Raw genomic sequence first — 55,053 nt, forward strand, 5'->3', positions numbered from 1 at the left:
GTGCCGGGTCAGGAAGTCGGGCGGGACGAGGCCGGCGGGGATGGGGTCGGGGCGGCGGGGCTTGCGGCGCATGGGGTGGGCTCCGCGACGGGGGGGGGTCGGAACATAATATGAACAGTAGCAAACAGCAACGACTAACCCTTGTGGTCGGGCCGGAGCGTCCTGCTAGCCTGCCGCAAGGCTCGACATCGCCACGGTCAACGAGATCGTCCGCACCGCCGCCGTCGCGAGCCTGCATGGCGCGGCGGATGCCGAGGGACGCGAAGCGCTCGACGTGACGATCGTGCTGGGCGGCGACGTCTCGCGCATCAGCGGCGATCAGGTTCTCGGCATGCTGCGGCGGATCGCGGACGAACTGCAATCCACGGGCGATGAGCGCTTTCCCATCCTCAATTCCGCCAAGGAAGGCGGGTTGGAGCGCGAGATTGCCGATCCTGAATCCCTGAGCACCTGTTCGACCAGGTGGAACGCCTGTGGAGCCGTCGCCGCATGGGCCGCCGCGGCAGGTCGACCTGCGGCGGGCGATCTCGACGGCCTATTACGGCGTGTTCCATGGATGCCTGATCGCCATGGCCGATGAGCTGATCGGCAAGACCTTGCGCAATACGCCCCGCTACGCGCTGGCCTGTCGCAGCGTCGGTCATCGCAGCCTGCGGGAGCTTTGCGGCGAGGCGTCGAAGGCGGCGCCCCGGCGGGCAGTTCCGGACCATATCCCCACGGGCAGTTTCGACACACGCATCCGCGATCGCGGCTATGCGGTCGTCGAGCTGCAGGGGAAGCGACATGCCGCGAATTACGATCCGCGGCCGCGGTTCCGGACCTCGGATGCCTTGCTGGCGCTGCTCCAGGCGAGGACGGCGATGGCCCGCCTGATGGAGGCGCCCGCCGAGCACCGGCAGGCTTTCCTCACCCTGCCCGCCTTCCCGCCGCGCGGGGCGGCCTGAGGAAGGGCGCTACCCCTCCACCAGCCCAAGGCCGTTGAGGCCGGGCAGCATCTCCGGCCAGCGGCGGGCCTCGGCGGATTGCAGGAGGATGCGGGCCCAGGCGACCCAGCCGGACCAGGCGATGCGCTTGTCCCAGGCGACGCCCCAATCCGACAGCAGGGCGAGGCCGGCGCCGGCGTGGAGGGCGGCGGCGTTCCAATCGCCGGCGGCCAGGGCGAGCTGGGCGAGGAGCAGGCGCGGTTCGGCGACATAGGGATTGTGGATCGCGGCGGCTTCGAGCGCGCGGCGGGTGGGATCGGGGCTGGCGACGGGCAGGGCCCGCGTCACGGCCTGCCAGTAGAGCGTGACGGCGGCGAGCTCGTCTGCGGGGTCGAGCCGCGCCGTGCAGCGGGCGAAGACCGGGGGCGTGGGGATGCCCCATTCGGGCGGCATCTCCGACAGCGGCAGGGCGAGGCGGGAGAGGGTGCTGAGGGCCGAGGCGGTCGGCTTCAACGGGCCCGGCCAGAGGGCGGCGGCCCAGTGGTCCTGCACGCGGCGGGGCTTGGATGGGCCGGGGAAGCCGGGAAAGAGCTCGTCCTGCCAGGAATGCCACTGCTCGGCGATGTCGGCGATGGTGGCGATGGCGAAGACCGCGACATCCTTGCTGCTGAGCAGGATGGCGGGGGCGCCCTCGCGTTCGAGGACCATGCCTTCCTCGGGGAGGTCGCCCTCCTCCAGCAGGCGGCGGGTGAAGAGGGTGCGGGGCATGGTGCAGAAGAGATGCACCAGGCGCTCCGCCTCCTCGCCCAGCGCCTGGCGGAGCGGGGCGCGGTCGGCGAAGAGCTGCAGGTCGACGTATTCGTTGGAATAGACGCTGTGGAAGAGGCCGAGCAGGCGGATCTCGCGCGGCATGTCCCAAAGGGCCAGCGTGCGGTAGAGGCCGAGCAGGTGGTCCTTGAAGGTGCCGGCCTTGTGCCAGTCCTCGCCGGCGGCGCGGGAGAAGAGCAGCTCCAGCAGGTGGGGAAGCTCGGGGTCGATGGCGGGCCAGTCTTCCGCCAGCAGGGGCTTGATGAGGGGGTGCATCACGGCTCGACCTGGTAGCGGAAGTCGCAATGGGTGGCGCCGTCCATCAGCGTCTGGGTGCGGGTCAGCCTGAGCTTCGGGTCGTAGCCCTCGCAGAAGGCGCCGTCGCGGTTGCAGGAGAGGACGGCGCCGAGCTCGGCGAGGCCCTTGGCGCGGTACATCTCCGAGTATCTGCAGCGGGTGACGTTGAAGCCGTAGCTGGTCTCGGTACGGTCGGTGACCTCGATGCGGAGCGCGTCGCCGCGGGTCCAGCGCTCCTGGATGGCGATGAAGTGGTCGAGGCTCGGGCCTTCGGGCGCTTCGGCGGCCATCTCGGCGGCGGTCTGCTTCGCCAGCTTGACGACGGCGCGGGAAAGGATGGCGCGGGCCTGCTCGGGGCCGAGCTCGGCGGCCATCTCCTCGTAGATGCCCTTGGCGAAGGCGGCTTCGATGCGGCGCTGTTCGAGGATGCCGATGCTGCTCATCGCGGGGCTCCGGTGGTGGGGAGGGGAAGCCTAGAGGGGCGGGGGCTGGACCGGAAGGCCGGCTGGGGCCAGATGAGCGGCGACGGGAGCGGGAAGGTCATGGCACTGGACGCCGATCTGCTGATCGACAGGAGGCGGCTGAAGCGGCGCCTGGCGCTGTGGCGGGGCTTCGCCCTGCTGCTGGTGCTGGGGGCGGCGCTGGCCTGGCTGGGGCGCGCGGGCGATCTGCCGGGGCTCGGGGCGGGACGCGTCGAGCGGCTGACCGTCTCCGGCTTCATCGGCGACGACCGGAAGCTGCAAGAGGCGCTCGACAAGCTCGCCAAGGATGCGGGGGTGCGGGCGGTGATCGTCGCCATCGACAGCCCCGGCGGGACGGTGGGCGGGGGCGAGGCGCTGCATGCGGCGCTCAGCCGGCTGCGGGCGGCGAAGCCCGTGGTCGCGGTGATGCGCGGGACGGCGGCCTCGGCGGGCTACATGACGGCGGTGGCGGCGGAGCGGATCTTCGCGCGGGAATCGACGCTGACGGGCTCCATCGGGGTGATCCTGCAGACCTTCGACACCTCGGAGCTGCTGGCGCGGCTGGGGGTGAGGGGGGAGGCGCTGGTCTCGGGACCGCTGAAGGACCAGCCGAATCCGTTCCACCCCCTGTCGCCGGACGGGCGGGCCGCGTTGCAGGGTGTCGTCGGCGACATGTATGCGCAGTTCGTCGAGAAGGTGGCGGCAGGGCGGCGCATGCCGGTCGAGCAGGTGCGGGGGCTGGCGGACGGGCGGGTCTTCACCGGGCGGCAGGCGCTGGAGGCGGGGTTGGTCGATGCGATCGGCGGCGAGGCGGAGGCCAGGGCCTGGCTGGCGGCCGAGCGGGGCGTGCCGGCCGATCTCCCGGTGCGGGACATCGAGACGCGGAGCATGGCCGAGCGGCTGGCCGGGGCGGCCTTCGGTGGCTTCGCGAAAAGCGTGGTTTCAGAATGGCTTGGCGTTGACGGGGCCGGCCTGCTCTGGCAGCTTCCGCGATGAGGGGCAGGATGGGGCAGCGATGACGAAGAGCGAGCTGATCGCGCATCTGGCGGCGGAGAACCCGCATCTGCGGCAGCCCGATATCGAGCTGATCGTGGCAACCATCTTCGAGGAGATCACCGACGCGCTGACCCGGGGCGACCGGGTGGAGCTGCGCGGCTTCGGCGCCTTCTCGGCCAAGAAGCGGGATCCGCGGACGGGGCGCAACCCGCGCACCGGGGCGGCGGTTCCGGTGGAGGGCAAGGCCGTTCCCTATTTCAAGCCGGGCAAGGAGCTGCGCGAGCGGGTGAATGACGGGCCCGCCCCGGCCGCGCCGCGTCCGGCCCGCGCCGCGGCCAGTTCGTGAAGGACACCTTTTGATGCTGCAACTGATCCTGCTGCTGCCCGTGCTGGTGGTGCTCGTGCTCTTCGGCCTGTCGAACCGGGAGGAGGTGCTGCTGCATCTCTGGCCCTTCGACCTGGCCTGGGCGGTGCCGCTCTCGACCGCGATGCTGGTCTTCGCGGCCGTGTTCTTCCTGTTCGGCGCGCTGGTGGCCTGGGTGGCGGGACTGCCGGCGCGGGCGCGGGCGCGGCGGGCGGAGCGGGCGGCGCAGGTGCTGGAGGCGGAGCTCAACGAGCATCGCGCCGCGGCGGCGCGGCAGGTCGGGCCGGTGCCGCAGCCAGCGGGGACCAGCCTCGCACGGCTGCAGCGGCCGGCGGCCTGAGGTGCTGGCGCGTCCCCGGGGCGGGGCCGGGCGGGTCATCCCGGCGATCGACACCGCCGATCCGGGGCGGGCCGAGGCGCTGGCGCGGACGCTGGCGCCGGGCTGCGGGGCGGTGAAGCTGGGGCTTGAGCTGTTCACGGCCTGCGGGCCGGAGGCGGTGCGGCGGGTGGCGCCGGTGGCTCCGGTCTTCCTCGACCTCAAGCTGCATGACATCCCGAATACCGTCGCCGGGGCGGTGCGGTCGCTGCTGCCGCTCAGGCCGGCGATGCTGACGCTGCACGGCGCGGGCGGGGCGGCGATGATGGGTGCGGCGCGCGAGGCGGCCGAGGCGGCGGGGGAGGCGCGGCCGATCCTGCTGGCCGTCACCGTGCTGACCAGCCTCGATGCCGGGGCGCTGGCCGAGACGGGCATTGCGGGCGGGCCGGTGCAGCAGGTGCTGCGGCTGGCGCGGCTGGCGCTCGGTGCCGGGGCGGATGGGCTGGTCTGCTCGCCGCGCGAGGTGGGGCCGATCCGCGATGCCTTCGGCGAGGCGCCCTTGCTGGTGGTGCCGGGGGTGCGGCCGGCCGGCAGCGCCGTGGGCGACCAAGTCAGGACGGCGACGCCGGAGGAGGCCGTGGCGGCCGGGGCGGACTGGATCGTGGTCGGGCGGCCGATCACCGGGGCGGCCGACCCGGTGGCGGCGCTCGCGGCGATCGGCGGGGCGCTGGCGTGACCGAGGTGAAGATCTGCGGGGTCCGCGATGCGGCGGGCTTCGATGCGGCGGCGGCGGCGGGGGCGGCGATGGTCGGCTTCGTCTTCTATCCGCCCTCGCCGCGGGCGGTAACGCCGGAGGAGGCGGCGGTGCTCTCCGCCCGGATCGAGGGCGGGCCGGTGCGCGTCGGGCTCTTCGTCGATCCGACGGACGAGGCGATCGAGGCGGTGCTGGCCGTGGTGCCGCTCGGGCTGATCCAGCTGCATGGGGCGGAGGCGCCGGCGCGGTGCGCGGCGATCCGGGCACGGTTCGGGGTGCCGGTGATGAAGGCGGTGGGCATCGGCGGCGAGGCGGATTTCGCCGCGCTCGAGGCCTATGCGCCGGTGGTGGACCGCTTCCTGCTCGATGCCAAGCCGCCGGCGGGGGCGAGCCTGCCGGGGGGGAACGCGGCGGCCTTCGACTGGGGGCTGACGGCGGGGCGGGTGATCCCACGGCCCTGGCTGCTGGCCGGGGGGCTGACGCCGGAGACGGTGGCGGAGGCGATTCGCCAGAGCGGGGCGGCGGGAGTGGATGTGTCCTCCGGCGTCGAGCGGGCGCGCGGGGTGAAGGATCCGGGACGGATCAGGGAATTCGTGGGAGCGGCGAGGAGGCCGCGCGGAAGCGCATCGGAAGGCTAGGGCTGCCGGTGCCTGAGATGGGCATGACGGGTCCATCGAGCGGGATTGCCGGCCGCAAGGCCGATGGCAAGGTTTCGGATCGCCGCTCGGTTGCCTCATCTGACAGATGATAATCAATGAAACGTTATATACATTTTTGGTTGAAAGTTGTGTATGGTTGTGTCCCTCAACGCTCCGGCCCGTCGGTGGCGTAACCCAAGGCACCAAGTCCATGCCAGCCGAACTACCCCTCGGCGACACGACCCAGCCCAAGCCGGAATCTGGGGGACCCAGGATCCTCGTCGTGGAGGACCAGGCCCTCATCGGCCTGCTGATCGACACCATTCTGCAGGAGGCCGGCTATCAGGTCTTCCTGGCCGGGAATGGCGAGGAAGCGCTCGTCATGGCGCAGTCGATCGGCGAGCTGTCGGCGGTCATCGCGGACATCCATCTGCTGGGCCAGTTGGACGGCAGGGCGGTGATCCGCAGCCTCCGCCGGAACCGCCCCTTCCTGCCGGTGGTGGTGGTGACCGGTTTCCACCCGGAGGCGCCGGAGGCCAACCTGCGGGGGCTTGGGGGCCCCACCGTCCGGCTCGGCAAGCCCTTTGCCGCCGAGGACCTGATCGCCAGCCTGGCCGATGTGCTCTCCAGCACGACCGGACGGGCGACGAATCCATCGGGCGAGGCCCCGCGGCGGCGGAACGGGGCGGCGCCGGACCGGGCTGGATTGCTGGTGGGCGGCCCTTTCTCGCGTCGCTAGCGGCGGCGGCCGCGATCGGGCTAAATCGGCGGGCTTCCACGGCGGAGGAGAGCCCGTGACGCCGAAGGTCATCGCCCTGGGCCTGTGGTTCCTGTTGCCTGGCGTACCCTGTGCGCTGTCGGCCGAGCGCCGCTGCGGCTGGCTCGGGAACCCGACCCCGGGGAACTGGTCGTTGCTCGACCGCGACGGGACCTGGCTGCTTTCCTCCCAGGGAGGCCATGAGGCCGAGGGCATGGAGGCGATGCCTGACATGACCGGCGCCGGCTGGGTCGTCACCAATGGCGTCTCCTACGGGCATGGCTGTGCCTGCCTGACGGTGGAGACGGACGCGCAGGGGCGGCGCATCCTCCGGCTGCTGGCGGCCCAGACCCTGCCGCTGGCGCGGTGCCGGGCGGACCGGAGCCTGCCGCCGCCCTGAGCGGGCTGACTTTCCCGCTTCGACGCGCTGCTCTATGAGGGCGGCCAGAAAAGGGGAAAACCTGTGAACAAGCCGCTGCCCAATTCCTATCGCCAGGGCCCGGACAGCCAGGGCCGCTTCGGCCAATTCGGCGGGCGCTTCGTCGCCGAGACGCTGATGCCGCTGATCCTCGAGGTCGAGCAGGCCTATGAGGCGGCGAAGCGCGATCCCTCCTTCGATGCCGAATGGCGGCGGCTGCTGACGCATTATGTCGGACGGCCGAGCCCGCTCTGGTTCGCCGAGCGGCTCACGGCCCATCTTCGTGCGAACAGCGCGAGGGAGGATCTTGGGGCGAAGGTCTACTTCAAGCGCGACGAGCTGAACCATACCGGCGCGCACAAGATCAACGCCGTGCTCGGGCAGATCCTGCTGGCGAAGCGCATGGGCAAGACGCGCATCATCGCCGAGACGGGGGCGGGGCAGCATGGCGTGGCGACGGCCACCGTCTGCGCGCTGTTCGACCTGCCCTGCACGGTCTTCATGGGCGCGACGGATGTGGAGCGGCAGCAGCCCAACGTTTTCCGCATGAAGCTGCTCGGCGCCGAGGTGATGCCGGTGACCTCCGGCGCGGCGACGCTGAAGGATGCGATGAACGAGGCGCTGCGCTACTGGGTCGCCAATGTCGAGGACACCTATTACTGCATCGGCACCGTCGCGGGCCCGCATCCCTATCCGGTGATGGTGCGGGACTTCCAGAGCGTCATCGGCGAGGAAGCGAAGCAGCAGATGATGGCGGCCGAGGGGCGGCTGCCGGATTCGCTGGTGGCCGCGATCGGCGGCGGTTCCAATGCGATGGGGCTGTTCTATCCCTTCCTCGATGATGCCGACGTCCGCATGTATGGCGTGGAGGCGGCGGGGCATGGCGTGGAGACGGAGCAGCATGCCGCCTCGCTGACCAAGGGGCGGCCGGGCGTGCTGCATGGCAACCGCACCTACCTGTTGCAGGATGCGCATGGGCAGATCACCGAGGCGCACTCCATCAGCGCGGGGCTCGACTATCCCGGCGTCGGGCCGGAGCATTCCTGGCTGCATGAGCTCGGCCGCGTGCAGTATGTGAGCGCGACGGACGACGAGGCGCTGGCCGCCTTCCAGCTCTGCTCGAAGCTCGAGGGCATCATCCCGGCGCTGGAGCCGGCGCATGCGCTGGCGCATGTGATCCGCATGGCCCCGCAGCTCCCGCGGGACGAGATCGTGCTGATGAATCTCTGCGGGCGGGGGGACAAGGACATCTTCACCGTGGCGAAGCATCTGGGAGTCGAGATGTGAGCCGGATCGCTGCCAAATTCGCCGCGCTGAAGGCCGAGGGGCGCGGGGCGCTCGTCACCTATCTCCAGGGCTTCGACCCGGACCGGGAGACCTCGCTGGCGCTGCTGCGCGGGTTGCCGGAGGCGGGGGCGGACCTGCTGGAAGTGGGCGTGCCCTTCACCGACCCGATGGCGGATGGCCCCTCGATCCAGCGGGCGGCGCAGCGGGCGCTGAAGGTGGGGGCGACCCTGCCGGGCGTGCTGGAGCTGGTGCGGGCATTCCGCGCGGGCGACGGGACGACGCCGGTGATCCTCATGGGCTACTACAACCCGATCCTCGCCTATGGCGTCGACCGGTTCTGCACGGATGCGGCGGCGGCGGGCGTCGACGGGCTGATCGTCGTGGACGTGCCGCCCGAGGAGGCGGGGGAGATCGAGCCGCAGGCGCGGGCGGCCGGGCTCGACCTGATCCGGCTGGTGGCGCCGACCACCGACGATGCGCGGCTGCCCCGCGTGCTCGCGGCGACGAGCGGCTTCGTCTACTACGTCTCGATCACCGGCATCACCGGGACGCGGAGCGCGACGGCGGCCTCGCTGGAGGAGGCGGTCCCGCGCATCCGCAAGCACACGGATCTGCCCATCGCCATCGGCTTCGGCATCCGCACGCCGCAGCAGGCGGGGGAGGCGGCGCGGCTGGCGGATGGGGCGGTGGTCGGGACGGCGCTGGTGGACACGCTGGCGGCCTCGCTCGACGAGGAGGGTCGGGCCAGGCCGGAGACGGTGGGGCTGGTGCTGGAGCAGGTGCGGGCGCTGGCGGGAGCCGTGCGCGGCCGATGAACTGGATCAGCGAGTGGGCGCTGCCCAAGATCAAGACGCTGTTCGGCGCGCCGCGGGAGGTGCCGGACAACCTCTGGCACAAGTGCCCGGCCTGCGAGCAGATGATCTTCCACCGCGACCTCGAGCGGAACCTGCATGTCTGCACCCATTGCGGGCACCACCTGCGTGTCGGCGCGCGGACGCGGATGGACTACACGCTGGATGCCGGCTGGGCGCGGATCGAGCTGCCGAAGGCGCCGCAGGACCCGCTGCGGTTCCGCGACCAGCGGCGCTATGTCGAGCGGCTGCGCGAGGCGCAGGTGAAGGTGGGGCAGGAGGATGCCGTCGTCGTCGCGCATGGGGCGATCGAGGGCAACCGCGTCGTCGCCGCGGCCTTCGAGTTCAGCTTCCTCGGCGGGTCGATGGGCGCCGGCGTGGGCGAGGCGCTGGTGACGGCGGCGCGGCTGGCGGTGCTGCAGGATGCGCCGCTGATCGTCTTCACCGCCTCGGGGGGCGCACGGATGCAGGAGGGCGCGATCAGCCTGATGCAGATGCCGCGCACCGTCATCGCCACGCGCATGGTGAAGGAGGCGGGGCTGCCCTTCATCGTCGTGCTCTGCGACCCGACGACGGGTGGCGTCACCGCCAGCTTCGCCATGCTGGGCGACATCCAGATCGCCGAGCCGGGCGCGATGATCGGCTTCGCCGGGGCGCGGGTGATCGAGCAGACCGTCAGGGAGAAGCTGCCGGAGGGGTTCCAGCGGGCGGAGTACCTGCTGCAGCACGGCATCCTCGACATGGTGGTGCCGCGGGGCGAGATGCGGGCGACGCTGGCGCGGCTGATCGGCCTGCTGCGGCTGCCGGAGCAGGTGGCGGCGCCCGTCGGCGCAACGGGTGAGGTCGAGGCATTGGCGCTGCCGGCGCCGGAAGGGCCGGCAGTTCCCGCGTGAGCCAAGGGGCATGAGCCGGAGCGAGGCCATCCTGGAGCGGCTGCATGCGCTGCATCCGGTGGCGATCGACCTGAGCCTCGGGCGGCTGGAAGGGCTGCTCCGGAAGCTTGGGCATCCGGAGCGGCACCTGCCGCCGGTGGTGCATGTCGCCGGGACGAACGGCAAGGGCTCGACCTGCGCCTTCCTGCGCGCCATCGGCGAGGCGGCGGGGCAGCGGGTGCATGTCTTCACCTCGCCGCATCTGGTGCGGTTCCATGAGCGGATCCGGCTGGCGGGCGAGCTGGTGGGGGAGGAGGCGCTCGGGGCGGCGCTGGAGGAGATCGAGGCGGTGAATGCGGGGGCGGCGATCACCGTCTTCGAGGTCATCACCGCCGTCGCCTTCCTGCTGTTCAGCCGGGTGCCGGCCGACCTGCTGGTGCTGGAGGTGGGGCTCGGCGGGCGGTTCGACGCGACCAACGTGATCCCGCCGCCGGCGGTGGCGGCGATCACCTCCATCTCCATGGACCACATGGAGTTCCTCGGCGACCGGCTGGAGCGGATCGCCTTCGAGAAGGCGGGGATCATCAAGCCGCGCGTGCCCTGCGTGACGGGGGCGCAGGAGCCTGCGGCGCTCGGGGTGCTGGAGCGCGTCGCGGCGGAGGCGGGGGCGCCGCTGCTGGCGCGCGGGCGGGGCTGGAGCGTCGGGCGGCGCGAGGGCGGGCTGCGCTACGCGGACGCGGCGGGGGTGGTGGAGCTGCCGCCGCCGGGGCTGCTCGGGGCGCATCAGGCGGACAACGCGGGGATCGCCGTCGCGGCGCTCCGGGCCTGGGGGCCGGGCTGGCTGAGCGAAGCGGCGCTGGCGGCGGGCATCGCCGGGGCTGAGTGGCCGGGGCGGATGCAGAGGCTCGGCGGGCGGCTGGCGGGCATGCTGCCGGAAGGCTGGGAGCTCTGGCTGGATGGCGGGCACAATGCGGGGGGTGGGCTGGCCATCGCCGGGCAGGCCAGGGAATGGGGCGACCGGCCGCTGCATCTCCTCGTCGGGATGAAGGGGACGAAGGTGGTCGAGGACTTCCTGCGGCCGCTGGTGCCGTTGGCCGACAGCCTCTGGGCGGTGGCGGAGCCGGGGCAGCACCTGGCGACGCCGGTGGAGCGCATCGTCGCCGCGAGCGGGGGCGTGGCGCGGCCGGGGCCGACGGTGGAGGCCGCGCTCCGGGCCCTGCCGAGGGAGGGGCCGCCGGCGCGGGTGCTGGTGTGCGGGAGCCTCTATCTGGCGGGCGAGGTGCTGAAGCTGGATGGCAGCCCGTAGGTCCGCGCGGCGGTGCCGTGGAACAGCGCCGCCTTCTCCTCGGCGCTCGCGCCCGAGGCGAGGCGCTTGAAAGCGTTCCAGAGGACGGGGTAGCTGCACATGCCCTTGTCCACCGGGAAATTGCTCTCGAACATGCAGCGTGCGGGGCCGAAGGCCTCGATGCAGGTCTCGATATAGGGCCGCCAGGCCTCGGCCAGGGCGGCGGAGCCGGGCGGGCGCCCGGCGAGGTGGAAGTCGAAGCCGTTCACCTGCATCGCCAGGCCGCCCAGCTTCACCGCCATGTTGGGGAGCGCGGCCAGCGCCCGGACCTGCTCGCGCCAGGCGGGGAAGACCTCGGCGCGGCGGCCGGCGAAGGGGCCCACGCCGAGCGGGCCGCCGCAATGGTCGAGGATGATGGCAAGCTCCGGCACGGCGCGGGCGAGGGCGAGCACCAGCGGCAGCTGGGTGTGGTAGGCCCAGACATCGAGGGTGAGGCCGGCGCGGGCGACCTGACGGGCCCCCGCGGCGAAGCCCGGGTGTTCGAGCGGGCCGGGCGGGGGCGTCACCAGGTTGGTGCGGATCTCGGGCGAGGGATGCCAGGCGGTGCGGTTGCGGATGCCGCGGAAGAGCGGGCCGGCGATCGCCCGGTGCGCCTCCAGCAGGGGAGCGACGCGGTCGCCGAGCGTCAGGTCCACCATGCCGATGATGCCGGCGCAGGCATGGGTTCCGCCATGGCGGCCGCTGGCGCGGGTGACGAACGCCGTCTCGCCGAGGGGGCGTTCCGCCTCCGGGCCCTCGGCGCGGTACATGGCGCCGCACTGGACGAAGACCGTCGCTTCGATCCGGTGGCCGCTGGCCGTGTCGCGCAGCAGGTCCGGCAGCAGGTAGCGCTCGCCGGGATGGTCCCAGAGGTGGTGGTGCGGGTCGATGATCGGCAGGTTCGGGTCGAGGATCGCCTCCCCGGTGAGGGCGAGCCAGTCCTCGCGCACCGCGACCTGGCGGGACGGGGTGAGGAGCGCGGCGCTCACTCCACCTGATCCGCCAGCCGGTCGAGGTGGTGGGCGGTGTCGCCGAAGAGGTGCTCGATCACCATCACGCGGCGGAAGAAGTGGCCGACGGCGTATTCGTCCGTCATGCCAATGCCGCCATGGAGCTGGACGGCGTTCTGCGAGACGAAGCGGCCGGCCTGGCCGACGCCGACCCTGGCCATGGCGATGCTGCGGGCGCGCTCCTCCGCATCCGGCGCATCGACCGACATGGCGGCGAGCATGGCCATGGAGCGGCCCTGCTCGAGCGCGATCATCATCTCCGCCGAACGGTGCTGGAGCGCCTGGTTGTCGCCGATCGGGCGGCCGAATTGCTGGCGGGTCTTCAGGTAGTCGAGCGTCATCGCCTGCATGGCCTCCATGGCGCCGATGGTCTCGGCGGCGGTGGCGGCGATGCCGGCCTCGATGACGCGCTCGATCACCGGGAGGGCGGCGTCGCGCTCGCCCAGCAGCTCGGCCGGGACGCCGGTGAGCGAGAGCTCGGCGGCGCGGGTGCCGTCGCGCAGCGCGTAGCCGCGCCGGGCGAGGCCGGACGCCTCGGCATCGACGAGGAAGAGGGAGATCCCTGCCGCCTCGTCGCGGCTGCCGGCGGTGCGGGCGCTGACCACCAGCCGGTCGGCGCAATCGCCGTGCAGGACGACGCTCTTCGCGCCGTCGAGCCGCCAGCCTCCGCCGTCCTGGCGCGCGGTCGTCAGCACGTCGGGCAGGTCGTAGCGGGATTGCCGCTCGCCATGGGCGAAGGCGAGCTTCAGCGTGCCGTCGGCCAGCGCCGGCAGCAGCTCGTCGCGCTGGGCGGCGCTGCCGGCGAGGCGGAGCGCGGTGCCGCCGAGCACGATGCTGGCGAGATAGGGCTCCAGCACCAGGTGGCGGCCGAAGGCCTGCATCAGCAGCATGACGTCGACCGGGCCGCCGCCGAAGCCGCCATATTCCTCCGGGATGGGCAGGCCGAGCAGGCCGAGCTCGGCGTATTGCGACCAGAGCCGCTCGCTCCAGCCCAGCGGCGCCTTCAGCAGGGACTTGCGCTGCTCGAAGCCGTACTGGTCGGCGAGCAGGCGGGCGACGCTGTCGGTCAGCAGGCGCTGATCCTCGGTGAGGTCGAAGTCCATCAGAGCCCCAGCACGGCTTTGTTGAGGATGTTCTTCTGGATCTCGTTGGTGCCGCCATAGATCGAGGCGGCCCGCAGCATGAGATAGGCCGGCGCCATGGCCGGGGCCCAGTCGGGGATGGGCGCGGGTTCGTTGGCCAGCGCCGCCAGCTCCTGCTGCCAGGCGGGCATGGCGAGCGGGCCGCCGACATCCATCACCAGCTCGGAGCTGGCCTGGAGCAGCTCCGTCCCCTTCACCTTCAGGACGGAGGAGAGCGGGTCGGGCGTCTTGCCGCCCGACTTGGCGAAGGCGGAGACGACGCGGAGCTGGGTGATCTCCAGCGCCTTCATGTCGACCTCCAGCTGCGCCACGCGGGTGCGGAAGGCGCGGTCCTCGATCAGCGGGCGGCCGCGGGTGCGGACCTCGCGCGCCACCTCCTTGGCGCGGCGCACCGCGGCCTTGCTGGTGCCGAGCCGGGCGATGCCGGTGCGCTCGTTCCCCAACAGGTACTTGGCCACCGACCAGCCCTTATTCTCCTCGCCGACCAGGTTCTCCGCCGGCACCCGCACATCGGTGAAGAAGACCTCGTTCAGGTGGTGGCTGCCGTCGATGGAGATGATCGGCCGCACCTCGATCCCCGGCGTGCGGAGGTCGATCAGCAGGAAGGAGATGCCCTCCTGCCGCTTGGCGGCCTTGGGGTCGGTGCGGACCAGGCAGAAGCACCAGTCGGCATTGTGCGCGGTCGAGGTCCAGATCTTCTGGCCGTTGACGACGTAGTGGTCGCCGTCGCGCACCGCCGCCGTGCGCAGGCTGGCGAGGTCGGAGCCGGCACCGGGCTCGGAGAAGCCCTGGCACCACCAGTCGTCGAGGTTGGCGGCGCGGGGCAGGAAGTGGCGCTTCTGCGTCTCGGTGCCGAACTCGACCAGCACCGGGCCGAGCATGGTGATGTTGAAGGAGAGCAGTTCCGGCGCCGGGGCCTGCAGGTTCTCCTCGAGGAAGATCATGCGCTGGATGGCGGTCCAGCCCGGCCCGCCCCATTCCGTCGGCCAGGAGAAGGCGGCCCAGCCGCGGGCATTCAGGATGCGCTGCCAGGTGATGGTGTCCTGCTTGGTCGGCTTATGGCCGAGGCGCATGCGCTCGCGGATGTCGGCGGGAAGATTGGCGCGGATGAAGGCGCGAACCTCCTCGCGGAAGGCAACCTCCTCCGGCGTGAATCGCAGATCCATGGCCCGTCACTCCCGTTGGTCTTTGGGAGCAGACTGGCGCCTCCGGCGGGCGGGGGCAAGCGGGCGGCGGCTACCCCTTGCTCGGGCCACCCTCCGCCAGCGCCAGGGCCTTGGCCGGGTCGATGCGGCCGTCATAGAGGGCGCGGCCGATGATGACGCCCTCGATGCCCTCGGCCGCGACGGCGGTGAGGGAGGCGAGGTCGTTCAGCGAGGCAACGCCGCCGGAGGCGATGACGGGGAGGCGGACGGCCCGCGCCAGGGCGAGCGTCGCCTCGAGGTTGACGCCGCCGAGCATCCCGTCACGGTCGATATCGGTGTAGATGATGGCCGCCGCCCCGGCATCCTCGAAGCGGAGCGCCAGTTCCTGCGCCGGCATGGTGCTGATGTCGGCCCAGCCCTCGGTCGCCACCATGCCGCCGCGCGCGTCGATGCCGACGGCGATGTGGCCGGGCCAGGCACGGCAGGCGGCGAGGGCGAAATGCGGGTCCTTCAGCGCCGCCGAGCCGAGGATGATGCGCTTCACCCCCTGGTCCAGCCAGGCCTCGACCGTGTTCATGCTACGGATGCCACCGCCGAGCTGCACCGGCAGGCCGGGGGTGGCGGCGAGGATCGATTGCACGGCCGCGGCATTGGCCGGGCGGCCGGCGAAGGCGCCGTCAAGGTCGACCACGTGCAGCCAGCGGAAGCCGGCGGCGGCGAAGACCCGGGCCTGGGCGGCCGGGTCGGCGGAATAGACCGTCGCCTCGCGCATGTCGCCGCGTTTGAGGCGGACCACCTGGCCGGCCTTGAGGTCGATGGCGGGATAGAGGGTGAGGCCCATCGGTTATGGCACCATGTGTTCCGTGCGGCGGCCGCGGCCGGGCTCCAGCAGCTTGTAGTAGTATTGCCCAGCGACCGTCTGGCCACGCACCCTGGCATAGACCGGGTGGCTGCCCCAAAGCACGTAGCCGAGCGCCTGGAACAGGGCGATGGCGGTGAGCTGCGTCTCCCGCACGTCGAGGTTGAGAACGCGGTGGCCGAGTGCCGCTGCGCGTTCCTCGACCTTCCGGATCAGCAGCCGTGCCAGGCCGTGGCCGCGGCCATAGGGCGCGATATAGGCGTGGGTGAGCTGTGCGGCGAAGGCCTGGGCCTCGTTGTTGCGGTGCGGGCGGACGAGCTGGGCGCTGCCGACCACCATGCCGTCGAGACGCGCCACGAACAGCTCCCGCTCCGGCACGAGGAGGACGCCGCGGAAATGCCGCTCCAGCGCGGCACGGCCCTGCGGCTCGACCCAGCCGAAGCCGCCACCCTCGATGATGGCGGCGTCCGTCGCCTCGCAGAGTTCGGCGATGTCGTGGTCGTCGAGCTCGGTGACCCGGTCCACGCGCAAATCGGCGATGGTCCCGCTCATGGTTCCCACCGGAGGAAGTTGGCCAGGATGCGCAGGCCGACGGTCGCGCTCTTCTCCACGTGGAATTGCGTGCCTGCGACATTGCCGCGGGCGACGATGGCGACGACCGGGCCGCCATACTCCGTGGTGGCGGCGACCTCGTCCTGCTCGGCGCCGCGCAGGGCGTAGGAATGGACGAAATAGGCATGCTCGCCGGGGCGGACGCCGTCCAGCAGCGGGTGCCCGCCGGGGGTGAAGGCGAGGGTGTTCCAGCCCATCTGCGGCAGGGGAAGGGGCGTGCCGTCGGGACCCCTGGGGGCCATCGGCGCCATTTCGCCGGCGATCCAGCCGAGGCCGGGGGTCACGCCATGCTCCAGGCCGCGCTCCACCAGGATCTGCATGCCGACGCAGATGCCGAGCAGGGGCACGCCCTGGCCGCGGACGCGGTCCTCCAGCACCTCCACCATGCCGGGGAGGGCTTCGAGGCCCCGCATGCAGGCGGCGAAGGCGCCCTGGCCGGGAAGGATGAGGCGGTCGGCCGCCGCGGCCTCCGCGGCGTCGCGGGTGATGGCGGCCTCCACCACCGTGCCGGCCATCCCGGCGGCACGGTCGAGGGCGCGGAGCACGGAGGCGAGATTGCCGGAGCCGGGGTCGATGACGGCGACCTTCATGCCCTGGCCTCCAGCGCACGGAGGAGGGCGAGGTCGGCATCGCTTCCGGCGACCGGGCCGGCCTCGCGCCAGCCGCGGCGGGCCAGCGCCGCGCGGCGCAGGTCCTCCGCCTGGAAACCGAGCAGCAGGTGGAGGGCGAGGCCGAGCGGCGCTCGGGCCCAGTCCGGGGCGAGGGCGAGGAGGAAAGCCATGGCGGCGAGGTAGACCACCGATTCCAGCCAGAGGCGGTACGCCAGCAGCCACGGCAAGCCGAAGAGGAAGGCGAGCCAGGCGAAGCGTTCCGGTACCAGGGCGGGCAGCCGGGCCTCCGGCGTCGCGGCCCGGCCTTTGGGAGCCGGACCCTCCGGGGGAAGGTGGACAGTCCAGATGCGCATCAGGCCTCCAGCACTCCCTTGGTGGAGGGGATGGCGTCCGGCGAGCGCAGGTCGGTCTCGACGGCCATCCGCAGCGACCGGGCCAGCGCCTTGAAGCAGGCCTCTGCGACATGGTGCGCGTTGGTACCGGCCTTCAAGGTGACATGCAGGGTGATGCCGGCGTTGAAGGCGAGGGCGCGGAAGAATTCCTCGAACAATTCCGTGTCCATCTCCCCGATCTTGTCGCGGGGGAAGGGCACGCTCCAGGCGAGGAAGGGGCGGCCGGAGATGTCCACCGCGGCCTCGGCCAGGGCTTCGTCCATCGGCAGCAGGGCCTGGCCGTAGCGGCGGATGCCGCGCTTGTCGCCGAGCGCCTGGCGGAGCGCCTGGCCGATGACGATGCCGACATCCTCGGTCGTGTGGTGGAAGTCGATATGCAAGTCGCCCTTGGCCTCCACCTCGAGGTCGAACAGCGCATGCCGGCCGAGGGCGGTCAGCATGTGGTCGAGGAAGCCGATGCCCGTCTCGGCCCGGACCTGGCCGGTGCCGTCCAGCGCGAGGCGGACGGTGATGGCGGTCTCGGCCGTGCTGCGGGTGATGACGGCGGTGCGGGGGGCGGTCATGGGCGCGGGCATAGCGGATGCGCGGCTGGGGGGAAATGGGGAGGATGGGGTTCGCCGCCCTGCCATCCGGCGGGGGTAGTTGCCCCGGGCGCGGCAAAGGGCCACATCGGCGGTTATGTCGAACCATTCTCCCCATGCCGCGCCCGACCTCGTCGGCTGGCACGGCACCACCATCCTCTCGGTCCGCAAGGGCGGGCTCGTCGCCATGGCGGGCGACGGGCAGGTCTCGCTCGGGCAGACCGTCGTCAAGGGCAATGCGCGGAAGGTCCGGCGGATCGCCGGCGGGCGCGTGCTGGCGGGCTTCGCCGGCGCCACGGCGGATGCCTTCACCCTGCTGGAGCGGCTGGAGGCGAAGCTGGAGCGCTTCCCCGACCAGCTGGAGCGCGCCTGCGTAGAGCTTGCCAAGGACTGGCGGAGCGACCGCTACCTGCGCCGGCTGGAGGCCTTGCTCTCGGTCGCCGACGCCAAGCGGAGCCTGCTGCTGACCGGGCAGGGCGATGTGCTGGAGCCGGAGGATGCCGTGATCGGCATCGGCTCGGGCGGCAATTTCGCCCTCGCCGCGGCCCGCGCCCTGCTGCCGGTCGAGGGGCTCTCGGCCGAGGACATCGTGCGCCGGGCGATGACGATCGCCGGCGATATCTGCGTCTACACCAACGGCAACATCGTCGTCGAAACCCTGGAAGCGGCCTGAGATGAGCACGGAAACCGTTAACCTCTCGCCGCGTGAGATCGTCTCCGAGCTCGACCGCTACATCATCGGGCAGAACGACGCCAAGCGCGCGGTCGCCATCGCGCTGCGCAACCGCTGGCGGCGGCAGCAGCTTCCCGATGCCATGCGGGAAGAGGTGGTGCCGAAGAACATCCTGATGATCGGGCCGACCGGCTGCGGCAAGACGGAGATCGCAAGGCGGCTGGCCAAGCTCGCCAACGCGCCCTTCCTCAAGGTCGAGGCGACCAAGTTCACCGAGGTCGGCTATGTCGGCCGCGACGTGGACAGCATCATCCGCGACCTGATCGAGGTAAGCATCACCCAGACGCGGGAGGCTTCGCGTCGCGGCGTTCAGGCCAAGGCCGAGCTGGCGGCGGAGGAGCGGCTGGTGACGGCGCTCGTCGGCGAGGGCGCCTCGGGCGAGACGCGGATGAAGTTCCGCCGGATGCTGCGCGAGGGCCAGCTCGAGACGCGCGAGGTGGAGGTGCAGGTCGCCGACCAGGGCAACGGCATGCCGATCGGCATGATCGACCTGCCGGGCGCGCAGGGCATGCAGATGCAGAACATGCAGGACATGCTCGGCAAGATGTTCGGCGGCAGGACCAAGCCGCGCAAGATGACGGTGGCCGAGGCCCGCGCCGCGCTGATCAAGGACGAGGCGGACAAGCTCGTCGACCAGGAGGCGCTGACCCGCGAGGCCATCGCCAATGCCGAGAACAACGGCATCGTCTTCCTCGACGAGATCGACAAGGTGGCCCGCGCCAGCGAGGGAGGCGTGCGCGGCGGCGATGTCTCGCGCGAGGGCGTGCAGCGCGACCTGCTGCCGCTGATCGAGGGCACGACCGTCACCACCAAGCATGGGCCGGTGAAGACGGACCACATCCTCTTCATCGCCTCGGGCGCCTTCCACCTGGCGAAGCCCTCCGACCTGCTGCCGGAGCTGCAGGGCCGCCTGCCGATCCGCGTCGAGCTCGGCGCGCTGACGCGGGACGACATGCGGCGCATCCTGACCGAGCCGGAGCATTCGCTCATCAAGCAGTACACCGCGCTGCTCGGGACGGAGGGGCTGACGCTCGACATCCATGCCGATGCGGTGGAGGCGATCGCCGACCTTGCCACCGACATCAATGCGCGCGTCGAGAATATCGGCGCGCGGCGGCTGGCGACGGTGATGGAGCGGCTGCTGGAGGAGATCTCCTTCACCGCCAGCGACCGGCCCGGGGAGCAGGTGCCAGTGACGGCGGAGTATGTGCGGGAGAAGGTGGCGCCGCTCGCGGGCAGCGCCGATCTCAGCCGCTACATCCTCTGAGTGTTCGACCGGCTCGCCTCGCTCGGCCTGCTGCTGCCCTATCTGCGGCCCTATCGCGGGCGGGTGGCGTTGGCCGGGCTGGCGCTGGTGGCGGCGGCGGGGCTGACCCTCGGGCTGGGGCAGGGGCTGCGGCACCTCGTCGATGAGGGCTTTGCCGCCGGCAGCGGGGCGGCGCTCGACCGGACGGCGCTGGTGCTGTTCGGCGTGGTGGCGGCGCTGGCCATCGCCACCTGCGGGCGGTTCTTCCTCATGTCCTGGCTGGGGGAGCGGGTCGCGGCCGATCTCAGGCGGCGCGTCTTCGAGCATCTGCTGACGCTCACGCCCGCCTATTACGAGCGAGCGCGGACGGGCGACCTGCTGTCGCGGCTCACGGCGGACATCGCCCTGCTGCAATCGCTGACCGGCTCCGCCATCTCGCTGGGCATCCGCAACATCCTGACCGGCACGGGCGCCTTCGCCATGCTGCTGGTGACGAGCCCGAAGCTCGCCGGGATCGTCGCCATCGTCGTGCCGATGGTGGTGCTGCCGATGATCGGCTTCGGGCGGCGGGAGCGGCGACTGTCGCGCGTGGCGCAGGAGCGCGTCGCCGATCTCGGGCATACCGCGGAGGAAGTGCTGAACGGGCTGCGGACCGTGCAGGCCTTCACCCATGAGCCGGTGGACCGCGCGCGCTATGCGGGGCAGGTCGAGGAGTCGGTCGGGGCGGCGCTGCGGCGGATCGGGACGCGGGCGCTGCTGATCCTCGTCGTCATCCTGCTGGGCTTCGGGGCCGTCACCTTCGCGCTCTGGGTCGGCGGGCAGGATGTGATCGCAGGCCGGATGACGGGGGGCGAGCTTTCGGCCTTCATCCTCTATGCCGTGCTGCTGGCGAGTTCCGGGGCGAGCCTCAGCGAGGTCTGGGGCGAGATCCAGCGGGCGGCGGGGGCGGCGGAGCGGCTGCTGGAGGTGCTGGCGGAGCGGCCGGCCGTCACCGCGCCGGCGGCGCCGCTGGTTCTGCCGCCGGCGCGCGGGCGGATCGGCTTCGAGGAGGTGGTGTTCCACTATCCGACGCGGCCGGATCGGGCGGCGCTCGACGGCTTCTCGCTCGACGTGGCGCCGGGGGAGACGGTGGCGCTGGTCGGGCCCTCCGGGGCGGGGAAGACGACGGTGCTGCAGTTGCTGCTGCGCTTCTACGACCCGCAGGCGGGGCGCATCCGGCTGGATGGCGTGGATATCGCGCGGCTCGACCCGGCGGCGCTGCGCGGGCGGCTGGGGCTGGTGCCGCAGGACCCGGTGATCTTCAGCACGACGGCGCGGGAGAATATCCGCTTCGGGCGGCCGGATGCGACGGATGCCGAGATCGAGGCGGCGATGCGGGCGGCGGCGGCCGACTTCCTTGAGGCGCTGCCGGATGGGCTCGATACGCATCTCGGCACGCGGGGGGTGATGCTCTCCGGCGGGCAGCGGCAGCGGGTGGCGATCGCGCGGGCTATCCTCCGCGACCCGGCGGTGCTGCTGCTGGACGAGGCGACGAGCGCGCTGGATGCCGAGAGCGAGCGCGCGGTGCAGGGAGCGCTGGAGCGGCTGGCACGCGGGCGGACGACGCTCGTCGTCGCGCACCGGCTGGCGACGGTGCGGCAGGCGGACCGCATCGTCGTGCTGGAGGGCGGGCGGATCGTCGCCAGCGGGACCCATGCGGCGCTGGTGAGCGAGGGCGGGCTCTATGCGCGCTTGGCGGCGCTGCAATTCGGCGAGGCGGATCAGACGGGCGGGATTCGTCTCCCCGGCTGAGTTGGGTCGGCAGGGCGTGAGGCGTCCTGCATGGATCCCCGCCGCATGCAACGCAATGTTTGTCACGGCTGCGTTGCCGTGAAGTATTCGATGTACAAACCCCCTCCGTGCCGCTGCAAATCACAATAGCCGCCGGCCTTGACCGGTGGCGCGGTGGGCGCCGGAGTGCCTTGCCCTATCTCGATGATCGATGACGGACACCGGCCTGCGGGGCCGGATGGGGCGTGCCGCCTGCCTTGTTGCCAGGGAGGGAAGGACTTGCCATGACCGATCTCAACACTCTGCTGCAATCGCCGATCCGCTGGATGTCGCAGGCGACGGACCCGGATATGCGGCATTTCCTGCGCGACCTTCAGGCGAATATTCTGAAGGGGCATGGCCGGCACTTCACCGGCAACATCTTCGTCAGCTTCGAGGGCATGGGGGCGCAGGCGGTGGCGCGGCTGCTGCGCGACCTGTCGGGCTATGTCACCTCCGCCCTGCAGCAGCTCTGCACCGCGCGGTCCAGCGCCGGGCCGGGCTTCGACGGCGGGCCGGTGCGCTGCCTGCTGCTCGGCGCCGGGGCCTATCGGGCGCTCGGCAACCTGGCGACGATGCCGGGAGATGCGGCCTTCCAGGCGGGGATGCGCGCGCGGCAGGTGGCCCTCGCGGACCCGCCGGCGGAGGAGTGGGGCGAAGGCGCCTGGCGGCCCGGCAACCCGGCGCCGGATGCGATGATCCTGCTGGCGAATTCCAGCTTCGAGGCGGTGACGCGCGACCTGGAGGCGGCCGAGGGCTGGCTGAACGGCAGCGGGGCGAGGGTGCTCGGGGTGGAGCGGGGGCGGGCGCAGTTCCGCACCTTCCGTCCCGGCGGCCCGGCCGAGGGCGTCGAGCATTTCGGCTATGTCGATGGCCGCAGCCAGCCGCTCTTCCTCGCCGAGGATCTGAAGCGGGAGGCGGCGGCCTATGCGGAAGAGCCCGCGCCGGCCGGGGCCGATACCGGCTTCGACCCGGCCTTCCCGCCCTCGCAATTCATCCTGGCGGACCCGAATGCCAGGACCGAGCTGGGGGCGGGCAGCTACTTCGTCTTCCGCAAGCTGGAGCAGCGGGTGCGGGCCTTCAAGCGGCGGGAGGAGGCGCTGGCCGAGGCGCTCGGCCTGACCGGAACGAAAGCGGCGCGGGCCGGTGCCATGGCGGTCGGGCGGTTCGAGGATGGGACGCCGGTGGTGCTCTCCGACAATGCGACGGAGGCGGCGCCGCCCAATAATTTCAGCTATGCCAACGACCCGGAGGGGATGCGCTGCCCCTTCCAGGCGCATATCCGCAAGACCAACCCGCGCGGGGAAAGCACCCCGAAGCTGCCGCCCGAGGCGCCGGCGGAGCGGAGCCACATCATGGCGCGGCGGGGCATCCCCTTCGGCGATGGGGTGCGCGACTTCGAGGCGGATGCGGGGCAGGAGCCGGAGGGCGAGGTCGGGCTGCTCTTCATGGCCTATATGGCGAGCATCGAGGGGCAGTTCGAGTTCACCCAGCAGGTCTGGGCCAACAACCCGCGCTTCCTGCGCGGCCTGGCGCCGGGCGAGGTGCCGACCGGCATCGACCCGGTGATCGGCCAGGGCGGGGACGAAGCGGCGCGGACGCAGCTCTGGCCGGCGGGAGAGGGCAAGCCGATGGTGCCCTTCTCCTTCGCGGATTTCGTGCGGATGCAGGGCGGCGAGTATTTCTTCGCGCCGTCACGGTCCTTCCTGCGGGAGGTCGGCTTGTAGACCCGCTAATCGGCGGCGATGCGCCCGGGGTCTAGCGTCACCTGCGGGATGTCGTAGGCGAGCAGGTCCTCGTAGAGCCGCGGCAGGTCGGCCTCGAACAGGCCGCGCGTCACCCCGGCGGCGACGCGCGGCGCGGCGATGCTCATCGCATTGATCGAGGCGCCCGCGGGGCCGAAGGAGAGGCTGGTGCCGATGCCGAAGAGGTGGATGTCGCGGATCCAGGGCGTCTCGCCGACGCGGCGTTCGAGGAAGCTGCTGTCGGGGGCGAGGTAGGGGAAGCCGCCGAGGCGCCCGGCAAGTTCGGGCGGGGTCTCGCCGGGCGGGGGCGCATAGCGGTCACGCCACTGGGCGATGTTGTGGGCGCAGGCGGCGAGTTCCGGGACCAGGGCGGGGTCCATCCGGGCGCCGGTGCCGCAGATCAGGTAGTCGGCGGCGAAGGGGCCGCGTTCGGTCGAGAGGATGGCGCGGCCACCCTCGGCGCGGGCATCGGTCCAGGGGCGGCCGACATGCATGGTGAAGTTGGGGAAGGCGAGGACGCGGCTGTAGGTGTCCTGCGGGAAGCCCTCGCGCAGGCCGAGGATGTAGCTCATGAAGCGCCAGCGCCACTCGTCGCTCATCTCGTGCATGTGGCGGAGGAAGCCGGCGAAGGTCAGCCAGCGATAGGGCTGGATGATCATCGGCTCCGCCCGGCGGCAGAAGAGATGGACCTCGGCGGCGCCGGCTTCCAGCGCCGTCGCGGCGTTGTCGAAGGCGGAGGCGCCGGCGCCGAGCACGGCGACCACCTTGCCGCGCAACGCGGCGAAGTCGATCGCCTCGCTGGCATGGGCGCGGAGCGGCTTCGGTAGGCCGCTGACAAAATCGGGCATCCACCAGGCGCCGACGCCTTCCTGGCCGGTGGCGATGACGACCTTGCGGGCGAGGATCGGGCCATCGCTGCCCTCGATGCGGAGGCAGGGCAGGCCGTCATCGGTGCGTGCCGGGGTGATGGCGCCGGCCGAGACGCCGTTGCGGACGGGGATGCCGGTGACGCGGCGGAACCAGAGCAGGTAGTCCTGCCAGAGCTCCTTCGGGATCCAGGTCATCGCCTCGAAATGCGCAGGCCCGAACTGCGCCTCGTGCCAGGCCTGGTAGGTGAGGGCGGGGAGGCGCAGGTCCGGGCCGGTCTGCGTCTTCCAGCTGCGCAGCGTCCGCATGCGGGCATAGGTGACCCAGGGGCCTTCGCGGCCCTCGGGAGCGCGGTCGACGACGAGGATGTTCTCCACCTTGTCCCGCCTCAGGGCATGGGCGACGGCGAGGCCGCCCTGGCCGGCGCCGATGATGAGCGCATCCAGCACCGGAGCGCCGCCGCAGGTCTTCGGCACGAGCCAGGGGGCGCGGGGATGGGCGGTCAGCTCCAGGTCGCGGGTGACGTCCTGTTCCAGGTCGAGAAGGGTGCGCGGTGCGGGCATCGGTGGGCTCCTGATGCCGGGATGCTAGCAAGGGCCGCGCCATGGTTGACATGGGCGGTCGCCCGACCAAGGCTGCGGGCAAAGCACCGGAGGAAGCCGCCATGGAGCCCAGCCTCGTCATCCGCCGCGGAACCATCGTCGATGGCAGTGGCGGCGAGCCCTATGAGGCGGATATCGCCGTGGGCGGGGGGCATATCCTCGAGATCGGCAAGGTCGCCGCGCGGGGAGCGGAGGAGATCGATGCCAAGGGGATGATCGTCACCCCGGGCTTCGTCGACATCCACACCCATTACGATGCGCAGGCGACCTGGAGCAGCCGGCTCGACAGCTCCTCGCTCAACGGCGTGACGACGGCGCTGATCGGCAATTGCGGCGTCGGCTTCGCGCCCTGCCGGCCGGAGGCGCGCGAGGCCCTGGTGAAGCTGATGGAGGGGGTCGAGGACCTGCCGGAGGTGGTGCTGACAGAGGGGCTGCCCTGGAATTGGGAGACCTTCCCGCAATTCCTCGATGTGCTCGGCAGCCGGCGCTACGACATGGATGTGGCGACCCAGGTGTGCCACGCGCCGCTGCGGGTGCATGTGATGGGCAGCCGGGCGGCGGCCTATGCCGAGGCGACGCCGGAGGAGATTGCCGAGATGGCGCGGCTGGCCGCCGAGGGCATCCGCGCCGGGGCGCTCGGCTTCTCCACCTCGCGCGCGATCGCGCACAAGACGCTGGATGGGACCCATACGCCGACCCTCGGCACGCCCGAGCCGGAGCTGGAGGCGATCGGCCGCGCGGCGGGCGAGGCCGGGGCGAGCTGGCTGCAGGTCATCTCCGACTTCGACGAGCCGGAGGACGAGTTCGCGCGGCTGCAGCGGATTGCCGCGGCCTCGGGGCGGCCGATGACCTTCTCGCTGCTGCAACGGGAGAGTCGGCCCTGGCTCTGGCGCTTCCTGCTGGAGAAGATCGAGGCGGCGAATGCGGCGGGCGTGCCGATGACGGGGCAGGTGATGGCGCGGCCGGTCGGGCTGATGTTCGGCTTCGAGCTGTCGCAGCACCCCTTCATGGCGCGGCCTTCCTGGCAGGCGGTGGCGAGGCTGCCCTTCGCCGAGAAGATGAAGGTCCTGCGCGACCCGGCCTTCAAGGCGCGCATCCTCGCCGAGGAGGTGCCGGACCCGGCGCTGCGGGACCGGCTGAATGTCTGGGACATGATCTTCCGCCTCGGCGACCCGCCGGATTACGAGCCGCGGCCTGAGACCAGCGTCGGCGCCATCGCGGCGCAGCAGGGCCGGGATCCGGCCGAGCTGTGCTGGGACTGGATGATGGAGCGGGACGGCAAGGCGATCCTCAACCGGCCGATCATCAACTATGCCGACCGCGACCTGGAGGCGGTGCGGGAGATGGTCGAGCATCCGCAGACGCTGATGGGGCTCGGCGATGGCGGGGCGCATGTGAGCATCATCTGCGACAGCTCCTCGACGACGCATATGCTGGCCTATTGGACGCGGGACCGGGTGCGGGGGCCGAAGCTGCCGCTGCCCTTCGCGGTGCGGCGGCTGACGCGGGACAATGCGCTGGCGCTGGGGCTGGCGGACCGGGGGCTGATCGCGGTCGGCAAGCGGGCGGACCTCAACGTCATCGACTATGACCGCCTGCAGATCCGCGTGCCGGAGCTGCGCTACGACCTGCCGGCCGGCGGCAAGCGGCTGGTGCAGACGGCGGAAGGGTATGTGGCGACGATCGTGCATGGCGAGGTCGTCTCGCGCGAGGGCGAGCCGACCGGGGCGCTGCCCGGGCGGCTGGTGCGCGGTGCGAGGGCTTGACGAAGCGGCTGCCGTACAGGGTCGCGGGGTAGCGGGTTTCGGGGGTTCGTTCGCAGGAGTGGATGAACCCCCGGCGGACCGGCCCGTTTGCGCGAAAGAGGCGGCGCGTTGCGCGCCGGCCACAGCCAAACGGAGCCGAACCGATGAACCGACGCCATGCAATCCTCGGACTTGCCGCCGCCGGCGCGGCCGTGCCGCTGCTGCGCGGGACCGCCATCGCCCAGACCGCCCCACTGGTGACGCCAGGGACGGTGCGCACCCTCTCCGCGACCGAGCACACGGCGATGACGCTGATGAACGGCACGCTCGCCAAGCAGACCAGCCAGCTGGCGTTGGAGCGGTCGGAGAACCTGAAGGTGAAGCAGTTCGCCACCTTCGAGATCGCCGAGCAAACCGCGCTGGCGCAGGTGATCACCAACACGGCGAACCCGCCGCCGGTGCCGCTAGACGCCGAGCACCAGGCGGTGCTGACCAGCCTGCAGTCCCTCTCGGGCCCGGCCTTCGACCGCGCCTATGTGCAGGGGCAGCTGCTGAGCCATCGGGAAGGCTTGCTGGTGCAGCAGGGCTATCTCGACAACACCAACCGCAGCACCGATGGGCAGCACATCGCGGTCCTGGCCCGCATGTCGATCCAGCAGCACATCACCATGCTGGAAGAGCTGGCCATGATGCTCCAGCGGGGCTGACGCGGACCGGGGCGGCGGCGCGATCCGCCGCCCCCTCGCGCCTCAGCCGGGGATGCGGACCGGCAGGTTGGTGATGCCGTGGACGAAGGCGGAGTAGGTGCGCTCCGCGGGACCTACCACCTCGATCCGCGGGAAGCGCTTCAGGATTTCCTCCCAGAGGATCTTGAGCTGCAATTCGGCGAGGCGGTTGCCGACGCAGCGGTGGATGCCGAAGCCGAAGGACAGGTGCCCGCGCGGCCGTGCCCGGTCGATGATGAAGCGGTCAGGCTGGTCGATCGCGGCTTCGTCGCGGTTGCCGCTGATGTACCACATGATGACCTTGTCGCCGGCGCGGATGGTCTTGCCGCCGACCTCGAAATCCGCCGTCGCGGTGCGGCGCATATGGGCGAGCGGCGTCTGATAGCGGATGATCTCCGGCACCATGGTCTCGATCAGCGCGGGGTTGGCGCGGAGCTTGTCGTATTCCGCCGGGTTCTCGTTGAGGAAGAGCACGCCGCCGCTGATCGAATTGCGCGTGGTGTCGTTGCCGCCGACGATCAGCAGGATCAGGTTGCCCATGAATTCGCGCGGCGTCATGTTCCGCGTCGCCTCGCCATGGGCGAGCATGGAGATGAGATCGGGGCGCGGATCGGCATTCACCCGCTCGTTCCAGAGCTTCGTGAAGGCGCCGAGCATCTCGGCGAAGACGGCCTCGCGCTGCTCCTCGTTCTCGATCAGCCCGCCCGGCATGGGCAGCGCCGTCGCGCAGTCCGACCAGTGGGAGAGCTTGCGCCGTTCCTCCTGCGGGAAGTCGAAGAGCGTCGCCAGCATGGAGACCGTCAGCTCGATGGAGACGCGGTCCACCCAGTTGAAGGTCTCGTTGCGCGGCAATCCTTCGAGGATGCGGATGGCGCGCTCGCGGATCATGTGCTCGAGCTTCGCCAGGTTGGCGGGGGCGACGATGGGCTGCACCACCTTCCGCTGCTCGTCATGCTGCGGCGGGTCCATGGCGATGAACATCGGCAGGCGCAGCGACTTGTCGCGGTCGCGGATGGTGATGCCGCCATGGAGGCTGTCGGAGGACAGCACCTTGTGCGCCAGCTCGCACTGCATGATCTCCTTGTAGGTGGAGACCGACCAGAAGGGGCCGAACATGCTCTCGGCCGTGTAGTGCACCGGCGCCTCGCGGCGCAGCCGGGCGAAATAGGGCTGCCAGGCATCGTCGCGGAAGATCGCCGGGTTGCTCGGGTCCAGCCGGTCGAGCGGCGTGGTCGCGGCGATGCTGGCGTGGTCGAGGTCGACGGGGGCGTTCATGGCCGGCTCCTCTCTCTTTCTTCGTTCTAGTGCTGGGCCTCCGGCATGCGGACGACGAGGCCATCGAGTTCGGGCGACATGGCGATCTGGCAGGAGAGGCGGGAATTGGGCTCCGCCGTCGCGGCGAAGCTCAGCATGCTCGCCTCCTGCTCGCCCGCCGTGCCGCATTTCGCCAGCCAGGCCTCGTCCACATAGACATGGCAGGTGGCGCAGGCGCATTCGCCGCCGCAATCGGCATCGATGCCGGGGATGCCGTTGTCGATGGCGCCCTGCATCACCGACTTGCCGGCTTCCAGCTCGATCCGGTGCTCGGTGCCGTTGTGCTCGATATAGGTGACCTGCGGCATGCGCGTCGTTTCTCCCTGCTACCCTGCCTTCAGATGGCAAGATCCTTGAGCGGCAGCGCGGCGTCGTGCAGCAGCTGGGGCGCCACCTGCCGCTGCTTCGAGACCAGGATGCGTCCCGCCATGAAATCGGCCGGCGCGTTCACCGCCTCCACTGCCAGCACGCGATGGTCGGCGGCGAGGTGGAAGACGGCGAAGCTGCCGCTCTCCGGCTCACCGCGGACAACCGCCTCGGCCGGATCGAAGGCGAGGCCGGCGATCTGCAGGCGGAGGTCGTACTGGTCCGACCAGAACCAGGGCACCTCCGGCACCGGCGGCGGGCGGCCGCAGATGTCGGCAGCGGCCTGCTTCGCCTGCTCGATGGCGTTGGGGACGCTCTCCAGCCGGGCCTCGCGGCCGTAGAGCGGCAGCGGGCGGCGGGTGCAGTCGCCGATGGCGTGGATCAACGGGTCCGAGGTGCGGGCGGCGAGATCGACGGTGATGCCGCCGCCGGCCTCGAGGCCGCAGGCGGCGGCGAGGGCGTCGTTCGGAACGGCGCCGATGCCGACGAGGACCGCGTCGCAGGGAATGCGGCGGCCGTCGACGAGGCGGACCGCGGCGGCGGCGCCGGCCTCGCCTTCGATCGTCTCCACGGCGGCTTCGAGCAGGAGCTCGACGCCCTCCGCCCGGTGGCGGGCTTCGAGGAAGCCGGACAGGGCATGGCCGGCGACGCGGGCGAGGACGCGGGGCTCGCGCTCGATCACCACCGCCGAGGCGCCGAGGGCGCGGGCGGAGGCGGCGACCTCGAGGCCGATATAGCCGCCGCCAATGATGGCGAGGCGCCGGCCGGGGCCGAGCACGCCGGCCAAGGCATCCGCATCGGCGGCGGTGCGGAGCGCCAGCACGCCGGAGAGTGCCTCGCCGGGCAGGCCGAGGCGGCGGGGCGAGGCGCCGGTCGCCAGGATCAGCCGGCTATAGGGGAGAGTGGTGCCATCGGAGAGGGCGAGGCGGCGGGCGGCGCGGTCGATCGCCGTCACCCGGGTGCCGAGCCGGGTGGCAATGCGATGCTGTGTGTAGAAGCGCTCGGGGCGGAGGGCGAGGTTGTCGGCGGTCGCCTCGCGCTTCAGCCAGGCCTTGGACAGGGGCGGGCGTTGGTAGGGCAGCAGGGCTTCCTCACCGATCAGGATGATCGGTCCCTTCCAGCCATATTGCCGCAGGAATGCCGCGGCCGAGCCGCCGGCATGGCCGGCCCCGGCGATGACGATCCCTGGCTCCTCCTCCTCCACCTTGCCTGCTCCTCCCGGCCCGGTTGGCCCGAGCATGGGCATGACGGGCCGGAAGGCGTCAAGGAAACCCTGCGGCAGCCCATGCGGGCGCATCCACCGTCACAAGCTCGTCATGACGCGGCGCCGGCGGGGAGGGCAATGCGTTCGCGTATCAATAGGTCTGGCCCTCGGCAGCAGGGCTCGAGTGTCGGGGAAGATCATGAATGCGCGCCGGATATTGATCGTGGAGGACGACCCGATGGTCGCGCTCGATCTCGAGGAGATCGTTCTGAGCCTCGGGGAAGGGCACGCCCAGGTTGCGCTCGCCGCCTCGGTGCGCGAGGCCCAGCGCGCGCTCGCCGATACCTCCTTCGACGCCGCCCTGCTTGACATCGACGTGCTGGATGGCAAGACCTTCGACCTGGCCGAGGCGCTGCACGAGCGTGGGCTGCCCTTCGCCTTCATCTCCGGCTCCCGGCCGGAGGAACTGCCGCCCCGGCTGCGCTCGGTTCCGTTCGTCCCCAAGCCGTATGACCCTGTTGAGATCGAGGACACATTACGGGCGAAGCTCTCGCCACAGCAGTGAATCAGTGCGAATTGGTACGGCTGAGATTTTTATCGGAAATGTGGCAATGAACGCCTTTGAAGTCCGGGCGGACGAGGCCCAGCCTTACCGGTCGCAAGGCCAGGACTGGGACGAGGCCAGGCGGCTTTCTGCCCTCGACAGCTACAACGTCCTCGACACCCCGCCCGAGCGGGAGTTCGACGAGGTCGTGGAGCTGGCGGCGCAGCTCTGCGACGCGCCGATCGCGCTCGTCAGCCTGCTCGGCGAGGACCGGCAGTTCTTCAAGGCGGAGGTGGGGCTCGGGCTGCGGGAGACTCCGCGCGACGTTTCCATCTGTGCCCATGCCATCCTGCACCCGGGCCTCTTCGTCGTGCCCGACACCGCGACCGACCCGCGCTTCGCCGGCAACCCGCTGGTGACGGCGGCGCCGCATATCCGCTTCTATGCCGGCGCCCTGCTGGAGACGGAGGACGGGCTGCCGCTCGGCACGCTCTGCGTCATCGACCGGCGGCCGCGGCCGGAGGGGCTGGCGGCGCAGCAAGGCTTCGCCTTGCAGGTGCTGGCGCGGCAGGTGATGGCGCGGCTCGAGCTGCGGCGCGCGCTGGCCGCGCGCGAGGCGAGCGAGCGGCGGTTCCGCGTGCTGGCGGACGCGATGCCGCAGATGGTCTGGTCGACCAGGCCGGACGGTTTGCACGACTACTACAACGCCCGCTGGTACGAGTTTACCGGCGTGCCCTTCGGCTCGACCGATGGCGCGGGCTGGAACGGCATGTTCCACGCGGACGACCAGGCCCGCGCCTGGGAGCGCTGGCGCCATTCGCTGGAGACGGGCGAGCCCTACGAGATCGAGTACCGGCTGCGCCGCGCCGATGGCGCCTATCGCTGGACGCTCGGCCGCGCGATGCCGGTGCGCGATGCGCAGGGCAGGATCGAGCGCTGGTTCGGCACCTGCACCGATATCGAGGACATCAAGGCGACCGAGGAGAAGCTCCGCCTCAGCGAGGAGCGGCTGCGCCTGGCGCTGGGCGCGGCGGAGATGATCGGCACCTTCGTCTGGGACGTGCCGGCGGACCGCATCACCGCGGATGCGGGCTATGCGCGGATGTTCGGCCAGGATCCGGCGGCGATGGCGACCGGGGTGCCGATCGCCCTGCTGTTCGAGGCGGTGGAGCCGGCGGACCGGGACCGGGTGCGGCAGCAGATCGAGCAGGCGATGGCGACGGGCGACGCCTTCGAGGCCGAGTACCGGGTACACCCGCCCGGCGGCGAGACGCGCTGGGTGGTTGCGCGCGGCCGTTGCGCCCAGGATGCAGAGGGGCGGCCGGCCCGCTTCTCCGGCGCCGTGGTGGACATCACCGAGCGCAAGCGGGCCGAGGAGGGGCAGGAGCTTCTGGCGAAGGAGCTGTCGCATCGGATCAAGAACATCTTCACCGTGATCGGCGGGATGGTCTCGCTCTCCGCCTCCGGCGCCTCGGCCGAGGTGAAGGGCTTCGCCGCCACCCTCCGCCGCCGTCTGCAGGCCCTGGCGCGGGCGCATGACTATGTGCGGCCGCATAACGGCGAGGCGCAGCCGGCCGAGGGCGGGACGACGTTGAGGGGGCTGCTCGCCACCCTGCTCGCGCCCTATGGGGCGGAGGAGGCGGGACGGATGCAGCTTGGCGGCGACGACGTGCCGGTCGGGGTGAAGGCGGCGACCTCCCTGGCGCTGATCCTGCACGAGCTGGCGACCAATGCGGCGAAGTACGGCGCGCTGTCGCGGCCGGAAGGCGGCGTCGCCATCACCGGGGAGCGGCTCGGCGAGCGCTTCGGCCTCACCTGGCAGGAGCGCGGCGGGCCGGAGGTGGAGGGGCCGCCGGAGCGGCGCGGCTTCGGCACCATCCTGGCGGAGCGGGGCGCCATCACCCAGCTCGGCGGCACCATCCGGCAGGACTGGGCGCGGGAGGGGCTGACCCTGCGCCTGGAGGTGCCGCTGGCGCGGCTCGCCTACTGAAGCCTCAGCCGGGCAGCCGCGGCTTGCGGCGCTGCTGGCGCGTCATCTGCCGCAGGATGGAGCGGCGCGGGCCGACGATGCGGCGGATCACCATGTAGAAGACGGGGGTGAAGAGCAGGCCGAAGGCCGTCACCCCGATCATCCCGAAGAAGACCGCGGAGCCGACCGCGCGCCGCATCTCCGACCCCGCCCCGCTGGCGATGACGAGGGGCAGCACGCCGAGGATGAAGGCGAGCGAGGTCATCAGGATGGCGCGGAGGCGAAGCCGGCAGGCCTCGACAACCGCCTCGATCGGGGTGACGCCCTCATCCTCGCGCTGCTGGGCGAATTCGACGATGAGGATGGCGTTCTTCGCCGCCAGCCCGACCAGCACGACGAAGCCGATCTGGGTCAGGATGTTGACGTCCTGCCCGAGCATGCGGACGCCGAGCGTCGAGGTCAGCAGGCACATCGGCACGATGAGGATGACGGCGAAGGGCAGGCTCCAGGAGCCGTACTGCGCCGCCAGCACGAGGTAGACGAAAAGCACGCAGAGCGGGAAGACCAGCAGCCCGGCATTGCCGCTCTGCGTCTGCTCGTAGGAGAGGTCGGTCCAGTCGAAGCCGATGCCGTCCGGCAGGGTACGCCGCGCCAGGCGATCGATGGCGGCGATGGCGGCGGCGGAGCCGGTGCCGGGCAGGATCTCGCCGGCCACCTCGGCGGAGGGATAGAGGTTGTAGCGCGGCACGCGCTGCGGGCCTGTGATGTCGCGGAGCGTCATCACATTGGCCAGCGGGACCATCTGGCCGTCGCTGTTGCGGGTGAAGAGGCGGGAGAGGTCGCGCGGCTCGCGGCGGTATTCCGGCGAGGCCTGGGCGACGACGCGCCAGTTGCGGCCATAGGCGGTGAAGTCGTTCACGTAGGAGGAGCCGAGCAGCGTCTCGATGCTCTGGCTGAGGCGTGCGACGGGCACGCCGAGCATCTCGATCTTGCTGCGGTCGATATCGACGGCGATCAGCGGCGCGTCGATGCGGAAGGGGGTGTAGACCCCACCGAGGCCGGGGACGCGGCGCAGGGCGGCGACGAAATCCTCGGCCGCGGCGGCGAGGATGGCGGTGCCGCGGCCGGTGCGGTCCTCGAGGCGCAGCGCGAAGCCGGCGCCGCTGCCGAGGCCGGGCACGGAAGGCGGCGGGATGACGAGCACGGTCGCCTCGTCCAGCACGGCGAGGCGGCGGCGCAGCTCTCGCAGGATGCTGACCGAGGTGATGCCGTGCGGCAGGCGCTCGTCCCAAGGGACGAAGACGGGGGTGAGCGTCCCCTGGTTGCTGCCGGCGGTGTTGGTGGCGCCGGAAATGCCGGCGAGGGCGGAGACGCTGGCGATGCCGGGGATGTCGCGGACGATGGCGGCGGCTCGCTCGACGACCGCGGTGGTGCGGGCGAGCGAGGCGCCGCCCGGCAGCTCGATGGAGACGACGGCATAGCCGCGGTCCTGCGCCGGGACGAAGCCCTGCGGCGCCGTCACCAGCAGGAATCCCGCCCCGCCGATCAGCAGTGCGTAGAGCGCCAGCATCGGCCCAGTGCGCTGGACGAGGCGGCGGGTCAGCCCGCCATAGGCATCAGCCAGGCGGTCGAAGCCGCGGTTGAAGCCGTCGAGCAGGGCGGTGACAAGGCGACGCAAGGGGCTGGGCCGGAGGATTGTCTTCGGCGCGTGGTGGCGGAGGATCAGCGAGGCAAGGGCCGGGCTGAGGGTGAGGGAGCAGAAGCAGGAAAGCGCCGTCGCCACCGAGATGGTGATGGCGAACTGCCGGAAGAAGCGGCCGGTGATGCCGTCGAGGAAGGTGGTCGGGACGAAGACGGCGCAGAGCACCAGGGCGATGGAGATCAGCGCGCCGCCGACCTCCATCATGGTGCGCTCCGCCGCCGCCGCGGCCGAGGGCTCCTCGGCCAGGTGGCGCTCGACATTCTCGACGACGACGATGGCATCGTCCACCACGATGCCGACCGCCAGCACCAGGCCGAACAGAGTCAGCACGTTGAGGGTGAAGCCGAGCACGATCATCACGCCGAAGGTGCCGATCAGCGAGACCGGGATGGCGAGGATCGGGATCATCGCCGCCCGCCAATTCTGCAGGAAGAGCAGCACCACGAGCACGACGAGGACGACCGCCTCGCCGATGGTCTGCGCCAGCTCGTGCACGCTCTCGGCGACGAAGCGCGTCGGGTCGTAGGCGATCTCGGCCTTGATGCCGGCCGGGAAGTTCTGGGTGATGGCGTCCAGCCGCTCGCGGATCAGCCGCGCCGTGTCGAGCGAGTTGGAGCCGGGGCGCTGGGTGACGGCGAGCGCCACGGCGGGGCGGCCCTGAAGGGTGCTGCCGGTGGTGTAGGAGGCGGCGCCGATCTCGACATGGCCGATGTCGTGCAGCCGCAGCAGCCGGCCGCCGGCGCCGGCGCGGACGACGATGTGCTCGAACTCCGCCGGGTCGGCGAGCCGGCCACGGAAGGTGAGGTTGGGCTGGAAGGCCTGTCCGGTGACGGGCGGCTCGGCGATCTGGCCGCCGGCGATCTCGGCGTTCTGCGCCTGGATGGCGGCGATCACGTCCTCGGCGGTGATGTTGTTGGCCATCATCCGCCCGGGGTCGAGCCAGACGCGCATGGCGTAGTCGCGTGCGCCCTGCATGTCGATGTCGCCGATGCCGTCGATGCGCAGCAGCTCGTCGCGCACCTGGCGCAGGGCGAAATTCGAGACGTAGAGCTGGTCGTAGGATCCGTCCGGCGAGGTGACGAAGATGATCATCAACCGGTCGGTGGCGATCTTCCGGGTGGTGACGCCCCAGCGGCGCACTTCCTCCGGCAGGCGGGGCAGGGCGGTGGAGACGGCACCCTGGACGAGGATCTGCGCCCGGTCCGGGTCGGTGCCGAGGCGGAAGGTGACGGTGAGCGTCATCCGCCCGTCGGCCGTCGATTGCGAGGACATGTAGAGCATGCCCTCGGTGCCGTTCACCTCCTGCTCGATCGGCGTCGCCACGGTATCGGCCACCACCTGGGCGGAGGCGCCGGGGTAGTTGGTGGCGACGACGACGGTGGGCGGCGCGACATCTGGATATTCGGAGATCGGCAGCGAGAGCATCGACAGGCCGCCGACGATAAGCAGCACCAGCGAGAGGACGCAGGCGAGGACCGGCTGGCGGACCGAGATGACGCCGATATTGCTCATGGGCGCGGCGCCATCGGCGGGCCGATTTCCGATCTGGCCTGGGCCGGGGCGGGGCGGATGGGGGCCACCTGCTGGCCGGCGCGGGCACGGGTGAGGCCGGTCACGGCGACTTCCTCGTCGCCCTGGAGGCCGCTGCGGATGACGCGGAGCCCGTCATGCAGGGGGCCCAGCTCCACCTGGCGCATCTGCAGGGTGTTGTCCTGGGCGAGGACATAGACCACGCGGCGCGACTGGTCCGTGGTGACGGCGGCGTCGGGGACCAGCAGCGCCTGGTAGGGCGCGGAGGCCACAAGCCGGATGCGGGCGAAGACGCCGGGCAGCAGCAGGTCGCGCGGATTGGCGAAGCGGGCGCGGAGGCGGACGGTGCCGGTGCTGGCATCCGCCTCGTTGTCGACGAAGACGACCCGGCCGGTGCGGGGGAAGCCGGTCTCGTCGGCCAGCGCCAGCTGCACCGGGTTCGTCATGTCGCGCGAGGAGGGGCGGCCGCCGCTTTCGGCGAGGCGGGCGTAGCGCAGCGCCGCGGCCTGGTCGATGTCGAAGCTGACATCGATAGGGTCCATGGTGACGATGACGGCCAGCAGGGTGGCGCCGCTACCCTCGCCGCCGGCGACCAGGTTGCCCGGGCTGACCAGGTGGCGGCCGATGCGGCCGGAGATCGGGGCGCGGAGCTCGGTGAATTCCAGGTCGAGCTTGGCGCGCTGGAGGGCCGCATCGGCCTGGGTGACGGCGGCGCGGGCGGCTTCCAGCGCCTGGGCGCGCTGGTCGAGGCTGGCCTCGGAGCCGGCGCGGTACTGCAGCAGGTTGCCGGCGCGGGTGAACTCCCGCTCGCCGAGGACAAGCTGGGAGCGGGCGGCGGCGAGGCGCGCCTCGGCATCGGTGATGGCCGTCTCGAAGGGGCGGCGGTCGATGCGGAAGAGCGGGTCGCCGCGGCGGACCACCTGGCCGTCGGTGAAGGCGATGCTGTCGAGATAGCCGCTGACCCGGGCGCGCAGCTCGACCCGCTCGACGGGGACGAGGCGGCCGGTGAACTCGTCCCAGTCGGTGACCTCGCGCCGCATCGGGGGCATGACGGAGACGGTGGGCGGGGTGTCGGCCGCGGTCGGCTCCTCCTCATGGCTGTCGCAGCCAGCGAGGAGGGCAAGGGCCAACAGGGCGTGCGTCAGCCGCGCCCAACGGCGCGCCAAGGGTCGGGCGTCGCGGTCTCCACTCGTCATTCTGGCCTCCGGCGGGAGGAGAATAAGCACGGAACCGGTTCAGGCGTCGAGCAGGGCGCGGACCTCGGCTTTGATAAAGGCTGCATCGGCCGGGTTGGTGGCGGGGTTGCCGGCGCGATGGCCCCAGAGGCTTGGGATCACGGCGAGGCGGCCATGCTTCAGGTGCGGCAGCTCCGCCTCGTTGTCGGCGACGCGGAAATAAAGGTCGGTCGCCGAGGGCAGCAGCAGGACCCGCGCCTCGATCCGCGCGAGTGCCGCGGCCAGCTCGCCGCCATCGGCGATGTCGCCGGCATCCCAGGTGCGGAGCTGGGCCAGCAGGTCGGCGGCGGCGCGGCGAGCGAAGCGCTCCTCCCAGTCGGTGTGGAGGAAGGTGTCGAGGTCCGGGGCGCCGAGCGCCGTCAGGTGCAGGTTGGCGCGGTAGAAATCCTGGCTCAGCGCCCAGCTCGCATAGACGCGGCCGAAGGCGCGGAGGGCGGCGGCAGGCTGGCTGGTGAAGCCGCCCTTGCCATCGTATTCGGCGGCGGCCTCCAGCACCGCCATCTGGCTGCGGAGGAAGACCTGGTTGTGCACGGCGGTGCGGGCGCTGCCGCAATTCACCACGATGCGGCCGACCGCCTCCGGGAAGGCCGCGGCCCAGTGATAGGCCTGCTGCGCGCCCATCGACCAGCCATAGACCGCGTGCAGCCGCTCGATGCCGAAGACCTCGCGCAGCAGGCGGCGCTGCGCGCCCACATTGTCCCAGGCCGTCACCAGCCCCGGCCAAGCCGCGCAATTGGAGGGCGAGGTGGAGAGCCCGCCCGTGAACATGTTGGGGATGACGATGAACCAGCGGGTCGGGTCGAGGATGCCGTCCGGTCCGATCAGCCATTCGAGGTCGGGGTGCTGCGCGCCGTAGCTGGTCGGGTAGAGGACGACGTTGTCGCGGGCGGCGTTGAGCGTGCCGTGGGTCTTCCAGACCAGCTTCGCATCCGGCAGCACGCCGCCATGGCGCAGCGACAGGTCGCCGAGCGCGAAGACGCCTTCCGCCGCCGTCATGCCCGCAGCGTCCGCCAGTGCTCGGCATGCCAGCGCGCATAGCCGGGATGGAGATGGGCGAGGCGGCCGCGGAGTGCGGCATGGGCCTCGCCGAGGCGATGGAAGGGGATGAAGGGGTAGAGGTGGTGCTCGGCGTGGAAGGGCATGTTCCACATCAGCAGGCGCATCGGCCGCGTCGTCAGCATGGTGCGGGTGTTGGTCAGCCCGTTACGGTCCATCGAGCAGCCGGTGTGCTCGGTGAAGAGGTAGAGGCGCAGCAGGGGCTGGCCGACGAGCTGCGGCAGGACCCAGAAGAGAAGGGGCGCCTCCCAGCCGAAGAGCAGGGCGGACAGCAGAGCGAGGCCCGCCAGCGCCGCCACCATGGCCCGCATGCTGCGGATGATGCGGGGCGCCGTCGCCGGGTTGATGAAGGAATAGGCCGAGAGGTCACCGCGCAGGCCGTCCCACAGGTTCCGCAGGCGGGCGCGCCAATAGGGGATGGCGAGCATCTTCACGACGAAGCCGGGCAGCCGGGTGGGCGGGGGCGGGGCGAGCTCCGGGTCCTTCACCGGATCCTGGGTGTGGCGGTGATGGGCCAGGTGGAATTGCTGGTAGAAATGCCAGTTGAACAGGCCGGGCGCGCTGGCCAGCCAGCCGACCGCGGCGTTCAGCCGGCGGTTGGCGAAGGCGGTGTGATGGACCGTCTCGTGCAGCGGGGCGAAGAGCGCCGCCTGTGCGATGCCGAGAAGCAGCACGGCCGGCACCTTCCACCAGCCCGGCAGCAGCGCCACCAGCAGCCCGGCGCCGAGGAGCAGCGAGAGGTGGATGGCGAGCTGGCGCAGCCCCCTCGCATCCGAGCGCGCCGAGAGATGCATCATCGCGGAAGGGGCTGGGGCCTGCATGGCTAGAAGGTGACCTCCCGGTTCACGTCCTTGTAGAGCAGATAGGCCGCGCCGCCCCAGCCAGTGCAGTAGAACTGCTGCGGGACGAAGGAGCCCATCCAGATGAAGTCTCCCTCCCAAATTTCGTGCCAATCGCGGTCGAGCAGCTGGAGGCCCTGGCCCTCCAGCATCAGCAGCCCGTGCTCGAAGACATGGGTCTCGACGCAATGGAAATGCGTGCCGCGGTCGAAGCCCATGATGTTCATCTCGAAATCCATGGACATGTCGAGCGTGCCGAGCAGGTATTGCCGCCAGCGGCCACTGTCGTCGACGCGGGTGACGGGCGTCGTCTCCCGCGCGCCGAAGCGCGGGGCGGGCGGGGCGATGCCCTCGGCCGCGACATAGGGGCGTGTGATCCAGACCGCCTTCGCCGGATCTGCCCCGTTGTTGCGCAGGCTCCAGGTCGCCCCGGCCGGGATATAGGCGAAGCCGCCCGGCTCCAGGCTGGCGCTCTCGTGGTCGGCGGCGACGTCGAGCGTGCCGGCCAGGACGTAGAGGAAATGCTCCAGCCCGTCCTGCCGCGGCGCTGCGGTGCCGCCGCCCGGCTCGGCCTCGAGCCGCCCCTGGGCGAAGCGGGCGCCCATTACCGGGCTGGCCTGGTAGAAGACCGAGGCCTTGGTCAGCCAGGGCAGGAAGCTCGGGAACATCCCCTCCGGCGGCAGCACGGCGTAGTTGCGGGTGACCAGGCTGCGGTTGTGGCCGATGACGCCGGGGGGCACGAAGACTGGCATGGCTCTCGATGGCTCCGATGGGGCTCGCCGGGCATCTGTTCCATATCGCAATCGGCGGCGCAAAGCCGTTCGGTGCGGCGGTGCCACCCGCGCGGAGGTGATGTTGCCGCCGGGAAGGGCCTGGGCCATTCATGCCCGTGCGCGCCGCCGCGCCGTCATGCATCCCGGGAATGATATGGAACCGTCTGAATGACCTGGACCCAGGTTTACGACCCCTTGGGCAACATCGCCCTCTCCACCGTCGTCGCCGCCCTGCCCGTCGTCGTCATGCTGGTCTCGCTCGCCTTCCTCCGTATCGCGGCGCATTGGGCGGCGATCATCGCCCTCGTCGTCGCCGTGCTCTGCGCCAGCCTCGTCTTCGGCATGCCGGGCGGGATGGCGGTGCGGGCAGCGGGCCTCGGGATCCTCGCCGGCCTCTTCCCGATCGGCTGGATCGTGCTGAACATCATCTTCCTCTACCGGTTGACGGTGGCGAATGGCAGCTTCGCCATCCTGCAGAAGGCCATCGCGGGGGTGACGCCGGACCGGCGGCTGCAACTGCTGCTGATCGCGTTTGCCTTCGGCGCCTTCTTCGAGGGTGCCGCGGGCTTCGGCACGCCGGTCGCGGTGACGGCGGCGATCCTGATCGGCCTCGGCTTCTCGCCGCTCGCCGCCTCGGGCCTCTCGCTGATCGCCAATACGGCGCCGGTCGCCTTCGGCGCGCTCGGCTCGCCGGTCATCGCGCTTTCGGCCGTCACCGGGCTCGACCTCTATGACCTTTCCTCGATGATCGGGCGGCAGCTGCCCTTCTTCAGCCTGATCGTGCCCTTCTGGCTGATCTGGGCCTTCGCCGGCTTCCGGGCGATGCGGGATGTCTGGCCGGCCATCCTGGTCACCGGCGTCAGCTTCGCCGTGCCGCAATTCCTGGTCAGCAATTATATCGGTCCGATGCTGGTCGATGTGATTTCGGCGCTGGTCTGCATGGCCTGCCTCGTCGGCTTCCTGCGGGTCTGGCAGCCGCGCGAGATCTGGACCAACCCGGCGCTGCGCGGGGCCGACCCGAGCGCGGGCGCGGCGCCGGCCGTCGCGCCGCTCGGCGACGAGCCGCTCGACCGCGCCGCGCTGGTGCGGGCGTGGATGCCCTGGCTGATCCTCACCGTCTTCGTCTTCGCCTGGGGCCTGCCCGGCGTGCGGGCGGCGCTGAACGGCATCTTCACCACGAGCTTCCCGATCGAGGGGCTGCACAATGCCGTCGTCAAGGCGCCGCCGGTGGTGGAGCGGGCGACGCCGGAGGCCGCCGTCTGGGCCTTCAACATCCTGTCGATGACGGGGACGGGGATCCTGTTCTCGTCGATCCTCGCGGGGCTGCTGATGCGCTTCTCGCCGCTCGCGCTGGTCGCCGAGTATGGGCGGACGATCTGGAAGGTGCGGCTCAGCCTCGTCACCATCGGCGCCATGCTCGGGCTCGGCACGCTGACGCGCTATTCAGGGCTGGATGCGACGATGGGGCTGGCCTTCGCCTCCACCGGCTTCCTCTTCCCGCTCTTCGGGACGATGCTCGGCTGGCTGGGCGTGGCGCTGACCGGATCGGACACCGCCTCCAACGTGCTGTTCGGCGGGCTGCAGAAGATCACCGCGCAGCAGCTCGGCCTTTCGCCGGTGCTGATGGCGGCGGCCAATTCCTCGGGCGGCGTGATGGGCAAGATGATCGATGCGCAGAGCATCGTCGTCGCCTCCACCGCGACCAACTGGTTCGGGCAGGAGGGGACGATCCTGCGCTTCGTCTTCTTCCACTCCATCGTCCTGGCGGTGCTGGTCGGCCTGCTGGTGATGCTGCAGGCCTATGTCTGGCCCTTCACCGCCATGGTGGTGGGCGGCTAGTCGGCGAACGCCCTAGGCGGAAACGCCCAGGGCACCAGTCCCCGGCTCGGCACGAGCCGGTTCCGCATCGGAGCGGCGACAGTCAGGCCGAGGCAGACTGATCGCCCATCATGGAGCGCGAGGGTTCGCGCTCCAGCGCCTGCCCGATCTCGGCGGCGCCTTTGGTGCCCTGGTCCAGCGCCTGCTTCAGGTGCTGGGCGTAGCTTTCGGATACCACGGCGGGCAGTAGCGGCTCGTTCTGGTCGACGATGGCCTGGATGACGACGGGGCCCTCCACCGCCATCGCCTGATCCAGCACGGCGTCGAGCTGCGCCGGGTCCTCGACGGTGAAGCCGCGGGCGCCCATCGCCTCGGCCGCCTTGGCGAAGTCGATCGGCGGCACCTCGCAGCCGAATTCCGGATTGCCGAGGAAGAGAAGCTGCTCCCACTTAATCTGCCCGAGCGAGCCGTTGCGCAGCACCAGCAGCTTGAGCGGCAGCTTCATGGCGACGGCGGTGGCGAGTTCGCCGAGCTGCATGGACAGCCCGCCATCGCCGATGACGCCGAAGATCGGCCGGCCCGGAAAGGCGCAGCCGGCGGCCACCGCATAGGGGATGGCGCAGGCCATGCTGGCGAGCAGGCCGGAGACGCCGAAATCATGCCCGGGGCCCAGCCGCATGTGCCGCGCGACGAGGCCGGTATGGTGGCCGCTATCGGAGACCACCACCGCATCCGGCGGCAGCCGCGCGCCGAAGGCGGCGACCGGGGCGGAGGGGTTCATCGGCAGGCGGGGGCTGGTCTCGGCGGCGCGCAGCGCCTCGGTCCAGCGGCGCGTCTCGGCCTGGGCGCGCTCGAGGAAGCTGCGGTCCTCCTTGCGGCGGAGCGCCCCGTTCAGCATCTCGAGCGTCGTCCTGGCATCGCCGACCAGCCCCACCTCGGCGGCCTGGCGGAGGCCGATGCGCTGTGCGTCGCGGTCGATCTGCACGATGCGCGCCTGGCCGGGCTTCGGGTAGTATTCGACATAGGGGAAGGTGGAGCCGACGATCAGCAGCGCGTCGCACTCCGCCATAGCGGCATGGGTGCCGAAGGTGCCGTAGTAGCCGATGCCGCCGGTGGTGTGGGGGTGATCGTCCGGCAGCACCGCCTTGCCGAGCAGCGCCTTCGCCACCGGGGCGCCGAGCAGCTGCGCGGCCTGCTCCAGCTCCGCCTTCGCACCGAGCGCGCCGCGGCCGGCGAGGATGGCGACGCGCTGCGCGCCGTTCAGGATCTCGGCCGCCCTGGCTACCGCATCCGGCTCGGGCAGGCGCAGGCCGTCCTGCCAGTTGTGGCCGCTGGACTGCGCCGCGCCGCGCGGCGAGGGTTTGTCCTCCGCCTCCTCCTGCACGTCCGTCGCCAGCGCCAGATGCGCGACGCCGCGGCGGGCGAGCGCCGTGCGGCAGGCGAGATCGGTGAGCTTCTCGGCGTGGGCAGCGCCCATGATGCGGGCGTTGTAGGCCGCGACATCGGCAAAGACCCGGTCGAGCGGGACGTCCTGCTGGGTGAAGGTGTCGGCCAGGTCGTGATAGGGCAGGCCGGTCAGCGCCACCACCGGGGCAAGGTCGAGCTTCGCGTCGTAGAGCCCGTTCAGCAGATGCAGGCCGCCCGGGCCGGTGGTGGCGAAGCAGCAGCCGATCTTCCCGGTCCATTTCGCGTAGGCGGCGGCCATGAAGGCGGCGCCCTCCTCATGCCGGACGGCGACGAAGCGGATGCGGTCCTGCCGGGTGCGGAGCGCCTCCACCACGCCGTTGATGCCGTCCCCGGCCAGGCCGAAGATGGTGTCGACCCCCCAGGCGTGCAGCGTGTCGACGACGATCTCGCTGGCGTTGCTCGGCATGCGGCGGCCCTTTCCCGTTCGCCGCGGAACGTGGCCGGGTTGCCGGGGTTCCTGCCCCGGCCTAGTCTTGGGCGACCGGCCGAAGATCCGGCCCCGAGGGTACGCGCAGCGCAGGCCAGGCCCATTCGCGGAGGTTCTGCATGCATCCCTTCACCATACCGGAGGCCGTCGCCGCCCGCGTCGCCGCCCGTTGCGGCACGCCGCATCCCTTCGCCCGGCTCGATCCGCGCCGCACCGCCCTCGTCGTCATCGACATGCAGAACGGCTTCATGCGGGCCGACCTCGCCCACGCGCTCTGCCCGATGGCCGAGCATGTGGTGCCGGCGATCAACCGCCTGGCCGGGGCATTGCGGCAGGCGGGCGGCGCCATCTATTGGATCCAGAACACCTTCGACGCGCGCTGCGAGACGGAGTGGTCCGTCATGCAGGAAATGGCGACGCCCGAGGCCCGCGCCCGCCGCGCCGCCTCGATGAGTGAGGGGATGCCGGGCCATGCGCTCTGGCCGGCGCTCGACGTTCAGGGCGGCGACGAGGTGGTGCGGAAGTACCGCTACAGCGCCTTCATCCAGGGCGGCTCCGACCTGCCGGAGCGGCTCAGGGCGCGCGGGCTGGACACGGTGCTGATCGCCGGCACCGTGACCAACTGCTGCTGCGAGAGTAGCGCACGGGACGCTATGATGCTGAACTTCCGCACCGTCATGGTAAGCGATGGCTGCGCCGCGGTGACGGATGCGGAGCACGGCGCCTCGCTCATCGGCTTCTACCTGCAATTCGGCGATGTGCTGACGGCCGATGAGTGCATCGCCGGCCTTGCCACAGAAGAGAGGGATGCGGCATGAGCCGGAAGAAGGTCGCTTTCATCGGCACGGGCGGGACGATCTCCTCGCTCGGCGACGGGCCGCTGGATACCGTCAATTACGGCGCCATGGGCAACATGCTCCAGGCCGGCGGCATCCTCGACCGCTTCCCCGAGGTGCAGCAGGTGGCCGAGGTCGTCGCGGTGCCCTACCGCAACGTGCCCTCGCCGCGCATCGCCTGGGCGGAGTGGAAGGAACTCGTCCTGCTCTGCGACAAGGTGGTGCGGGACGATCCCTCCGTCGCCGGCATCGTCATCGGCCATGGCACGGCCTCGCTCGAAGAGACGGCCTATTTCCTTTCGCTGACCTTGAAGGTGCCGGTGCCCGTGGTGGTGGTCGGCTCGCAGCGGCCGGCCTCGGCGCTCTCGACCGATGCGGGGCTCAACCTCGTCAATGCCGTGCGGGTCGCGGCGGATGAGGGCGCGCGGGGGCTCGGCGCGCTGGTGCTGCTGAACGACGAGATCCAGGCGGCGCGGGAGGTGACCAAGACCTCGACCGGGCGGATGCAGACCTTCCGCAGCCCGGATTTCGGCGTGCTCGGCCAGGCGGATGGCGACAAGGTCGTCTGGTACCGCCGGCCGCTGCGCCGGCTGGCGCCGGAGACGGAGTTCGACATCCGCGGGCTGGAGGCGCTGCCGCGGGTCGATATCGCCTACAGCCATGCGGGGGCGGACGGCACGGCGGTGCGGGCCTTCACCGCCGCCGGGGCGAAGGGGATCGTCGCCGCCGGCTTCGCGCCGGGCTTCGTCACGCCGGGCGATGCGGAGGCGCTGGCCGAGGCGCGGGCGGCGGGCGTCACCGTGCTGCAATCGACCCGCTCGGGCAGCGGGCGGGTCTTCCCGACGACGAAGCTGGCGGAGGCGGGCTTCATCCCGGCCGACAACCTCAATCCGCAGAAGGCGCGCATCCTGCTCGCCCTGGCGCTGACGGTGAGCAGCGATGCGGGCGACATCGAGCGGATCTTCGCGACCTACTAACCAAGGCGGAAGGCCGCGGTGGTGCCGCGGCGGCCGGGTGTCACCTCCAGCCGGGCGGGGATGCGTTCGCGCAGCTCCGCCACATGGCTGATGACGCCGACCAGGCGGTCGCCGGCCTGCAGGCCCTCCAGCACGCGGATGGCGGTATCCAGCGTCTCGGCATCGAGCGTGCCGAAGCCCTCGTCGATGAAGAGCGCGTCGAGCTGGTGGCCGCCGGCATGGGCGGCGACGGTATCCGCGAGGCCCAGCGCCATGGCGAGCGAGGCGCAGAAGCCCTCGCCGCCGGAGAGGGTGGCTGCGGGGCGGGCCTCGGCGTTCCAGCCATCGACCACCTCGATGTCGAGGCCGGCCCTGGCGCGTTGCCGCTCCGGCTCCTCGCGCCGGCGCAGGCGGTAGCGGCCGTCGAGCATCCCCTCCAGCCGCGTATTGGCCGCGGCGAGGGCCTCGTCGAGCAGGCCGGAAAGGACATAGCCCTCGAAATCGAGGCCATGGCCGTTGCGTCCCTCGGCCAGGTCGGCGAGGTCCTGGCGGAGGGTGGCAGCGGCCTCGGCTTCGGCCAGCGCGGCTTCGGCGGCGGCGATCTCAGCCAGCAGGCGATCATGCTCCTCGACGGCGCGGGCGGCGAGGGTCGCGCCTTGCAGCGCGGCGGTGGCCGCGGCCTCGGCGCCCGCGCGGGCGGCGGCGAGGGCGGCAAGGTCGGGCGGGACGAGGCCGGCTGCGGCTGCGGCGGTGGCGACGGCCTGGCTGGCGGCGGCGGCGCGGGCCTCGCCGAAGGCAGCGATGGCGGTGGCGAGACTGTCCTGCACCGCCGGGGCAAGGCGTGCGGCGCGGGCGGCCTCGGCGTCGGCGAAGCCCTCGGCTGCGCAGGCGAGGGCGAGGCGAGAGGCGGCCTCGGCCGCGGCGGCTTCGGCGACGGCGGCGATGCGGCCGGTTTCGGCGGCGTGCTCGACCCGGGTGCGGGCGGCCTCGGCGGCGGCGGCGGCTTCCTCGCGCGCGGCGCGCAGCGCGGCGGCGAGGCGAGTGGCGCGGGTTGCGGCGGCCTCGGCCTGGATGCGGAGGGTGCCGGCATCCGGGTTGTCGGGCGGCAGGCGGCGCAGGCGTTCCTCCGCCCGGGCGGCGGCGGCGGCGTGCTGACCCGCGGCTGAGGTGACGGCTTCGCGTGCGGTGGCAAGGCGGATTTCTGCGGAAGTCGCCGTGGCCCCTGCGTCGGCGGCGGCCTGGGCGAGGGCGGGAAGGCGGGCGGCGGCAGCCTCGGCGGCGGCGAGGGCCGTCTGTTCCATGCGGAGGGCAGCCTCCAACCCCTCGCGCGGCGCATCGCCGAGGCGGGCGAGGGCGGCGGCCTGTTGCTCGGCGGCGATGGCCAGCGCCGTGCCGATCTGGGCGGCGGCGCGGCGGGTGGCATCGAGCGTGGCCTCGGCCTGGGCGGCGGCCTGTTCCAGGACGGAGAGGTCGGGGAGGGGCGCCTCGCCCTGCGGCCGGGCGGGCGCCGGGTGGTGCGGGCTGCCGCAGACCGGGCAGGGGTCGCCCTCGGCCAGCAGGGCGGCGAAGCGGGCGGCGTGGTCGGCGGCGATGCGGGCGGCGGCGGCCTCGCGGGCGGCGCGGGCGGATTGGGCGCGGGCGGCGGCTTCCGTCTCTGCGGCCGTGGCGCGGGTGTCATCGGCCTGGGCGCGGTGGAGGGCGGCCTCCGCCTTGTCGAGGGCGCGGGCGGCGTTGAGGCGGGCGGCGGCGGCCTCGCCGGCCAGGCGGTGGCGTTCGCGCTGGTCGGCCGTGGCCTGGGCGGCGGCGCGGGCGGCCTCGGCGGCGGTGGCGGCGGCACGGGCGGAGTCGAGGGCTGCGGCTGCCCTGGCCTGGGCGGCATCGGCCTGGCGCAGGCTGGCCTCGGCCCCGGCGGCGGCGCGGCCCGCTTCCTCGGCCTCGGCGACAAGGGCGATGAGGGCTTGCAGCCGCTCCGCCTCGGCCCCGGCGGCGCGGGCGGCTTCCTCCTGGGCCGGAGCGTCGGCCAGGGCGGCTTCGGCCTGGGCGCGGCGCTGGCGGGCCTGTTCGGCGCGGCTGGTGGCGGTGGCGGCTTCGGCGCGCTGGGCGGCGGCGGCGGCGGCGGCGGCCTCCGCCTCGGCAAGGGCGAGGCCGAGGCGATCGGCGCGTCGGGCCGCTTCCAGCCGGGCGCGGTCGGCCTGGATGGCCGGTGTACGCAGCTCCAGCTCGGCCAGGGCGCGGGCGGCAGCGGCGGCAGCGGCGAGGAGGCGCGCGGTCTCCTGCCCGGCGGCCTCGGCGGCGCGGGCCGCGATGGCCGCCGCGGCGGCGGTGCCGCGGGCGGCCTCGGCCTCCTGGGCGGCGGCCAGCAGCGTGGCGCGGGTGGCGAGCGCCGCCTCCGGCGTCCCGGCCCCGGCGCGGCGGAGCAGGTTGGCGCGGGCGCCCAACGCCTCGCGCAGGGCACCCTTCGCCGCATTGGCCGCAGCGGAGAGCTCGCGCTGGATGCGGGCGTAGAGCGCGGTGCGGAAGAGGGTCTGCAGGATGGCCTGGCGGTCGGCCGGCTTCGCCACCAGCAACTCGCGGAAGCGGCCCTGGGGCAGCAGCACGGTCTGGCGGAATTCCGCGGCGCTGAGGCCGAGCAACTCGCGGATGCGCGCCTCGACCTCCGCCTCGCGCTCGATCGGCGGGGCGTCGGTGTCGAGGGCCTGGAGCGAGACCTTCATCCGCTCCTTGGTCGTGCCCTCGCCACGGCGCTTCGGGCGCTCCCATTCCGGATTGCGGGTGATGCGCCAGCGGCGCCGGCCCTGGGCGAATTCCAGCGCCACCTCGGTCGGCGCGTCGGGCGGGGCATGGCGGCTGCGGAGATGGGCGGGCAGGCGCTCCTCGCCGCTGCTCTCGCCGAAGAGGGCGAAGCAGAGCGCGTCCAGCAGGCTGGTCTTTCCCGCGCCGGTCGGCCCGGCGATGAGGAAGAGCCGGTGCGGCCCGAGCGCGGCGAAGTCGATCTCCTGCCGCGCGGCATAGGGGCCGAAATGGGTGACGGTCAGGCGGAGCGGGCGCATGGCTAGTGGCCGGCGGCCTCGGCGGCCTCGATGGCGGCGACGAGCGCCGGGCGGGCCTCCTCCGGCAGCGGGGCGCCGCGCAGCTCCGCATGGAAGCGGCCGAAGAGGTCGAGCGGGCGGGCGATGCGCGCCGCGGCGCCGGCGGTGGCGAATTGCCCCGTGCCGGCGCGCTCCGTCGCGTAGCGCAGGCCGACGATGCGGGGGAAGACCTCGGCCAGGCGCCGCTGCGCCTCGGGGATGGGGACGGGGTCGGTGAGGATCAGGGCGACGTAATCCTCGCGGGCCCGGCTTTCGGTCTCGCGCAGCGCTGCGAAGCTTCCCGTCAGCACGCGCAGGCCCCGCCGCGGCGTGAGCGGGATCGCCTCGATCCGTGGCGCGTCCTCCCCGCCGATCTCCACCAGCGTCACCGACTTGGCGTGGTCCGCCTCCTCCACCGAGTAGGGGAAGGGCGAGCCGCTGTAGCGCAGCCGGCCGCCGAGCAGGCTCTGCGGCCGGTGGAGATGGCCGAGGGCGACATAGTCGAAGCCGGCGAAGCGCGCTGCGTCGATGGCGCCGGTGCCGCCGACGGACAGTGCCCGTTCGCTCAGCGGGCTCTCGGCGCCGCCGGCGACGAAGGCATGGGCGACGAGCACGCGTGGCCCCTCGGCCGGGCAGAGCCCGTGCAGCAGGGGCGCGAGGGCGGCGAAGGCGCCGTCATGGTCGGCGAAGCGCGCCTCGGCGAGGCTTGGCTCACGGGCCAGGGCCAGCGGCGTCGCATAGCCGCAGGCGACGATGGTGGCGCGGCGGCCCTCGCGGTCGCCGAGCGGGATGGCCTCGCCGCAGGGCGACTGCACGATATGCAGCCGCGCGGCGGCCAGCAGCCGGGCACCGAAGCCGACGCGCCGCGCCTCGTCATGGTTGCCGGGGATGATGACGACGGGGACGCCGAGGCCGAGGACGAGCGCGCTCAGCACCTCGTCCAGCAGCCGCACCGCCTCGGCGGGCGGGACGGCCCGGTCGAAGACGTCGCCGGCGAGCAGCACGGCGTCCGGCGCGGTGTCGCGGACGATCGCCGGCAGCTGCTCGGCCAGCAGATGGGCCTGGTCATCCTGGAGCGAGTGCCCGCCGAGGCTGCGGCCGAGATGCCAGTCGGCGGTATGGAGGAGGCGCATGCGGGCGCACCATGCGCAGGCGGGGCGGCTGCGTGCAAGCTAGCTCTGGCGCCACCAGGGCGAGCCGGGGACGGGCGCCGCCGCCGGCATCGGCGCCTCGGCGGGGGCGGCCGGCGCCGCCTCCAGCACGGAGACGGGGCCGGGGTCGCGGCCGCCGGCATAGCGGATCAGCGCGCCGATCCGCTCATCGAGCGGCGGATGGGTCGCCAGCCACTTCTTGCCGAGCGTCTCGCCCGGGCTGTCGAGCAGCATGGCCTGCACCTGGGAGGGCAGGCGCGGCATCTCCGACCGGGCGGCGACCTTGCGGAGGGCGGAGATCAGCGCATCCGGGTCCTGGGTCAGCTCCACCGCGCCGGCATCGGCAAGGAATTCGCGGTTGCGCGACAGGGCGAAGCGCAGGCCGAGCGCCAGCGCCCAGGTCAGCAGCATGATGGCGAGCGAGAGCAGCACGAGCAGGATCGCCGCGCCGCCCTTGCCGCTATCCTTCGAGGAGGAGCGCGAGGAAGAGCGGCCGGTCGTCATCGTGCCGGTGTTGCCGAAGACGTTGCCGGCGCGGACGATGATCTCCTCCGGCAGCGCGACGACGCCGGCGAAGACTGCGGCGACCACGGCAAGCCGCGCATCGCCGTTGCGGATATGCGTCAGCTCATGCGCCAGCACGGCCGATAGCTCGCGGTCATCGAGCGCGTCGAGCAGGCCGCGCGTGACGGTGACGGCGCCGGTCGCGCGCGAGAGGCCGGAGGCGAAGGCGTTGCGCGCCGGCTGCTCGATCACCGCGAGGCGCGGCATGCCGAGGCCGCGGCTGATGCAGAGCGTCTCGAGCGCGTTCCACAGCCGCGGCTCCTGCTGCCGCGTCACCGGACGGGCGCCGGTGAGGAAGTCGAGGATGCGCTGGTTCCAGGCCCAGGCGATGCCGAACCAGATGGCCGTCACCACCAGCACCACCGGCAGCACGACGGGGATGATGCGCACCGCATCCCGCAGGCCCTGGCGGAAGGAATGCGCCTCCCCGGCCACGAGCAGCAGGCCGAAGGCGAAGCAGATCAGCGCCAGCAGGACGGGGAAGCCGGCCAGCAGCAGGCCGGTCTTCCAGCCGTTGTTCCAGATCCAGGTTTTCAGCCCGAAGGCGCGCATGGCCCAGCTAGAACTTCACCTGCGGCGGGGCGGCGACGGCGGCGCGCTCCGCTTCCGGCAGCTCGAAGAAGCCGCGGGGCAGGAAGCCGAGCGCGCCCGAAAAGAGCACGGCCGGAATCTGCTGGACGGCGCTGTTGTACTCGGCGACGGCGTTGTTGAAGAAGCGCCGGGCGGCGGCGATCTTGTTCTCGACATCGCCCAGCTCCGACTGGAGCTGGAGGAAATTCTGGTTGGCCTTGAGGTCGGGATAGGCTTCCGACAGCGCCATCAGCCGCCCCAGCGCGGCGCCCAGCGCGCCCTCTGCCGCGGCCGCCTGCTCCGGCCCGCGGGCGCCGAGGGCGGCGTTGCGGGCCTGGACCACGCCTTCCAGCGTGCCGCGCTCATGCGAGGCATAGCCCTTCACCGTCTCGACCAGGTTGGGGATCAGGTCGTGCCGCTGCTTCAGCTGCACGTCGACGTCGGACCAGGCCTGGCCCGTGGTCTGCCGCAGCGCGACCAGCCGGTTGTAGGTGACGACGAGCCAGAGCAGCAGGACGACGACGACGCCGAGGACGATCCAACCCGTCATGCCGCACTCCCTCCCGCATCACCCGGCGAAGCGGGCGAAGTCGCGGGCGATCGTACCATAGATTTCGCGCTTGAACGAAACGGCCAGCGAGGGCAGCTCGGCCAGCGGCACCCAGCGCCAGGCATCGAATTCCGGATGCGGGTCGAGGTCGAGGCGGATCTCCGCATCCTCGCCGAGGAAGCGGAGCGCGAACCACCGCTGCCGCTGGCCGCGGTACCTGCCGCCCAAGGCTTTCCCGAGCAGGTGCGACGGCAGGTCGTAGCTCAGCCAGTCCGGGTGCTCGGCGATGATCTCGGCGTTGCGGGTGCCGATCTCCTCCTCCATCTCGCGGAAGACGGCGACGGCCGGGTCCTCGCCCGCATCCATCCCGCCCTGGGGAAGCTGCCAGCCGCCCGGCGCGCCCTCCGCATTGGGGAGATCGGCGCGGCGGGCGACGAGGACGAGGCCGGCGCGGTTGAACAGCACCGCGCCGACATTGTCGCGATAGGGCAGGTCCATGCAGAGGGTCCTTTCAGCGGGCGGCGGGGCGTTGCATCAGCGCGGTGACGGGGGCGAGGACAAGGCCGCTGGCCTCCACCGTGCCGGCCCAGGCGGCGAGCCGGTCGATCAGCACCGGCGAGGCCTCGCCGGCATAGCCGAGCGCCGCGCCACGCTCCCGCGCCAACGCCTCCAGCGTGCGGAGCTTCAGCTCGATCTCGCCGCGGGTCGCCGGCTCGTCGATGACGAGGTCGATGCTGCGGCCCCAGGCGCGCTCGGGCGAGGGTGCGCCGGGGCGCGGGTCGACATAGAGCAGGCCGCGGCTGGCGATGCGGGCCTGGAGGTCGCCATAGGGGCCGAGCATGGCGGCGAAGCGCTCGCCCCGCATCGGCCCGAGCGCGCCGATCGCCCCGACATAGCCGCTGAAGCGGGAGAGCAGCCAGGCCAACCGGTCTTCGTTGTCCGCCGCCGGGAGGCTGGTCAGCAGGGCGCGGTTGCCGGGGTTGTTGAGCGGGTAGCCGGTGGGCTCCAGCGGCAGGGCGAGCAGCACCTCCATCCCGCGGGCGCGGGCCTGGTCGAGCAGGCGGCCGGGCTGCGGCGCATAGGGGCTGAAGGCGAGGGTGACAGGGCCGGGGAGGCGGCGGATCGCCTCCTCGGTCAGGGCGGCGTTCATGCCGAGGCCGCCGATGACGAGGCCGATGCGGGGGCGGCTCTCCTGCCGGTCGAAGGGGCGGCCGAAGGCGCGGATCGAGGTGCGGCCATCGGGGCCGATGCGGGGCATCGAGCCATGGGGCCCCGAGTCCTGCAGGGCCTCCTCGCCGGCGGGGATGGGACGGCCAGGCGCCGGGCCGGGGCGGCTGGCGGCCTCGATCACCGGCGGCGGCTCGGGCGCGGGAGGCGCCTGGGCGATGGCCGGCGCCACAGGGGGCGAGGGTGCGGCAGGCGGCGCGGCGGGAGCTTCGGCGACGGGCGGGGCGGGCAAGGGCCCGAGCCAGGCAAGAACCCCGGTGCCGCCGCCGATCAACAGCAGCACCACGGCCCAGCAGAGGATCAGGGCCCGCCAGCCGGAGGACAGGCGCGCCATGCGGATCAGGTCAGCGCGCGGCGCGCCGGCCCGAGTTCTGCGCTGCCGCCAGGTTGCGGAGCAGCTGCATCGCCTGCTGGAGCTGGAAGTCGGTCTCCGGCTTGGTCGGGTCGAAGGAGGGCGTGCCCTCGGGCGGCAGGCGCGTCACCCGCTCGGCGATGCCCTGTGGCAGTTGCAGCGGCGGGATGGCGGCGCCCGTCGGCTGCTGCACCCCGCCCTCGTTGCGCAGCGCGCGGCGCAGGTCGGCCTCCCGCTCGCGGGGGATGTTGGCCGTCGCCTCCTGGCGCTGGGCCAGCACCTCGATGTCGGGCTCGATGCCGGTGCCCTGGATGGAGCGGCCGGAGGGCGTGTAGTAGCGCGCCGTGGTGAGGCGGATGGCACCCTGGCCGGGGATCGGCATCACCGTCTGCACGCTGCCCTTGCCGAAGGACTTGGTGCCGAGGACGATGGCGCGGCGGTGATCCTGCAGGGCGCCGGCGACGATCTCGCTGGCCGAGGCGCTGCCGCCGTTGATCAGCACCACCACCGGCAGGCCACCGGCGATGTCGCCGCCCTTGGCGTTCCACCGCTGCGCATCCTCCTGGCGGCGGGCGCGCGTCGAGACGATCTCGCCCTGCTCGAGGAAGTCGTCGGTGACCTGGACCGCCTGGTCGAGCAGCCCACCCGGATTGTTGCGCAGGTCGAGCACGATGCCCTTCAAGCTGTTGCCGGCCTGCTGGCGCATGGCCTGGATGGCGCGGCGCAGGCCGACATCCGTCTGCTCGTTGAAGGAGGTGAGCCGCACATAGGCGACGTCGTTGCCCTCGATGCGGAAGCGCACCACCTGCGGGCGGATGACCTCGCGGGTGAGCGACAGCTCGATCGGCCGGTCGGCGCCCTCGCGGCGGATGGTGATCTTGATGGCCGTGCCGCGCTCGCCGCGCATCTGCTCGACGGCTTCCTGCAAGGTCAGGCCCTGGACGGAGTTGCCGTTGAGGTGGGTGATGAGGTCGCCCGCCTTGACGCCGGCGCGGGCCGCAGGCGTCTCGTCGATCGGGCTGATGACCTTGATGTAGCCGTTCTCCTGGGTGACCTCGATCCCGAGGCCGCCGAACTCGCCGCGGGTCTGCACCTGCATGTCGCGGTAGGAGCGCTGGTTCAGGTAGGAGCTGTGCGGGTCGAGGCCCGTCAGCATGCCGTTGATGGCGTTCTCGACGGCGTCGCGGTCGTTGATCGGCTCGACATATTCGGCGCGGACGCGCTCGAAGACGTCGCCGAAGAGGTTCAGCAGGCGGTAGGTCTCGGCCCGGCCGCCGTCCTGCGCCCAGGCCTTGACCATGGGGGAGGTGACCATAGGGCCGAGAATGATGCCGGCGGCGAATGCCGCGCCGACCGTCGTCATCGTCCGAACCCTGCCCTTCATGCGGCACCCGTATCCCTGTTCCGGTGCGGCCCGGGGGCCGCGATCCGGCATGTTAGCGTGAAGCCCAGCCGCATGGCAGGGCCAGTATCGGTAACGTCCGGTATCCGGGCGATCATCCCGGGAACCAACCGCGCGGGTCGATGGGCCGTCCGTTGCGCCGGAGTTCCAGGTAGAGCGCCGCCTCGCCGAGCTGCCCGACCGGCTCGCCGGCCAGCAGGCGCTGGCCTGGCGCGGCATCCAGCCGGTCGAGCCCCGCCAGCACGACATGGTACCCATCGCCGCAATCGACAATCAACAACTGGCCAAAACTGCGGAAGGGCGCGGCGAAGACGGCGCGGCCGCCGCAGGGGCTGACGACGCGGGCGCCAGTGGCGGCCTGGAGGGTGAGGCCGCGGGAGGGGCCGCCCTCGCCGACGGCGCCGAAGGCGCGGGTGATGCGGCCGAGCACGGGCATCGCGCGGCCGCCGGAGGCGCGGGACGGTGGGTCGGGCGTGCGGGCGGTGGCCATCTCCGCCTCGGCGCCGCGGCTGCGGGCCTCGGCGGCCTCGCGGGCGCGGAGCTCGGCGGCGTCCCGGGCGCGAGCGGCGGCTTCGGCGCGGCTTTGGGCGGCGGCGGCGCGCTCGCGGGCCTCGGCGGCGGCACGGGCGCGGGCTTCGGCGGCCTCGCGGGCGCGGGCCTCGGCCGCCTCGCGGGCCTGTTCCTGGCGGAGGCGGGCGAGGGCGGTTTCCAGGTTCGTCGCGCGGGCGGCGGTGGCGGCGGCGCGGCGGGCGGCCTCCTCCTCGGCATCCTCCGCGCCGGCGCGGCGGTCGCGGGCGGCTTTCAGCTCGGCATCGAGGGCGGCGGAGGCGGCGCGGGCCTGGGCCTCGGCCTCGCGCAGGGCGGCGGCGCGCTCGGCGGCCTGGGCGGCGCGGCGGGCGGCCTCGGCCTCGGCGGCGCGGAGGCTGGCGGCCTCGGTAGCGAGCTGGCGGGAGAGGCTCTGGAGGACGAGCAGGCCGCGCAGCCGGTCCTCGGGCGGGCCGGGAACGGCGAGCAGGGATTCCGCCGGCCAGAGGCCGAGGCGGAGCATCAGCGGCAGCATCGGCGCCAGCGCCTCGGCCCGGGCGCGGCCCTCGGCGCGGGCGGCATCGGCGGCGGTGCGGGCGGCGGCGAGGCCCTCCTCCGCCTCACCCTTGCGCTGGTCGGCCGCCTGGGCGCGGCGGGCAGCTTCCACCCGGCGCTCGGCGAGGCGGCGCTCCTCGGCGGCGGCCGTGGCGGCGGCGCGG

The 55,053-nt window shown here is 72.2% G+C and carries 52 protein-coding genes (1 of these 52 only partly in view); 24 read left to right on the top strand and 28 right to left on the bottom strand.

Translation table 11 applies throughout. From position 1 onward, the window contains the following. Positions 1 to 274 precede the first annotated feature (274 nt). Together JMJ56_RS24960 and JMJ56_RS24965 are read left to right on the top strand one after the other, a co-directional pair. Positions 275 to 580 carry a hypothetical protein gene (locus JMJ56_RS24960; RefSeq protein ID WP_202834475.1) on the top strand — a complete coding sequence of 102 codons (306 nt, stop codon included), beginning with the start codon at positions 275 to 277 and terminating at the stop codon, positions 578 to 580. Next, complete coding sequence (locus tag JMJ56_RS24965; protein WP_202834476.1) at positions 570 to 944, top strand: hypothetical protein; 375 nt, start codon at positions 570 to 572, stop codon at positions 942 to 944. Before JMJ56_RS24960 ends, JMJ56_RS24965 begins: the two co-directional genes overlap by 11 nt. A 9-nt stretch (positions 945 to 953) precedes the next feature. Here JMJ56_RS24965 and JMJ56_RS34140 read toward each other — a convergent pair whose 3' ends face one another. Together JMJ56_RS34140 and JMJ56_RS24975 are read right to left on the bottom strand one after the other, a co-directional pair. Continuing rightward, positions 954 to 2,006 (bottom strand): DUF6817 domain-containing protein, encoded by a 1,053-nt coding sequence (locus JMJ56_RS34140; RefSeq protein ID WP_236038457.1) that lies wholly within the window; start codon positions 2,004 to 2,006, stop codon positions 954 to 956. Beyond that, positions 2,006 to 2,470, bottom strand: coding sequence for an L-2-amino-thiazoline-4-carboxylic acid hydrolase (locus JMJ56_RS24975; RefSeq protein WP_202834477.1), 465 nt, complete (start codon positions 2,468 to 2,470; stop codon positions 2,006 to 2,008). The genes JMJ56_RS34140 and JMJ56_RS24975 overlap by 1 nt, the downstream gene beginning before the upstream one ends. Before the next feature lie 99 nt (positions 2,471 to 2,569). Between JMJ56_RS24975 and sppA the strand changes: the two genes are divergently transcribed. The 11 genes from sppA to JMJ56_RS25030 all read left to right on the top strand — a co-directional run bounded on the left by sppA (position 2,570) and on the right by JMJ56_RS25030 (position 11,047). Further along, the gene (gene sppA, locus JMJ56_RS24980; RefSeq protein WP_202834478.1) at positions 2,570 to 3,484 is read left to right on the top strand and encodes a signal peptide peptidase SppA; all 915 of its coding nucleotides are present in this window, start codon (positions 2,570 to 2,572) and stop codon (positions 3,482 to 3,484) included. 19 nt (positions 3,485 to 3,503) lie between these two features. After that, complete coding sequence (ihfB, locus tag JMJ56_RS24985) at positions 3,504 to 3,830, top strand: integration host factor subunit beta (RefSeq protein ID WP_043359171.1); 327 nt, start codon at positions 3,504 to 3,506, stop codon at positions 3,828 to 3,830. A gap of 13 nt (positions 3,831 to 3,843) precedes the next feature. Then, a complete protein-coding gene (locus JMJ56_RS34965; RefSeq protein ID WP_202834479.1) occupies positions 3,844 to 4,188 on the top strand; it encodes a lipopolysaccharide assembly protein LapA domain-containing protein in 345 nt (114 codons plus the stop codon). 4 nt (positions 4,189 to 4,192) lie between these two features. Beyond that, positions 4,193 to 4,900 carry an orotidine-5'-phosphate decarboxylase gene (pyrF, locus tag JMJ56_RS24995; protein WP_202834531.1) on the top strand — a complete coding sequence of 236 codons (708 nt, stop codon included), beginning with the start codon at positions 4,193 to 4,195 and terminating at the stop codon, positions 4,898 to 4,900. After that, the gene (locus JMJ56_RS25000; RefSeq protein ID WP_202834480.1) at positions 4,897 to 5,556 is read left to right on the top strand and encodes a phosphoribosylanthranilate isomerase; all 660 of its coding nucleotides are present in this window, start codon (positions 4,897 to 4,899) and stop codon (positions 5,554 to 5,556) included. Before pyrF ends, JMJ56_RS25000 begins: the two co-directional genes overlap by 4 nt. A 283-nt stretch (positions 5,557 to 5,839) precedes the next feature. Further along, positions 5,840 to 6,295, top strand: a complete 456-nt coding sequence (locus JMJ56_RS25005; protein ID WP_202834481.1) for a response regulator — start codon at positions 5,840 to 5,842, stop codon at positions 6,293 to 6,295. 55 nt (positions 6,296 to 6,350) lie between these two features. Next, positions 6,351 to 6,713: a DUF4087 domain-containing protein gene (locus JMJ56_RS25010; protein ID WP_202834482.1), complete on the top strand. Its 363-nt coding sequence runs from the start codon at positions 6,351 to 6,353 to the stop codon at positions 6,711 to 6,713. 63 nt (positions 6,714 to 6,776) lie between these two features. Then, positions 6,777 to 8,018, top strand: a complete 1,242-nt coding sequence (trpB, locus tag JMJ56_RS25015; RefSeq protein WP_202834483.1) for a tryptophan synthase subunit beta — start codon at positions 6,777 to 6,779, stop codon at positions 8,016 to 8,018. Continuing rightward, positions 8,015 to 8,833, top strand: coding sequence for a tryptophan synthase subunit alpha (trpA, locus tag JMJ56_RS25020; RefSeq protein ID WP_202834484.1), 819 nt, complete (start codon positions 8,015 to 8,017; stop codon positions 8,831 to 8,833). Before trpB ends, trpA begins: the two co-directional genes overlap by 4 nt. After that, complete coding sequence (accD, locus tag JMJ56_RS25025) at positions 8,830 to 9,762, top strand: acetyl-CoA carboxylase, carboxyltransferase subunit beta (RefSeq protein ID WP_202834485.1); 933 nt, start codon at positions 8,830 to 8,832, stop codon at positions 9,760 to 9,762. The genes trpA and accD overlap by 4 nt, the downstream gene beginning before the upstream one ends. A 10-nt stretch (positions 9,763 to 9,772) precedes the next feature. Beyond that, positions 9,773 to 11,047: a bifunctional folylpolyglutamate synthase/dihydrofolate synthase gene (locus tag JMJ56_RS25030; RefSeq protein ID WP_202834486.1), complete on the top strand. Its 1,275-nt coding sequence runs from the start codon at positions 9,773 to 9,775 to the stop codon at positions 11,045 to 11,047. Here the strand turns inward: JMJ56_RS25030 and JMJ56_RS25035 are convergent. The 8 genes from JMJ56_RS25035 to hisB form a co-directional block, all read right to left on the bottom strand. Beyond that, positions 11,005 to 12,054, bottom strand: coding sequence for an amidohydrolase family protein (locus tag JMJ56_RS25035; protein ID WP_328702468.1), 1,050 nt, complete (start codon positions 12,052 to 12,054; stop codon positions 11,005 to 11,007). The two genes, JMJ56_RS25030 and JMJ56_RS25035, sit on opposite strands and share 43 nt — an antisense overlap. Beyond that, a complete protein-coding gene (locus JMJ56_RS25040) occupies positions 12,051 to 13,178 on the bottom strand; it encodes an acyl-CoA dehydrogenase family protein (RefSeq protein ID WP_202834487.1) in 1,128 nt (375 codons plus the stop codon). The genes JMJ56_RS25035 and JMJ56_RS25040 overlap by 4 nt, the downstream gene beginning before the upstream one ends. Next, entirely contained in the window at positions 13,178 to 14,383 is a 1,206-nt protein-coding gene (locus JMJ56_RS25045) for an acyl-CoA dehydrogenase family protein (protein WP_202834488.1), read from the bottom strand. The genes JMJ56_RS25040 and JMJ56_RS25045 overlap by 1 nt, the downstream gene beginning before the upstream one ends. A gap of 70 nt (positions 14,384 to 14,453) precedes the next feature. Next, a complete protein-coding gene (gene hisA, locus JMJ56_RS34150) occupies positions 14,454 to 15,203 on the bottom strand; it encodes a 1-(5-phosphoribosyl)-5-[(5-phosphoribosylamino)methylideneamino]imidazole-4-carboxamide isomerase (RefSeq protein ID WP_236038459.1) in 750 nt (249 codons plus the stop codon). Between the two features lie 3 nt (positions 15,204 to 15,206). Next, positions 15,207 to 15,773, bottom strand: coding sequence for a GNAT family N-acetyltransferase (locus tag JMJ56_RS34155; protein ID WP_236038460.1), 567 nt, complete (start codon positions 15,771 to 15,773; stop codon positions 15,207 to 15,209). Beyond that, on the bottom strand, positions 15,770 to 16,423 hold the full coding sequence (gene hisH, locus JMJ56_RS25055) for an imidazole glycerol phosphate synthase subunit HisH (protein ID WP_202834489.1): 654 nt from the start codon (positions 16,421 to 16,423) through the stop codon (positions 15,770 to 15,772). The genes JMJ56_RS34155 and hisH overlap by 4 nt, the downstream gene beginning before the upstream one ends. After that, positions 16,420 to 16,797, bottom strand: coding sequence for a DUF2628 domain-containing protein (locus tag JMJ56_RS25060; RefSeq protein WP_202834490.1), 378 nt, complete (start codon positions 16,795 to 16,797; stop codon positions 16,420 to 16,422). The genes hisH and JMJ56_RS25060 overlap by 4 nt, the downstream gene beginning before the upstream one ends. Beyond that, positions 16,797 to 17,399 (bottom strand): imidazoleglycerol-phosphate dehydratase HisB, encoded by a 603-nt coding sequence (hisB, locus tag JMJ56_RS25065; RefSeq protein ID WP_202834491.1) that lies wholly within the window; start codon positions 17,397 to 17,399, stop codon positions 16,797 to 16,799. The genes JMJ56_RS25060 and hisB overlap by 1 nt, the downstream gene beginning before the upstream one ends. Before the next feature lie 115 nt (positions 17,400 to 17,514). On the opposite strand from hisB, the gene hslV reads away from it, so the two are divergent. From hslV to JMJ56_RS25085, 4 genes are all read left to right on the top strand, one after another. Continuing rightward, positions 17,515 to 18,090, top strand: a complete 576-nt coding sequence (gene hslV, locus JMJ56_RS25070; protein WP_202834492.1) for an ATP-dependent protease subunit HslV — start codon at positions 17,515 to 17,517, stop codon at positions 18,088 to 18,090. A 1-nt stretch (position 18,091) separates the two neighbouring features. After that, a complete protein-coding gene (gene hslU / locus JMJ56_RS25075) occupies positions 18,092 to 19,417 on the top strand; it encodes an ATP-dependent protease ATPase subunit HslU (protein ID WP_202834493.1) in 1,326 nt (441 codons plus the stop codon). Then, positions 19,418 to 21,187, top strand: a complete 1,770-nt coding sequence (locus JMJ56_RS25080) for an ABC transporter transmembrane domain-containing protein (RefSeq protein WP_202834494.1) — start codon at positions 19,418 to 19,420, stop codon at positions 21,185 to 21,187. It begins immediately after the preceding gene. A 263-nt stretch (positions 21,188 to 21,450) separates the two neighbouring features. Then, a complete protein-coding gene (locus JMJ56_RS25085) occupies positions 21,451 to 22,932 on the top strand; it encodes a Dyp-type peroxidase (protein WP_202834495.1) in 1,482 nt (493 codons plus the stop codon). Positions 22,933 to 22,937: 5 nt separating this feature from the next. Here JMJ56_RS25085 and JMJ56_RS25090 read toward each other — a convergent pair whose 3' ends face one another. Continuing rightward, on the bottom strand, positions 22,938 to 24,380 hold the full coding sequence (locus JMJ56_RS25090; protein WP_202834496.1) for a flavin-containing monooxygenase: 1,443 nt from the start codon (positions 24,378 to 24,380) through the stop codon (positions 22,938 to 22,940). 101 nt (positions 24,381 to 24,481) lie between these two features. Between JMJ56_RS25090 and JMJ56_RS25095 the strand changes: the two genes are divergently transcribed. Next, positions 24,482 to 26,185, top strand: coding sequence for an N-acyl-D-amino-acid deacylase family protein (locus tag JMJ56_RS25095; RefSeq protein ID WP_202834497.1), 1,704 nt, complete (start codon positions 24,482 to 24,484; stop codon positions 26,183 to 26,185). Positions 26,186 to 26,328: 143 nt separating this feature from the next. Beyond that, positions 26,329 to 26,871 (top strand): DUF4142 domain-containing protein, encoded by a 543-nt coding sequence (locus JMJ56_RS25100; protein ID WP_202834498.1) that lies wholly within the window; start codon positions 26,329 to 26,331, stop codon positions 26,869 to 26,871. A 42-nt stretch (positions 26,872 to 26,913) separates the two neighbouring features. Here JMJ56_RS25100 and JMJ56_RS25105 read toward each other — a convergent pair whose 3' ends face one another. From JMJ56_RS25105 to JMJ56_RS25115, 3 genes are read right to left on the bottom strand one after another with little or no spacing between them, the layout of a single operon-like run. After that, positions 26,914 to 28,164 (bottom strand): cytochrome P450, encoded by a 1,251-nt coding sequence (locus JMJ56_RS25105; protein ID WP_202834499.1) that lies wholly within the window; start codon positions 28,162 to 28,164, stop codon positions 26,914 to 26,916. Between the two features lie 26 nt (positions 28,165 to 28,190). Further along, positions 28,191 to 28,511 carry a 2Fe-2S iron-sulfur cluster-binding protein gene (locus tag JMJ56_RS25110; RefSeq protein WP_202834500.1) on the bottom strand — a complete coding sequence of 107 codons (321 nt, stop codon included), beginning with the start codon at positions 28,509 to 28,511 and terminating at the stop codon, positions 28,191 to 28,193. A 29-nt stretch (positions 28,512 to 28,540) separates the two neighbouring features. Further along, on the bottom strand, positions 28,541 to 29,773 hold the full coding sequence (locus tag JMJ56_RS25115; protein WP_202834501.1) for an NAD(P)/FAD-dependent oxidoreductase: 1,233 nt from the start codon (positions 29,771 to 29,773) through the stop codon (positions 28,541 to 28,543). A gap of 238 nt (positions 29,774 to 30,011) precedes the next feature. On the opposite strand from JMJ56_RS25115, the gene JMJ56_RS25120 reads away from it, so the two are divergent. Both JMJ56_RS25120 and JMJ56_RS25125 read left to right on the top strand, forming a co-directional pair. After that, complete coding sequence (locus JMJ56_RS25120) at positions 30,012 to 30,338, top strand: response regulator (RefSeq protein WP_202834502.1); 327 nt, start codon at positions 30,012 to 30,014, stop codon at positions 30,336 to 30,338. Positions 30,339 to 30,384: 46 nt separating this feature from the next. Continuing rightward, positions 30,385 to 32,307 (top strand): PAS domain-containing protein, encoded by a 1,923-nt coding sequence (locus JMJ56_RS25125; protein ID WP_202834503.1) that lies wholly within the window; start codon positions 30,385 to 30,387, stop codon positions 32,305 to 32,307. 4 nt (positions 32,308 to 32,311) lie between these two features. Here JMJ56_RS25125 and JMJ56_RS25130 read toward each other — a convergent pair whose 3' ends face one another. Genes JMJ56_RS25130 through allE form a run of 5 tightly spaced genes read right to left on the bottom strand, consistent with a single transcriptional unit; the run spans position 32,312 to position 39,400 of the window. Next, a complete protein-coding gene (locus JMJ56_RS25130; protein ID WP_202834504.1) occupies positions 32,312 to 35,500 on the bottom strand; it encodes an efflux RND transporter permease subunit in 3,189 nt (1,062 codons plus the stop codon). Continuing rightward, on the bottom strand, positions 35,497 to 36,714 hold the full coding sequence (locus JMJ56_RS25135; protein ID WP_202834505.1) for an efflux RND transporter periplasmic adaptor subunit: 1,218 nt from the start codon (positions 36,712 to 36,714) through the stop codon (positions 35,497 to 35,499). Before JMJ56_RS25135 ends, JMJ56_RS25130 begins: the two co-directional genes overlap by 4 nt. 39 nt (positions 36,715 to 36,753) lie before the next feature. After that, positions 36,754 to 37,749 carry an alpha/beta fold hydrolase gene (locus JMJ56_RS25140; RefSeq protein WP_202834506.1) on the bottom strand — a complete coding sequence of 332 codons (996 nt, stop codon included), beginning with the start codon at positions 37,747 to 37,749 and terminating at the stop codon, positions 36,754 to 36,756. After that, the gene (locus JMJ56_RS25145; RefSeq protein WP_202834507.1) at positions 37,746 to 38,630 is read right to left on the bottom strand and encodes a fatty acid desaturase; all 885 of its coding nucleotides are present in this window, start codon (positions 38,628 to 38,630) and stop codon (positions 37,746 to 37,748) included. Before JMJ56_RS25145 ends, JMJ56_RS25140 begins: the two co-directional genes overlap by 4 nt. Before the next feature lie 2 nt (positions 38,631 to 38,632). After that, entirely contained in the window at positions 38,633 to 39,400 is a 768-nt protein-coding gene (gene allE / locus JMJ56_RS25150) for a (S)-ureidoglycine aminohydrolase (RefSeq protein ID WP_202834508.1), read from the bottom strand. Between the two features lie 189 nt (positions 39,401 to 39,589). On the opposite strand from allE, the gene JMJ56_RS25155 reads away from it, so the two are divergent. Then, positions 39,590 to 41,260 carry an L-lactate permease gene (locus JMJ56_RS25155; protein WP_202834509.1) on the top strand — a complete coding sequence of 557 codons (1,671 nt, stop codon included), beginning with the start codon at positions 39,590 to 39,592 and terminating at the stop codon, positions 41,258 to 41,260. An 82-nt stretch (positions 41,261 to 41,342) separates the two neighbouring features. Here the strand turns inward: JMJ56_RS25155 and JMJ56_RS25160 are convergent, their stop codons facing one another. Beyond that, entirely contained in the window at positions 41,343 to 43,112 is a 1,770-nt protein-coding gene (locus JMJ56_RS25160; RefSeq protein ID WP_202834510.1) for a thiamine pyrophosphate-dependent enzyme, read from the bottom strand. A 140-nt stretch (positions 43,113 to 43,252) separates the two neighbouring features. Between JMJ56_RS25160 and JMJ56_RS25165 the strand changes: the two genes are divergently transcribed. Together JMJ56_RS25165 and JMJ56_RS25170 are read left to right on the top strand one after the other, a co-directional pair. Beyond that, a complete protein-coding gene (locus JMJ56_RS25165) occupies positions 43,253 to 43,951 on the top strand; it encodes an isochorismatase family protein (protein ID WP_202834511.1) in 699 nt (232 codons plus the stop codon). Then, positions 43,948 to 44,946 carry an asparaginase gene (locus tag JMJ56_RS25170; RefSeq protein WP_202834512.1) on the top strand — a complete coding sequence of 333 codons (999 nt, stop codon included), beginning with the start codon at positions 43,948 to 43,950 and terminating at the stop codon, positions 44,944 to 44,946. The genes JMJ56_RS25165 and JMJ56_RS25170 overlap by 4 nt, the downstream gene beginning before the upstream one ends. On the opposite strand, the gene JMJ56_RS34970 is transcribed toward JMJ56_RS25170, so the two are convergent. The 8 genes from JMJ56_RS34970 to JMJ56_RS25210 all read right to left on the bottom strand — a co-directional run. Beyond that, a complete protein-coding gene (locus JMJ56_RS34970) occupies positions 44,943 to 47,975 on the bottom strand; it encodes an AAA family ATPase (protein ID WP_202834513.1) in 3,033 nt (1,010 codons plus the stop codon). The genes JMJ56_RS25170 and JMJ56_RS34970 overlap by 4 nt on opposite strands. Before the next feature lie 2 nt (positions 47,976 to 47,977). Then, a complete protein-coding gene (locus JMJ56_RS25180; protein ID WP_202834514.1) occupies positions 47,978 to 49,126 on the bottom strand; it encodes an exonuclease SbcCD subunit D in 1,149 nt (382 codons plus the stop codon). 39 nt (positions 49,127 to 49,165) lie between these two features. Next, complete coding sequence (locus tag JMJ56_RS25185; protein WP_202834515.1) at positions 49,166 to 50,260, bottom strand: M48 family metalloprotease; 1,095 nt, start codon at positions 50,258 to 50,260, stop codon at positions 49,166 to 49,168. 7 nt (positions 50,261 to 50,267) lie between these two features. Continuing rightward, positions 50,268 to 50,828, bottom strand: coding sequence for a LemA family protein (locus JMJ56_RS25190; RefSeq protein WP_202834516.1), 561 nt, complete (start codon positions 50,826 to 50,828; stop codon positions 50,268 to 50,270). Between the two features lie 18 nt (positions 50,829 to 50,846). After that, entirely contained in the window at positions 50,847 to 51,326 is a 480-nt protein-coding gene (locus JMJ56_RS25195) for an RNA pyrophosphohydrolase (RefSeq protein ID WP_202834517.1), read from the bottom strand. Between the two features lie 13 nt (positions 51,327 to 51,339). Continuing rightward, entirely contained in the window at positions 51,340 to 52,389 is a 1,050-nt protein-coding gene (locus JMJ56_RS25200; protein WP_202834518.1) for a divergent polysaccharide deacetylase family protein, read from the bottom strand. Between the two features lie 10 nt (positions 52,390 to 52,399). Beyond that, a complete protein-coding gene (locus JMJ56_RS25205) occupies positions 52,400 to 53,791 on the bottom strand; it encodes a S41 family peptidase (RefSeq protein WP_202834519.1) in 1,392 nt (463 codons plus the stop codon). Positions 53,792 to 53,903: 112 nt separating this feature from the next. Further along, positions 53,904 to 55,053, bottom strand: partial view of a murein hydrolase activator EnvC family protein gene (locus JMJ56_RS25210; protein ID WP_202834520.1) — the 3' portion only. Its footprint extends 152 nt past the window's final position; 1,150 of the gene's 1,302 nt are visible here — the last part of the coding sequence; its start codon lies beyond the right edge, outside the window; it ends in the stop codon at positions 53,904 to 53,906.

The organism is Belnapia arida (assembly GCF_016773205.1).
Lineage (GTDB): Bacteria > Pseudomonadota > Alphaproteobacteria > Acetobacterales > Acetobacteraceae > Belnapia > Belnapia arida.

Excerpts from the sequence above, each read along its gene's own strand:
- JMJ56_RS24965 (WP_202834476.1), top strand. The coding sequence starts at position 570 with ATGGCCGATGAGCTGATCGGCAAGACCTTGCGCAATACGCCCCGCTAC.
- JMJ56_RS34140 (WP_236038457.1), bottom strand. The coding sequence starts at position 2,006 with ATGCACCCCCTCATCAAGCCCCTGCTGGCGGAAGACTGGCCCGCCATC.
- JMJ56_RS24975 (WP_202834477.1), bottom strand. The coding sequence starts at position 2,470 with ATGAGCAGCATCGGCATCCTCGAACAGCGCCGCATCGAAGCCGCCTTC.
- sppA (WP_202834478.1), top strand. The coding sequence starts at position 2,570 with ATGGCACTGGACGCCGATCTGCTGATCGACAGGAGGCGGCTGAAGCGG.
- ihfB (WP_043359171.1), top strand. The coding sequence starts at position 3,504 with ATGACGAAGAGCGAGCTGATCGCGCATCTGGCGGCGGAGAACCCGCAT.
- JMJ56_RS34965 (WP_202834479.1), top strand. The coding sequence starts at position 3,844 with ATGCTGCAACTGATCCTGCTGCTGCCCGTGCTGGTGGTGCTCGTGCTC.
- accD (WP_202834485.1), top strand. The coding sequence starts at position 8,830 with ATGAACTGGATCAGCGAGTGGGCGCTGCCCAAGATCAAGACGCTGTTC.
- JMJ56_RS25030 (WP_202834486.1), top strand. The coding sequence starts at position 9,773 with ATGAGCCGGAGCGAGGCCATCCTGGAGCGGCTGCATGCGCTGCATCCG.
- JMJ56_RS25040 (WP_202834487.1), bottom strand. The coding sequence starts at position 13,178 with ATGGACTTCGACCTCACCGAGGATCAGCGCCTGCTGACCGACAGCGTC.
- JMJ56_RS25045 (WP_202834488.1), bottom strand. The coding sequence starts at position 14,383 with ATGGATCTGCGATTCACGCCGGAGGAGGTTGCCTTCCGCGAGGAGGTT.
- hisA (WP_236038459.1), bottom strand. The coding sequence starts at position 15,203 with ATGGGCCTCACCCTCTATCCCGCCATCGACCTCAAGGCCGGCCAGGTG.
- JMJ56_RS34155 (WP_236038460.1), bottom strand. The coding sequence starts at position 15,773 with ATGAGCGGGACCATCGCCGATTTGCGCGTGGACCGGGTCACCGAGCTC.
- hisH (WP_202834489.1), bottom strand. The coding sequence starts at position 16,423 with ATGAAGGTCGCCGTCATCGACCCCGGCTCCGGCAATCTCGCCTCCGTG.
- JMJ56_RS25060 (WP_202834490.1), bottom strand. The coding sequence starts at position 16,797 with ATGCGCATCTGGACTGTCCACCTTCCCCCGGAGGGTCCGGCTCCCAAA.
- hisB (WP_202834491.1), bottom strand. The coding sequence starts at position 17,399 with ATGACCGCCCCCCGCACCGCCGTCATCACCCGCAGCACGGCCGAGACC.
- hslV (WP_202834492.1), top strand. The coding sequence starts at position 17,515 with ATGTCGAACCATTCTCCCCATGCCGCGCCCGACCTCGTCGGCTGGCAC.
- hslU (WP_202834493.1), top strand. The coding sequence starts at position 18,092 with ATGAGCACGGAAACCGTTAACCTCTCGCCGCGTGAGATCGTCTCCGAG.
- JMJ56_RS25085 (WP_202834495.1), top strand. The coding sequence starts at position 21,451 with ATGACCGATCTCAACACTCTGCTGCAATCGCCGATCCGCTGGATGTCG.
- JMJ56_RS25090 (WP_202834496.1), bottom strand. The coding sequence starts at position 24,380 with ATGCCCGCACCGCGCACCCTTCTCGACCTGGAACAGGACGTCACCCGC.
- JMJ56_RS25095 (WP_202834497.1), top strand. The coding sequence starts at position 24,482 with ATGGAGCCCAGCCTCGTCATCCGCCGCGGAACCATCGTCGATGGCAGT.
- JMJ56_RS25100 (WP_202834498.1), top strand. The coding sequence starts at position 26,329 with ATGAACCGACGCCATGCAATCCTCGGACTTGCCGCCGCCGGCGCGGCC.
- JMJ56_RS25105 (WP_202834499.1), bottom strand. The coding sequence starts at position 28,164 with ATGAACGCCCCCGTCGACCTCGACCACGCCAGCATCGCCGCGACCACG.
- JMJ56_RS25110 (WP_202834500.1), bottom strand. The coding sequence starts at position 28,511 with ATGCCGCAGGTCACCTATATCGAGCACAACGGCACCGAGCACCGGATC.
- JMJ56_RS25120 (WP_202834502.1), top strand. The coding sequence starts at position 30,012 with ATGGTCGCGCTCGATCTCGAGGAGATCGTTCTGAGCCTCGGGGAAGGG.
- JMJ56_RS25125 (WP_202834503.1), top strand. The coding sequence starts at position 30,385 with ATGAACGCCTTTGAAGTCCGGGCGGACGAGGCCCAGCCTTACCGGTCG.
- JMJ56_RS25130 (WP_202834504.1), bottom strand. The coding sequence starts at position 35,500 with ATGAGCAATATCGGCGTCATCTCGGTCCGCCAGCCGGTCCTCGCCTGC.
- JMJ56_RS25135 (WP_202834505.1), bottom strand. The coding sequence starts at position 36,714 with ATGACGAGTGGAGACCGCGACGCCCGACCCTTGGCGCGCCGTTGGGCG.
- JMJ56_RS25140 (WP_202834506.1), bottom strand. The coding sequence starts at position 37,749 with ATGACGGCGGCGGAAGGCGTCTTCGCGCTCGGCGACCTGTCGCTGCGC.
- JMJ56_RS25145 (WP_202834507.1), bottom strand. The coding sequence starts at position 38,630 with ATGCAGGCCCCAGCCCCTTCCGCGATGATGCATCTCTCGGCGCGCTCG.
- allE (WP_202834508.1), bottom strand. The coding sequence starts at position 39,400 with ATGCCAGTCTTCGTGCCCCCCGGCGTCATCGGCCACAACCGCAGCCTG.
- JMJ56_RS25155 (WP_202834509.1), top strand. The coding sequence starts at position 39,590 with ATGACCTGGACCCAGGTTTACGACCCCTTGGGCAACATCGCCCTCTCC.
- JMJ56_RS25160 (WP_202834510.1), bottom strand. The coding sequence starts at position 43,112 with ATGCCGAGCAACGCCAGCGAGATCGTCGTCGACACGCTGCACGCCTGG.
- JMJ56_RS25165 (WP_202834511.1), top strand. The coding sequence starts at position 43,253 with ATGCATCCCTTCACCATACCGGAGGCCGTCGCCGCCCGCGTCGCCGCC.
- JMJ56_RS25170 (WP_202834512.1), top strand. The coding sequence starts at position 43,948 with ATGAGCCGGAAGAAGGTCGCTTTCATCGGCACGGGCGGGACGATCTCC.
- JMJ56_RS34970 (WP_202834513.1), bottom strand. The coding sequence starts at position 47,975 with ATGCGCCCGCTCCGCCTGACCGTCACCCATTTCGGCCCCTATGCCGCG.
- JMJ56_RS25180 (WP_202834514.1), bottom strand. The coding sequence starts at position 49,126 with ATGCGCCTCCTCCATACCGCCGACTGGCATCTCGGCCGCAGCCTCGGC.
- JMJ56_RS25185 (WP_202834515.1), bottom strand. The coding sequence starts at position 50,260 with ATGCGCGCCTTCGGGCTGAAAACCTGGATCTGGAACAACGGCTGGAAG.
- JMJ56_RS25190 (WP_202834516.1), bottom strand. The coding sequence starts at position 50,828 with ATGACGGGTTGGATCGTCCTCGGCGTCGTCGTCGTCCTGCTGCTCTGG.
- JMJ56_RS25195 (WP_202834517.1), bottom strand. The coding sequence starts at position 51,326 with ATGGACCTGCCCTATCGCGACAATGTCGGCGCGGTGCTGTTCAACCGC.
- JMJ56_RS25200 (WP_202834518.1), bottom strand. The coding sequence starts at position 52,389 with ATGGCGCGCCTGTCCTCCGGCTGGCGGGCCCTGATCCTCTGCTGGGCC.
- JMJ56_RS25205 (WP_202834519.1), bottom strand. The coding sequence starts at position 53,791 with ATGAAGGGCAGGGTTCGGACGATGACGACGGTCGGCGCGGCATTCGCC.